This window comes from Herbaspirillum sp. BH-1 (assembly GCF_002870055.1).
GTDB classification, from domain to species: domain Bacteria; phylum Pseudomonadota; class Gammaproteobacteria; order Burkholderiales; family Burkholderiaceae_D; genus Herbaspirillum; species Herbaspirillum frisingense.
On sequence record NZ_PKOI01000012.1, the window covers coordinates 1 to 57,671 of the forward strand.

Annotated in this window: 51 protein-coding genes and 2 tRNA genes (1 of these 53 running past the window's edge); 17 read left to right on the forward strand and 36 right to left on the reverse strand. The window is 64.1% G+C overall.

The window, feature by feature from the left end:
* The first annotated feature begins 242 nt into the window (after positions 1-242).
* On the forward strand, positions 243-1,163 hold the full coding sequence (kdgD, locus tag HBH1_RS15985; protein WP_077236442.1) for a 5-dehydro-4-deoxyglucarate dehydratase: 921 nt from the start codon (positions 243-245) through the stop codon (positions 1,161-1,163).
* A 184-nt stretch (positions 1,164-1,347) separates the two neighbouring features.
* Here the strand turns inward: kdgD and HBH1_RS15990 are convergent, their stop codons facing one another.
* The 4 genes from HBH1_RS15990 to HBH1_RS16005 form a co-directional block, all read right to left on the reverse strand.
* Positions 1,348-3,129: a methyl-accepting chemotaxis protein gene (locus HBH1_RS15990; protein WP_102663543.1), complete on the reverse strand. Its 1,782-nt coding sequence runs from the start codon at positions 3,127-3,129 to the stop codon at positions 1,348-1,350.
* Between the two features lie 295 nt (positions 3,130-3,424).
* Positions 3,425-4,537, reverse strand: coding sequence for a lactonase family protein (locus HBH1_RS15995; protein WP_199181602.1), 1,113 nt, complete (start codon positions 4,535-4,537; stop codon positions 3,425-3,427).
* 79 nt (positions 4,538-4,616) lie between these two features.
* Entirely contained in the window at positions 4,617-6,185 is a 1,569-nt protein-coding gene (gene garD, locus HBH1_RS16000) for a galactarate dehydratase (protein ID WP_102663544.1), read from the reverse strand.
* 77 nt (positions 6,186-6,262) lie between these two features.
* Positions 6,263-7,606, reverse strand: coding sequence for an MFS transporter (locus HBH1_RS16005; protein ID WP_102663545.1), 1,344 nt, complete (start codon positions 7,604-7,606; stop codon positions 6,263-6,265).
* 398 nt (positions 7,607-8,004) lie between these two features.
* Between HBH1_RS16005 and HBH1_RS16010 the strand changes: the two genes are divergently transcribed.
* Positions 8,005-9,084: a permease gene (locus HBH1_RS16010; RefSeq protein ID WP_102663546.1), complete on the forward strand. Its 1,080-nt coding sequence runs from the start codon at positions 8,005-8,007 to the stop codon at positions 9,082-9,084.
* 7 nt (positions 9,085-9,091) lie between these two features.
* On the opposite strand, the gene mnmH is transcribed toward HBH1_RS16010, so the two are convergent.
* The 5 genes from mnmH to HBH1_RS16035 form a co-directional block, all read right to left on the reverse strand.
* A complete protein-coding gene (gene mnmH, locus HBH1_RS16015; RefSeq protein WP_102663547.1) occupies positions 9,092-10,213 on the reverse strand; it encodes a tRNA 2-selenouridine(34) synthase MnmH in 1,122 nt (373 codons plus the stop codon).
* Positions 10,213-11,247, reverse strand: a complete 1,035-nt coding sequence (gene selD / locus HBH1_RS16020) for a selenide, water dikinase SelD (protein ID WP_102663548.1) — start codon at positions 11,245-11,247, stop codon at positions 10,213-10,215. Before selD ends, mnmH begins: the two co-directional genes overlap by 1 nt.
* 226 nt (positions 11,248-11,473) lie before the next feature.
* Positions 11,474-11,549, reverse strand: a tRNA-Asn gene (locus HBH1_RS16025).
* A 180-nt stretch (positions 11,550-11,729) separates the two neighbouring features.
* Positions 11,730-11,805: transfer RNA gene (locus HBH1_RS16030), tRNA-Asn, on the reverse strand.
* Positions 11,806-11,932: 127 nt separating this feature from the next.
* Positions 11,933-13,150 (reverse strand): amino acid aminotransferase, encoded by a 1,218-nt coding sequence (locus tag HBH1_RS16035; RefSeq protein ID WP_102663549.1) that lies wholly within the window; start codon positions 13,148-13,150, stop codon positions 11,933-11,935.
* A gap of 421 nt (positions 13,151-13,571) precedes the next feature.
* Between HBH1_RS16035 and uvrB the strand changes: the two genes are divergently transcribed.
* Both uvrB and HBH1_RS16045 read left to right on the forward strand, forming a co-directional pair.
* Positions 13,572-15,653 (forward strand): excinuclease ABC subunit UvrB, encoded by a 2,082-nt coding sequence (uvrB, locus tag HBH1_RS16040; protein WP_102663550.1) that lies wholly within the window; start codon positions 13,572-13,574, stop codon positions 15,651-15,653.
* A 100-nt stretch (positions 15,654-15,753) separates the two neighbouring features.
* On the forward strand, positions 15,754-16,572 hold the full coding sequence (locus tag HBH1_RS16045; protein WP_102663648.1) for a uracil-DNA glycosylase family protein: 819 nt from the start codon (positions 15,754-15,756) through the stop codon (positions 16,570-16,572).
* A gap of 288 nt (positions 16,573-16,860) precedes the next feature.
* On the opposite strand, the gene HBH1_RS16050 is transcribed toward HBH1_RS16045, so the two are convergent.
* On the reverse strand, positions 16,861-17,199 hold the full coding sequence (locus tag HBH1_RS16050) for a hypothetical protein (protein ID WP_233207625.1): 339 nt from the start codon (positions 17,197-17,199) through the stop codon (positions 16,861-16,863).
* Between the two features lie 19 nt (positions 17,200-17,218).
* Between HBH1_RS16050 and HBH1_RS16055 the strand changes: the two genes are divergently transcribed.
* A complete protein-coding gene (locus tag HBH1_RS16055; RefSeq protein WP_077236433.1) occupies positions 17,219-18,157 on the forward strand; it encodes a LysR substrate-binding domain-containing protein in 939 nt (312 codons plus the stop codon).
* Between the two features lie 23 nt (positions 18,158-18,180).
* Here HBH1_RS16055 and HBH1_RS16060 read toward each other — a convergent pair whose 3' ends face one another.
* The 5 genes from HBH1_RS16060 to HBH1_RS25570 form a co-directional block, all read right to left on the reverse strand.
* On the reverse strand, positions 18,181-18,498 hold the full coding sequence (locus tag HBH1_RS16060) for a putative quinol monooxygenase (RefSeq protein WP_006712853.1): 318 nt from the start codon (positions 18,496-18,498) through the stop codon (positions 18,181-18,183).
* Between the two features lie 139 nt (positions 18,499-18,637).
* Positions 18,638-19,570, reverse strand: a complete 933-nt coding sequence (locus tag HBH1_RS16065) for a metal ABC transporter substrate-binding protein (protein ID WP_102663551.1) — start codon at positions 19,568-19,570, stop codon at positions 18,638-18,640.
* A gap of 31 nt (positions 19,571-19,601) precedes the next feature.
* Positions 19,602-20,486, reverse strand: coding sequence for a metal ABC transporter permease (locus HBH1_RS16070; RefSeq protein ID WP_077236430.1), 885 nt, complete (start codon positions 20,484-20,486; stop codon positions 19,602-19,604).
* The gene (locus tag HBH1_RS16075) at positions 20,483-21,334 is read right to left on the reverse strand and encodes a metal ABC transporter ATP-binding protein (RefSeq protein WP_102663552.1); all 852 of its coding nucleotides are present in this window, start codon (positions 21,332-21,334) and stop codon (positions 20,483-20,485) included. Before HBH1_RS16075 ends, HBH1_RS16070 begins: the two co-directional genes overlap by 4 nt.
* Position 21,335: 1 nt before the next feature.
* Positions 21,336-21,467, reverse strand: a complete 132-nt coding sequence (locus HBH1_RS25570) for a hypothetical protein (RefSeq protein ID WP_255411892.1) — start codon at positions 21,465-21,467, stop codon at positions 21,336-21,338.
* Positions 21,468-21,739: 272 nt separating this feature from the next.
* On the opposite strand from HBH1_RS25570, the gene HBH1_RS16080 reads away from it, so the two are divergent.
* The 6 genes from HBH1_RS16080 to HBH1_RS24965 all read left to right on the forward strand — a co-directional run bounded on the left by HBH1_RS16080 (position 21,740) and on the right by HBH1_RS24965 (position 26,150).
* Entirely contained in the window at positions 21,740-22,324 is a 585-nt protein-coding gene (locus HBH1_RS16080; protein WP_102663553.1) for a DUF2796 domain-containing protein, read from the forward strand.
* 113 nt (positions 22,325-22,437) lie between these two features.
* On the forward strand, positions 22,438-23,172 hold the full coding sequence (locus HBH1_RS16085) for an ABC transporter ATP-binding protein (RefSeq protein WP_102663554.1): 735 nt from the start codon (positions 22,438-22,440) through the stop codon (positions 23,170-23,172).
* Positions 23,169-24,446 carry an ABC transporter permease gene (locus tag HBH1_RS16090; RefSeq protein WP_077236425.1) on the forward strand — a complete coding sequence of 426 codons (1,278 nt, stop codon included), beginning with the start codon at positions 23,169-23,171 and terminating at the stop codon, positions 24,444-24,446. Before HBH1_RS16085 ends, HBH1_RS16090 begins: the two co-directional genes overlap by 4 nt.
* Before the next feature lie 15 nt (positions 24,447-24,461).
* Positions 24,462-25,241, forward strand: coding sequence for a DUF3299 domain-containing protein (locus tag HBH1_RS16095; protein WP_102663555.1), 780 nt, complete (start codon positions 24,462-24,464; stop codon positions 25,239-25,241).
* A 227-nt stretch (positions 25,242-25,468) separates the two neighbouring features.
* Positions 25,469-25,870, forward strand: a complete 402-nt coding sequence (locus HBH1_RS24960; RefSeq protein ID WP_146012868.1) for a hypothetical protein — start codon at positions 25,469-25,471, stop codon at positions 25,868-25,870.
* Positions 25,871-25,886: 16 nt separating this feature from the next.
* Entirely contained in the window at positions 25,887-26,150 is a 264-nt protein-coding gene (locus tag HBH1_RS24965; RefSeq protein WP_146012869.1) for a hypothetical protein, read from the forward strand.
* A 576-nt stretch (positions 26,151-26,726) separates the two neighbouring features.
* Here HBH1_RS24965 and HBH1_RS16100 read toward each other — a convergent pair.
* The 9 genes from HBH1_RS16100 to HBH1_RS16145 all read right to left on the reverse strand — a co-directional run bounded on the left by HBH1_RS16100 (position 26,727) and on the right by HBH1_RS16145 (position 36,777).
* A complete protein-coding gene (locus HBH1_RS16100) occupies positions 26,727-27,395 on the reverse strand; it encodes a DUF2026 family protein (RefSeq protein WP_077236423.1) in 669 nt (222 codons plus the stop codon).
* Positions 27,396-27,859: 464 nt separating this feature from the next.
* On the reverse strand, positions 27,860-28,168 hold the full coding sequence (locus HBH1_RS16110; protein WP_102663557.1) for a hypothetical protein: 309 nt from the start codon (positions 28,166-28,168) through the stop codon (positions 27,860-27,862).
* A 505-nt stretch (positions 28,169-28,673) separates the two neighbouring features.
* Entirely contained in the window at positions 28,674-29,873 is a 1,200-nt protein-coding gene (locus tag HBH1_RS16115) for a M20 aminoacylase family protein (protein ID WP_102663558.1), read from the reverse strand.
* Positions 29,870-31,291, reverse strand: a complete 1,422-nt coding sequence (locus HBH1_RS16120; protein WP_102663559.1) for a M20 family metallopeptidase — start codon at positions 31,289-31,291, stop codon at positions 29,870-29,872. Before HBH1_RS16120 ends, HBH1_RS16115 begins: the two co-directional genes overlap by 4 nt.
* A gap of 64 nt (positions 31,292-31,355) precedes the next feature.
* On the reverse strand, positions 31,356-32,204 hold the full coding sequence (locus tag HBH1_RS16125; protein ID WP_102663560.1) for an ATP-binding cassette domain-containing protein: 849 nt from the start codon (positions 32,202-32,204) through the stop codon (positions 31,356-31,358).
* A complete protein-coding gene (locus tag HBH1_RS16130; RefSeq protein WP_077236418.1) occupies positions 32,201-33,214 on the reverse strand; it encodes an ABC transporter ATP-binding protein in 1,014 nt (337 codons plus the stop codon). The genes HBH1_RS16125 and HBH1_RS16130 overlap by 4 nt, the downstream gene beginning before the upstream one ends.
* Positions 33,215-33,233: 19 nt before the next feature.
* On the reverse strand, positions 33,234-34,178 hold the full coding sequence (locus tag HBH1_RS16135) for an ABC transporter permease (RefSeq protein WP_233207626.1): 945 nt from the start codon (positions 34,176-34,178) through the stop codon (positions 33,234-33,236).
* Between the two features lie 16 nt (positions 34,179-34,194).
* Positions 34,195-35,112, reverse strand: a complete 918-nt coding sequence (locus HBH1_RS16140) for an ABC transporter permease (RefSeq protein WP_006464245.1) — start codon at positions 35,110-35,112, stop codon at positions 34,195-34,197.
* A 126-nt stretch (positions 35,113-35,238) separates the two neighbouring features.
* Complete coding sequence (locus HBH1_RS16145; protein ID WP_102663561.1) at positions 35,239-36,777, reverse strand: ABC transporter substrate-binding protein; 1,539 nt, start codon at positions 36,775-36,777, stop codon at positions 35,239-35,241.
* A 361-nt stretch (positions 36,778-37,138) separates the two neighbouring features.
* On the opposite strand from HBH1_RS16145, the gene HBH1_RS16150 reads away from it, so the two are divergent.
* Positions 37,139-38,050 carry a LysR family transcriptional regulator gene (locus HBH1_RS16150; RefSeq protein ID WP_006464243.1) on the forward strand — a complete coding sequence of 304 codons (912 nt, stop codon included), beginning with the start codon at positions 37,139-37,141 and terminating at the stop codon, positions 38,048-38,050.
* 139 nt (positions 38,051-38,189) lie between these two features.
* On the opposite strand, the gene HBH1_RS16155 is transcribed toward HBH1_RS16150, so the two are convergent.
* The 6 genes from HBH1_RS16155 to HBH1_RS16185 all read right to left on the reverse strand — a co-directional run bounded on the left by HBH1_RS16155 (position 38,190) and on the right by HBH1_RS16185 (position 47,371).
* A complete protein-coding gene (locus HBH1_RS16155; RefSeq protein ID WP_208399202.1) occupies positions 38,190-39,308 on the reverse strand; it encodes an autotransporter outer membrane beta-barrel domain-containing protein in 1,119 nt (372 codons plus the stop codon).
* Between the two features lie 202 nt (positions 39,309-39,510).
* On the reverse strand, positions 39,511-40,260 hold the full coding sequence (locus HBH1_RS16165; protein ID WP_369878627.1) for a S8 family peptidase: 750 nt from the start codon (positions 40,258-40,260) through the stop codon (positions 39,511-39,513).
* On the reverse strand, positions 40,230-42,476 hold the full coding sequence (locus HBH1_RS16170) for a S8 family peptidase (RefSeq protein ID WP_102663563.1): 2,247 nt from the start codon (positions 42,474-42,476) through the stop codon (positions 40,230-40,232). Before HBH1_RS16170 ends, HBH1_RS16165 begins: the two co-directional genes overlap by 31 nt.
* A gap of 616 nt (positions 42,477-43,092) precedes the next feature.
* Positions 43,093-44,568: an efflux transporter outer membrane subunit gene (locus HBH1_RS16175; protein ID WP_102663564.1), complete on the reverse strand. Its 1,476-nt coding sequence runs from the start codon at positions 44,566-44,568 to the stop codon at positions 43,093-43,095.
* Positions 44,568-46,139 carry an MDR family MFS transporter gene (locus HBH1_RS16180; RefSeq protein WP_233207627.1) on the reverse strand — a complete coding sequence of 524 codons (1,572 nt, stop codon included), beginning with the start codon at positions 46,137-46,139 and terminating at the stop codon, positions 44,568-44,570. Before HBH1_RS16180 ends, HBH1_RS16175 begins: the two co-directional genes overlap by 1 nt.
* Positions 46,136-47,371, reverse strand: coding sequence for an HlyD family secretion protein (locus HBH1_RS16185; protein WP_102663565.1), 1,236 nt, complete (start codon positions 47,369-47,371; stop codon positions 46,136-46,138). The genes HBH1_RS16180 and HBH1_RS16185 overlap by 4 nt, the downstream gene beginning before the upstream one ends.
* 166 nt (positions 47,372-47,537) lie before the next feature.
* On the opposite strand from HBH1_RS16185, the gene HBH1_RS16190 reads away from it, so the two are divergent.
* On the forward strand, positions 47,538-48,068 hold the full coding sequence (locus HBH1_RS16190; RefSeq protein WP_006464237.1) for a MarR family winged helix-turn-helix transcriptional regulator: 531 nt from the start codon (positions 47,538-47,540) through the stop codon (positions 48,066-48,068).
* Between the two features lie 74 nt (positions 48,069-48,142).
* Here the strand turns inward: HBH1_RS16190 and pip are convergent, their stop codons facing one another.
* The gene (pip, locus tag HBH1_RS16195; protein ID WP_102663566.1) at positions 48,143-49,120 is read right to left on the reverse strand and encodes a prolyl aminopeptidase; all 978 of its coding nucleotides are present in this window, start codon (positions 49,118-49,120) and stop codon (positions 48,143-48,145) included.
* Positions 49,121-49,217: 97 nt separating this feature from the next.
* Positions 49,218-49,679, reverse strand: coding sequence for an Lrp/AsnC family transcriptional regulator (locus HBH1_RS16200; RefSeq protein ID WP_039875916.1), 462 nt, complete (start codon positions 49,677-49,679; stop codon positions 49,218-49,220).
* Positions 49,680-49,868: 189 nt separating this feature from the next.
* On the opposite strand from HBH1_RS16200, the gene HBH1_RS16205 reads away from it, so the two are divergent.
* From HBH1_RS16205 to fnr, 4 genes are all read left to right on the forward strand, one after another.
* Positions 49,869-50,936: a 1-aminocyclopropane-1-carboxylate deaminase gene (locus HBH1_RS16205; RefSeq protein ID WP_006464234.1), complete on the forward strand. Its 1,068-nt coding sequence runs from the start codon at positions 49,869-49,871 to the stop codon at positions 50,934-50,936.
* A 264-nt stretch (positions 50,937-51,200) separates the two neighbouring features.
* Entirely contained in the window at positions 51,201-51,824 is a 624-nt protein-coding gene (locus tag HBH1_RS16210; RefSeq protein WP_102663651.1) for an OmpW/AlkL family protein, read from the forward strand.
* Between the two features lie 212 nt (positions 51,825-52,036).
* Positions 52,037-53,155, forward strand: coding sequence for a fatty acid desaturase (locus HBH1_RS16215; RefSeq protein WP_233207628.1), 1,119 nt, complete (start codon positions 52,037-52,039; stop codon positions 53,153-53,155).
* A gap of 368 nt (positions 53,156-53,523) precedes the next feature.
* Positions 53,524-54,369 carry a fumarate/nitrate reduction transcriptional regulator Fnr gene (gene fnr / locus HBH1_RS16220; protein ID WP_102663568.1) on the forward strand — a complete coding sequence of 282 codons (846 nt, stop codon included), beginning with the start codon at positions 53,524-53,526 and terminating at the stop codon, positions 54,367-54,369.
* A gap of 21 nt (positions 54,370-54,390) precedes the next feature.
* Here fnr and HBH1_RS16225 read toward each other — a convergent pair whose 3' ends face one another.
* The 4 genes from HBH1_RS16225 to ccoP all read right to left on the reverse strand — a co-directional run.
* The gene (locus HBH1_RS16225) at positions 54,391-54,648 is read right to left on the reverse strand and encodes a hypothetical protein (protein ID WP_102663569.1); all 258 of its coding nucleotides are present in this window, start codon (positions 54,646-54,648) and stop codon (positions 54,391-54,393) included.
* 71 nt (positions 54,649-54,719) lie between these two features.
* The gene (locus tag HBH1_RS16230; protein ID WP_102663570.1) at positions 54,720-55,265 is read right to left on the reverse strand and encodes a FixH family protein; all 546 of its coding nucleotides are present in this window, start codon (positions 55,263-55,265) and stop codon (positions 54,720-54,722) included.
* Between the two features lie 43 nt (positions 55,266-55,308).
* On the reverse strand, positions 55,309-56,781 hold the full coding sequence (gene ccoG, locus HBH1_RS16235) for a cytochrome c oxidase accessory protein CcoG (RefSeq protein WP_102663571.1): 1,473 nt from the start codon (positions 56,779-56,781) through the stop codon (positions 55,309-55,311).
* A 138-nt stretch (positions 56,782-56,919) separates the two neighbouring features.
* On the reverse strand, positions 56,920-57,671 hold the 3' portion of the coding sequence (ccoP, locus tag HBH1_RS16240) for a cytochrome-c oxidase, cbb3-type subunit III (protein ID WP_102663572.1). It continues 181 nt past the right edge of the window; only the last 752 of its 933 coding nucleotides appear in the window; its start codon lies off the right edge, out of view — the gene reads right to left on this strand; it ends in the stop codon at positions 56,920-56,922.

Sequence of the window (57,671 nt, forward strand, 5' to 3'; positions counted from 1 at the left end):
CCCCCGGCCAGTGCACCATCCTCCGCCCCCTGCCTCACCTCACCTGCAGCGCCTTCTCCCTCACTCCCCTCCTTAGTCCAACACGTCACAATAAATTGCTGGATTTCTGAAATCTTATGTTGTACGATGACTGATGTCATATGCAGTTTTGATCGGAGCCCGGTGTCCGTCCCGCTGACTTGCGCCCGGGCCTCCGTTTCCACCCTATTTCCAACTGATTTCCAACGGCGTCGAGCGAAAACATGTCCCAGTACACACCCCAAGACCTCAAACAGATCCTCTCTTCCGGCCTGCTGTCCTTCCCGCTGACCGACTTCGACGAGCAGGGCGATTTCCGCCCCAAGACCTATATCGAGCGCCTGGAATGGCTGGCTCCGTACGGCGCCAGCGCCCTGTTCGCCGCTGGCGGCACGGGTGAATTCTTCTCCCTGGTGCCGGGCGAGTATTCGGACATCATCCGCACCGCCGTGGATACCTGCCGTGGCAAGGTGCCCATCATCGCCGGTGCCGGCGGCTCCACCCGCGCAGCCATCGCCTATGCCCAGGAAGCCGAACGCCTGGGCGCGCACGGCATCCTGCTGATGCCGCACTACCTGACCGAAGCCAGCCAGGACGGTATCGCCGCCCACGTGGAAGCGGTCTGCAAATCGGTCAATTTCGGCGTCATCATCTACAACCGCGCCGTCTGCAAGCTCAACGCCGAGACCCTGCAAAAGCTGGCCGACCGTTGCCCGAACCTGATCGGCTTCAAGGACGGCATCGGCGAGATCGAGCCGATGGTGCACATCCGCCGCAAGCTGGGCGACCGCTTCACCTACCTGGGTGGCCTGCCGACGGCCGAAGTGTACGCCGCTGCCTACAAGGCACTGGGCGTGCCGGTCTACTCTTCGGCAGTGTTCAACTTCATTCCCAAGACGGCCGTGCAGTTCTACGAAGCCATCGCCAAGGACGACCACGCCACCGTGGGCAAGCTGATCGACGACTTCTTCCTGCCCTACCTGGAAATCCGCAACCGCAAGGCTGGTTACGCCGTCTCCATCGTCAAGGCCGGTGCCAAGATCGTGGGTCACGATGCCGGTCCGGTGCGTACCCCGCTGACCGATTGCACCCCGCAGGAGCATGAAGAGCTGGCTGCCCTGATCAAGAAGCTGGGTCCGCAGTAAGGGTGTAATGAGCCCGCTTGGGCTCGCATGAGAATCAGAAAGACCAAGGGCCGCAGAAATCTGCGGCCCTTTTGCTTTGCCGCCCCGCTGACGAGGTGCGAGCACGAAAAAAAACCTCCGGCGCCAGTGCGACGGAGGTTTCCTTCCGCTCAGGTCCGGCCAGGCCGGCATCCTGATGATGGGTTCAGAACTCTTCCCAATCCTGGGCGTCATCCTTGCCCCGGGCGCTGGCCGATGAGCTCGCCGATGCGCCGGCCGGCTTGGCTGGTTTGGCCGGGGGAAGCTTGGGCGCGGCAGCAGGCGCGGCCTTGGGCGCAACCGGCGCGCTGACCGACGCCATCGCAGGCGCAGCCTTGGAGGCTGGTGCCGCCTTGGGCATCGGGCGCGCCTTGACCGACGCACTGGCGACCTGATGCGCATCGATCTTGAAGATGCTGACCGCAGCCACCAGGTTGGTGGCCTGCGCCTGCAAGGACTGGGCGGCGGCCGCAGCTTCTTCCACCAGCGCCGCGTTCTGCTGGGTCACCTCGTCCATCTGGGTGATGGCCCGGTTGACCTGCTCGATCCCGGTGCTCTGCTCGCGGCTGGCTTCGGCGATCTCGCCCACGATGTCGGTGACGCGCTGCACGCTGGTGACCACCTCGCTCATGGTGGCGCCAGCCTGCTCGACCAGTTGGCTGCCGGCCTCGACCTTGTCCACCGAATCGTCGATGAGGGACTTGATTTCCTTGGCGGCAGCGGCCGAGCGCTGGGCCAGGGAACGCACTTCCGACGCCACCACGGCAAAGCCGCGGCCCTGCTCGCCGGCACGGGCCGCTTCCACCGCTGCATTGAGCGCCAGGATGTTGGTCTGGAAGGCAATGCCGTCGATCACGCTGATGATGTCCACGATCTTGCGCGAGGATTCATTGATGGCCTGCATCGTATCAACCACCTGCGACACCACCTCGCCACCCTTGCTGGCGGTGGAAGAAGCCGAATGCGCCAGCTGGTTGGCCTGCAGGGCATTCTCGGCGTTCTGCTTGACGGTGCCGGTCAATTCCTCCATCGAGGCGGCGGTCTCTTCCAGGGAGCTGGCCTGCTGCTCGGTGCGCGAGGACAGGTCCATGTTGCCGGCGGCGATTTCCTTGGCATTGGTGTCGATGCTGTCGGAACTGCTGCGCACGCTGGACACCGTCGTCAGCAGCGCCTGCTGCATGCTGCGGATGGCGGCGAACAGGCGACCGATCTCGTTCCTGCTTTCGACATCGACCTTGGTGGTCAGGTCGCCATTGGCCACCAGGTCCAGCAGGTGCACGGCGCGATTGAGGGGCGTAAGCACGATGTTGCGCAGCATGAAGTGCACACCGATGACCAGGAACATGGCACCGATGAGACCGGCCACGACCAGCCACACCACCAGGTTGTATTCACGCTGGCGTTCGGTGGTGGCCTTGTCGTTGAGCTCCATGGCCCGCTTCTGGTAGACGTCCAGCGCGGTCGAGAAGCGCGCGCCCCCCTTGCTGATGAAGTTGTTGTTGAGCTGCGAATAGGCGGCGGCATCACCGCTCCTGAGCACCTCGGTGGCCTTCTTCAGGATCTCGTTCAAGGCCTTGGCCGATTCGATCAATTCGGTCTTGGTAGCAGGATCCTGGCCCTCCAGATCGGGGAGTTTGGCGTAGTCGTCCAGGTATTTGAGACTACGTTCGTAGGTGGTCTGGGCGCTCTTGAAGGCCGCGTCGATCACTGCCTGGTCACCCTTTTCCATCAAGGTCGAATAGATGCGGGACTGGGCCGCGCGGGTGCGCGTGGTGTCCTTGTAGGCATCATTGATCAACAAGGCGCGCTCGGTGATCTCGTGCACATACTCGGTCGCATGATTGGCCCGGCCCAGGGCAAAGATGCCGACCGCAGCACCGACCACGATCATGCAAGAAAACAGCGCAAGCGCGCTCATCAGGCTGAAGCGAACCGTAAGATTCCGCATTCCCTCTCTCCGCTTAATTTTTGGACAACATTAGAAATGAGACTAGCACCTGACGATACAGCAGCCGCCCCTTCTCCAATCGGACGGCAACCAGACCAAAACCACCCTATTTCCCGGTTAGGGCGGTCAGCAGGCTGTCAGGCGGCATTGTGCAATGGCAACGCGAAGCGCCGCCTGTCCTGGATCAAGGCGCGTGCAAAAGAGACAGAAATTGGCCTTGCCATATGAACATCATGACAAGGCCGGTCGCCCATCGGAGGGTGGGCCGGGATAACCAGGGTGGCAAGCGAAGGGATCAAGGCAGGTCGATGATCTCGACCCAGTTGGGGTTGCGGCCCAGGGTATAGCGCAGGACCGGCGTGAGGACACCAGTATCGCGGTCGATGGCGTAGCTGGTCAGGCCGGCCTTCTGCCCGACCGCCAGCAGGTAGCGGCCACGCGGATCGATGTTGAAGCCGCGCGGCTGGGTTTCGGTGGGGATGTTGAGGATGCGGGTGAGCTTGCCGCTGGCGGGATCGACCCTGAAGCCGGTCAGGGTATTGGAGCTGCGCTCGGAAGCGTAAAGGAAACGGCCGTCCGGGGTCAGGTGCAGATCGGCCGCGGCCAGTTGCTCGCTGGTCTTGAAGCCCTCGGGCAGGAGCGAGTCGCTGCCCAGCAGGCTGAGCGTGCCGTTCTGGCGGTCATAGGCATAGGTACTGACGGTGGCATCGAGCTCATTGGTCGAATAGACGAAACGCTGGTCCCGTGAAAACACGAAATGACGCGGCCCTGCCCCGGTCTGGGTACTGACTGCGGGCGGCGTATTGGCAGTGAGCTTGCCGGTGGCGGCGTCGAAGCGGTATTGCAGGATCACATCGCTGCCCAGGTTGCTGGCGAAGACGTGCGTATTGTCGGGGTCCACCTGTACCGAGTGGGCGTTCTTGCCGGTGGGGATCACGGCCAGCGGCGGGGTCTGCACCACGCCATCGGCACCGATGGCATTGACCGAGATCTTGTTGCCGGAGTACGACGCCGCCAGCAGGTAGCGCCCGGTACGGTCGGTGGCGATGTTGGCCATGTTGTCGGCCAACGGCGTCCTGGAGAGCGCCTTGAGCATGCCGCTGGCGGGGTCGATGGCGTAGCTGAGCACCGAGTAAGGCTGGCCGCGCAGGGCGGCATACAGGTATTTGTGATCGGGGCTGATGGCCAGCGGCATGACGGTACTGCCGGTGTCGACCCGGTCGATCAGGTTCACGCTGCCGTCGCCATTGAGGCGCAACACGTAGATGTCCTGGCTGTCGGCGTTGGAGACATAGGCCACCGTGGCGGCGCCGGCCTGGGCAGCGGCCAGGCTGAGGACGGAAGTGGCGATCAAGGTGGCAAGGCGGGATGGGGTGGCGGAAGGGTTGCGGGCGCTGTCGTGGCTCATGGTGTCTCCTGTCGATTCATATTGTTGTTCGAAAAACTGAAGCAAAAAAAAGGACCCGCAAGCGGGCCCCAAGGAAGGATCAGGTCACTGGCGCCGGATTGAACAGGGTCAGCGCGTTATGCAGTTTCCACTGCTCGGCCCAGGTGCGCTTCTTGCCGCTGGCCACGTCCAGCATCAGCTGGAACAGTTCCCAGCCCACGTCCTCGATGCTGGCCTCGCCGCTGGCGATGCGGCCGGCATTGACGTCCATCAGGTCGTGCCAGCGCCGCGCCAGGTCGTTGCGGGTGGCGACCTTGATCACCGGCACCGCTGCCAGGCCATAGGGGGTGCCACGGCCGGTGGTGAAGATATGCAGGTTCATGCCGGCGGCCAGCTGCAGCGTGCCGCAGATGAAGTCCGAGGCCGGCGTGGCGGCGTAGATCAAGCCCTTCTGCTGCAGCTTGTCGCCCGGCGCTAGCACGCCCGAGATCGGGCTGGAGCCGGACTTGACGATGGAACCCATGGCCTTCTCGACGATATTGGCCAGACCGCCCTTCTTGTTGCCGGGGGTGGTATTGGCACTGCGGTCCACGCCGCCCTGCTTGAGGTAATTGTCGTACCAGTCCATCTCGCGGATCATGGCCTGCGCCACTTCCTCGTTGACTGCGCGCGAGGTCAACTGGTCGATGCCGTCACGCACCTCGGTCACCTCCGAGAACATCACTGCCGCCCCGGCCCGCACCAGCAGGTCGGTGGCGAAGCCCACGGCGGGGTTGGCGGTCACGCCGGAGAAGGCATCGCTGCCACCGCACTGCACACCCACCACCAGGTCGGAGGCCGGGCAGGTCTCGCGACGACGCTTGTCGAGCTCGGTCAGGCGCGCCTCGGCCATCTTCATGATGGAATCGATCATGGAATTGAAGCCCACGTGCTCCGCATCCTGCAGGCAGACCACATAGGGCTCGCCGGCCTTGTGGATGGGGATCATGTTTTCAGGCAGCAGGCGATTGGGCTGAAGCTTTTCGCACCCCAGGCTGACCACCATGGCCTGGCCGCCGAAGTTGGGATTCAGGCTGATGTTGCGCAGCGTGCGGATGGGGATGCCGGCATTGGGCGCATCGATGGCCACGCCGCAGCCATAGGTATGCTCCAGCGCCACCACATCTTCCACATTGGGATACTTGGGCAACAGTTCGGCGCGGATGCGCTTGACCGCGTGCTCCACCACGCCCGCCACGCATTGCACGGTGGTGGTGATGGCCAGCAGGTTGCGGGTACCGACCGAACCATCGGCATTGCGATAGCCCTCGAAGGTATAGCCTTCCAGCGGCGGCTGGGGCGCCGGCTTTTTGGTGGCGATGGGCAGGTTGTCCAGTTCGCGGGCCGGCGGCATCTGCACCAGCGACTCCTCGATCCAGCTGCCCTTGGGAATATCGCGCACCGCATAGCCGATGGCTACGTCATAGCGCGTGATGGCCTCGCCCTGCTTGAGGTCGCGCAAGGCGATCTTGTGGCCCTGGGGAACGCGGTCGACCAGGGTCAGCCCATCCGGGAAGACGGTGCCGGCCGGCAGGCCGCCGTCGTTGACGACGATGGCGACATTGTCGGTGTCGTTCATCATGATGTAGCGCGGGCTGGTTGCCTGGCTGGCGGCGATATCGTTGCTCATGCTAAGTCCCATACGACAGAATGCTGCGAATCAAATGAAACGGCGGCGCGTCAGGACGACGGCCGCCGGCAAGGTCTTCAGGCGTCCTTCAATTCGACGCGCTTGATTTCCTTGACGATGACAAGATAGCTGATCACGGTAATCAGTGCATTGACACCCACGAACACCAGCGCGCCCGAGAAGGAACCGGTTTCCTTGACGATGTAACCGATGACGATCGGAGTGGTAATGCCGGCCACGTTGCCGAACATGTTGAACAATCCACCCGACAAGCCCACGATCTGCTTGGGGGCGGTATCGGCCACCACGGCCCAGCCCAGTGCGCCCACGCCCTTGCCGAAGAAGGCCAGCGCCATGATGCCCACGACCATCCACTGCGCCTCGACATAGTTGCACAGGATCATGGTCATGGACAGCAGCATGCCGCCCACGATGGGGATCTTGCGCGACCAGGTCACCGACATGCCGCTCTTGATCAGGCGGTCCGAGATGAGCCCGCCGACCACGCCGCCGATGAAGCCGCACACCGCCGGGATCGAGGCCACGAAACCGGCCTTGAGGATGGACATGCCGCGCTCCTGCACCAGATACACCGGGAACCAGGTCAGGAAGAAATAGGTGATCACGTTGATGCAGTACTGGCCGATATACACGCCCAGCAGCATGCGGTTGGACAGCAGCTGGCGGATATAACCCTTGCCCTTGGTGGAGGGTGCAGCCACCTTGCGGTTGTCCATGTCCACCAGGCCACCGCCGGACTCGATGTGCTGCAGCTCGGCCTGGTTGATGCGCGGATGGTCCTTGGGGCTGTAGATGATCTTGCCCCAGATCAGCGCCAGCGCGATGCCGACCACGCCCATCACCGTGAACACATGGTGCCAGCTATAGGTATGGACGATCCAGGCCATCAGCGGCGTGAACAGCACGGCCGCGAAATACTGCGCCGAGTTGAAGATGGCCGACGCCGTGCCGCGTTCCTTGGTCGGGAACCAGGCCGCCACGATGCGGCCGTTGGCCGGGAAGGACGGTGCCTCGGCCAGACCCACCATGAAGCGCAGCAGGAACAACGACATCACGGCCGCCCCGGTGCTCATCCAGGTCACGCCGGCCTGCAGGAAAGTGAAGACCGACCACAGGCCGATGCTCCACATGTAGATCTTCTTGGAGCCGAAGCGGTCCAGCAGCCAGCCGCCCGGCAATTGCGCCAGCACATAGGCCCAGCTGAAGGCCGAGAAGATGTAGCCCATCATCACCGGGTCCAGCGACAACTCGGTCTTCATCGCCGAGCCGGCGATGGACAGGGTGGCGCGGTCGGCATAATTGACCGTGGTCACCACGAACAACAGGAACAGGATCAGGTAACGGATATGGGTGGGCTTGCCCGCCCCGCCGGCCAGGCCGGTGTCATTGCTTTGCGCCAATTGCTTTCTCCAGGTCTCGACTCGCCTTGCAGGGCCGGCCCGGTGGGCGCGGACATCCTATGACGTATTGTTGTTGATGGGTATCGATTGAATTGTTATAAGACGTCATACAACAGCACGCGCAGTATAACAGGAAGAAAGCCAACCGCAAGCGATGAATGCTTTTCCGGGCCGGGCCGCCGACTGCCCCCGGGCAGAGGCCCGAATCCCACCATCGGCGCGGGCCACGCGCCATTTCCCGACACATCCACACGCCCCGGCAGCGGCTCGTGGGGACCATGCAAACGGGTTCGAAGCGCCTTCGCACCAGACGAAGTTGTACGACATGCTGGCCGCACCTGACGTAGCGCACCGGCACGCGTATCATGCGCCCATTCTTCCATTCCCATGCTTCAACCATGAATACCTCTCCCTCCCTGCCACCATCGCGCCCGGCAGCCCCCTGGCTCAAACCCCTGCTGTTCGTGCTGGTGGCAGCCATCGGCTTGTATTACGTCAAGTGGTCGCCGTATTACCTGAAGTCTTTTGTGGCCGCCGACAAACACAGCATCGGCGCTTCCATCCTGGCCAACGCACCGACGGCGCCGTGGTCGGCGGCGCTGGAATATGCCGGCGTCTACTTCGCAGCCATCTGGAAGGCCGCGGTACTGGGCGTATTGCTGGGGTCGCTGGTACAGGTCCTGGTGCCGCGCGACTGGCTGTTGCGCGTCTTCGGCCGCGCCGGTCTGGGCTCCACGCTGCGTGGCGGCCTGTTTGCACTGCCCGGCATGATGTGCAGTTGCTGCGCCGCGCCCGTGGTGGCCGGCATGCGCCGCCAGCAGGTATCGGTCGGGGCGGCGCTGGCCTTCTGGATGGCCAATCCGGTACTCAATCCGGCCACGCTGGTATTCATGGGCTTCGTGCTGGGCTGGCAGATGGCTGCGCTGCGGCTGGTGGCGGGTATCTTGCTGGTGGTGGGCGTGGCGCTGGTGGCGCAGCGCGTCTCGCAGGCTCAGGCACAGCAAGCCGCTGTGCCGCAAGCCGCGCTGGATGCCGTAGCCCAGGCGGACCAAGGCGAACAGGCAGACAGCGCCCGCCCCTTCCTGCTTCGCTGGAGTCGTCAACTCTGGCAATTGTTCTGGAGCACGATCCCGATCTACATCGTGGTGGTCCTGGCCCTGGGCGCGGCCCGTGTGTGGCTGTTCCCGCAGATGGATGCCAGCATGGGCAACAGCCTGCTGTGGATCGTGGCGCTGGCCGTGGTCGGCACGCTGTTCGTGATCCCGACGGCAGCCGAAATCCCCATCGTGCAATCCATGCTGTCCCTGGGCATGGGCGTCGGTCCGGCCGTGGCGCTGCTGATGACACTGCCCAGCATCAGCCTGCCCTCGCTGCTGATGCTGCGCAACTCCTTCACGCCACGCGTGCTGGTGACGGTGACCGTCATGACCATCCTGATCGGTGCCGCTAGCGGTCTGGCCGCCGTGGCCCTGTTCTAGGGCCTGCTCAGGCCGGGGCTTGCGCCATCGACATGGGCTGCGGCCGATGCTGGCGCAGGAAGTCGACCACCTCGGCCTGCTTGCCCGCGAACAGCAGGCGCGAGCGTTTGGCTTCGCGCTGGAAGGCATAGACCGGGTCGTAGTAGTCCGTCAGCAAGGACTCGATCCAGGCCCGATGCAGGTCGACCACGCCATCTTTCTCCTGGCGCGCCAGGGCGGTTTCCATCAGCTGCAGCAACTGCCGGTAGCGCTGGTCGCCCAGGCGCTTGACCAGCTTGCCCAGCGCGGCCAGCAAATGGGCCCGATAGCGTTCGAAACCGTGGCGCGGGTCCAGCGCCAGATACTCCTCGCTCAAGCCACTGACATAATCGCGCAGGATGCGCTCCACGCGCCCTGCCCGGCTGTCTTCCAGCCATACCATGGGCAGACTCTGCATGCGCTGGTGCAGCGCCAGTGGCAAGGCGCAGGCGCCGATCAGGCGGCTCTCGTCTTCCAGCGCGAACCAGTGATGGCCCTGCGCCCGCAGCTTGATCATGGCAATCGCCAGCCGGTGCTCGAAATCGATGGGTGCCGGCTGCGCCGAAGCGCGCTTGCCGAAGCTGGAGCCACGGTGGTTGGCGTAGGCTTCCAGATCCAGCGCATTGTCCAGCTGCAGCAGCACATCGGTCTTGCCGCTGCCGGTCATGCCGCCCACTACCACGAACTGGCATTGCGCCAGCGCCTCTTCGATGGACTGTATCAGGAAATGCCGCAGCGCCTTGTAGCCGCCGGCCACGCGGGGATAGGCGATGCCGGCTTCACTTTTCAACCATTGCTGGGTGATCTGCGAGCGCAGACCGCCGCGAAAACAGTACAGGCAGCCATCAGGATGCGCCTGCGCAAATCGCGCCCAGGCGGCAATGCGCGCTTCCTTGCCCGGGCCGCTGACCAGCTGGTGACCCAGTTCGATGGCCGATTGCTGCCCCTGTTCCTTGTAGCGCAGGCCGACCTGATGGCGCTCGCTATCGTTCATCAGCGGCAGGTTCACTGCCGTCGGAAACGCCCCCTTGCCGAATTCCACCGGCGCCCGCGCATCCAGCATGGGCGTATCGGCCAGAAACAGCGCCTGACTGGGCTGGATATCGGCCATTAGAGGACCTCGACGGCGTATCGCTGTCGTTCCACCAGTTCGCCGATGGGGGCCAGCTCCAGGCCCAGCGCAGCCGCCGTGGCGAGGAATTCGGGATTGGCGTCGGGGCGCACCGCCACCAGCAAGCCGCCGCTGGTTTGCGGGTCGCACAGCAGGTGCTTCTGGCTATCGCTCAGCGGGCTGATCCTGGCGCCATAGCTCTCGAAATTGCGCAAGGTACCACCCGGCACGCAGCCTTCGGCCAGGTAATACGGCACGCCCGGCAGGCTCGGTACGCGACCCGATTCGATGCGCGCCGTCAGGCCACTGCCGTCGCACATCTCGACCAGGTGACCCAGCAGGCCGAAGCCGGTCACATCGGTCATGGCGGTCACCCCGGCCAGCTTGCCGAAGCGGCTGCCGGGCTGGTTGAGCTTGCACATCCAGTCACGCGCGCTGCCCACGTCTTCGGCGCGCAGCTTGCCCTTTTTCTCGGCGGTGGTGAGGATGCCGATGCCCAGCGGCTTGGTGAGATAGAGCAGGCAACCGGCGGTGGCGGTGTCATTGCGCTTCATGTTGCGCTTGTCGACCACGCCCGTCACGGCCAGGCCGAAGATGGGCTCCGGCGCATCGATGGAATGGCCACCGGCCAGCGGGATGCCGGCCGCATCGCAGGCCGCGCGGCCGCCGCGCACCACGTCACGCGCCACCTCCGGCGGCAGCACATTGACCGGCCAGCCGAGAATGGCGATGGCCATCAGCGGGTCGCCTCCCATGGCGTAGATGTCGCTGATGGCATTGGTGGCGGCGATGCGTCCGAAGTCGAAGGGATCGTCGACGATGGGCATGAAGAAATCGGTGGTCGAGACCACGCCACGCTCTTCGTCGATGGCATAGACGGCAGCGTCATCGCGGGAGGCATTGCCCACCCACAGCCTGGGGTCCAGATGCTGGGCGCCGCTACCGGCGAGGATCACTTCCAGCACCTGCGGTGAAATCTTGCAGCCGCAACCGGCACCATGGCTGTACTGGGTCAGACGAATGGATTCGCTCATGGGAATGTCCTGGCTGTTCGGAGGGGATGCCGATTCTAGCAGCGTTTGAGGGGGTTCAACGCACGGTAGCTCAAGCACAGCAGGCGGTGAGATGATGCGCCAGAAATTGGCTCGAATGCGCTAGTTTCCAGCGCAATCCGCATGGCACCAGACAGACTTTGCTCCATGCCGACGCGGCGCCAAAAACAAAAAAGCCCCGCAAGAAACTTGCGAGGCTTTCGTATTCTGGCTCCCCGACCTGGACTCGAACCAGGGACCTGCGGATTAACAGTCCGTCGCTCTACCGACTGAGCTATCAGGGATCAATTGAGGGCGCGATTATGAACGATTTTTTTCCGAATGACCAGAGAGGAAAACGAAAATTTTTTACACCGTTCTGCATCGTGGCGGCATAGCCCTGCCGCCCTTGCGCACGACCTGTATCACAGGCCTCACACACATTGAAAAGGCCCCGCAATTGCTTGCGAGGCCTTCGCATTCTTTGGCTCCCCGACCTGGACTCGAACCAGGGACCTGCGGATTAACAGTCCGTCGCTCTACCGACTGAGCTATCAGGGAACAGCTGAGAAAAAGATTATGACCCGATTTTTACTTCATGTCAAAACTTTTTTCAGGGAAACGGCCATTTCCTCATAGGAGAAACTGCCTTCCCGCCCGTCCGAAGACGGGACGGGAAACACCCTTCTTACAGCACCTTGGCGATGGCGTTGACGACCGCGTCGATGTTCTTGGTGTTCAGCGCAGCCACGCAGATGCGGCCGGTATCGACGGCGTAGATCGAGAACTCGTTACGCAGGCGATCCACCTGGGCCTTGGTCAGGCCCGAGTAGGAGAACATGCCGCGTTGGCGGGTAACGAAATCGAAGTCATGGCTGGGCGCCTTTTCCTTCAGCTTGGCGACCAGCAGCTGACGCATTTCGCGGATGCGCACGCGCATCTCGGCCAGTTCGTCTTCCCACAGCTTGCGCAGTTCGGGCGATGCCAGGGCGGTCGCGACCACCTGGCCACCGTGGATCGGCGGGTTGGAGTAGTTGGTGCGGACCACGCGCTTCAGTTGCGACAGCACGCGGGCAGCTTCTTCGGCGCTGGCGGCGGCGATGGACAATGCGCCCACGCGTTCGCCATACAGCGAGAAGGACTTGGAGAAGGAGTTCGACACGAACAGCGGGCCGCCGGCTTCGGCGAAGCGGCGCACCACCTGGCCATCTTCGGCAATACCGTCGCCAAAGCCCTGGTAGGCCATGTCCAGGAACGGGACCAGGCCGCGCGAGGTCACCACTTCGATGACCTGGGTCCACTGGTCGTCGGTCAGATCGGCGCCGGTGGGGTTGTGGCAGCAGGCGTGCAGCAGCACGACCGAACCGGCCTTCATGGTCTTCAAGGCATCCAGCATGCCGGCGAAGTTCACGCCGCGAGTGGACGGGTCATAGTAGGGATAGGCATTGACCTTGAAGCCGGCCATCTCGAACAGGGCGCGGTGGTTTTCCCAGCTCGGGTCGCTGATCCAGACTTCGGTGCCGGCCGGCGAGAAGTGCTTCAGGAAGTCGGCGCCCAGCTTCAGGGCACCGGTGCCGCCCAGGGCCTGCACGGTGATTGCACGCTTTTCGGTCACCACGGCGCTGCCGGCGCCGAAGACCAGCTCCTGCACGGCGCGGTCATAGGTGGCCAGGCCGTCAATGGGCAGGTAGGTACGCGGGGCCAGCTTGGCCGCCAGTTCCGCCTCGGCTTTCTTCACGCATTCCAGCAGGGGGACCTTGCCGTTGTCGTCGTAGTAGACACCCACGCCCAGATTGGTCTTGGCCGGGTTCTGGTCGGCGTTATAGGCTTCGGTCACGCCCAGGATAGGGTCGCGCGGCGCCATTTCGATGGCGGAAAACAGGGAGGCGGAGACAGGTGCGTTCATCGTGATAACATGAAAAGTTAGCTGCAACAAAGCGCAGCAGAAGGAAATGGATGCAGGTCCAAGCGGCCGGACATGCACCTTTTTGCAACACTGCATTCTAACAAAAGTGGATGCCCAATCACAGATACAGCCGGGGTGAATTGCCTGCCGAATCTGCATGAGCCCATGCAGAGACGACATAACCCGGCCCGCGTCGTGTCGCGGTCTGGCACCGATGAGCTGCCGCCTGACGCCACTTTGCGTCCGGTCGCGCTGATCCCGGCATGCCGTTTGCGTCTTGAACTTCCACATCCCGGCAGCATTTGATGAATATTCACGCCACCACATTGCCTGCGCGCAATGCCCCGAATCCGGGCATTGCTGCGACCCTGCGCACTGCGGCGGCCCACCGAGCAATCGAGCGACAGAGGCGAGCGACACCATGGCAGAACTGACCCCCATTAGCACCGAGCTGGACGAGAGCAAGTTCATCACCTTTCCCGACTCGCCCTTCAAGCTCTACCAGGTCTTCCCGCCGGCCGGCGACCAGCCGGCGGCCATCGACAAGCTGGTCGAAGGCGTCCACGACGGCCTGTTCTACCAGACCCTGCTGGGCGTGACAGGTTCGGGCAAGACCTACACCATGGCCAACACGATCGCCCGCCTGGGCCGCCCGGCCATCGTATTCGCGCCCAACAAGACGCTGGCGGCGCAGCTCTACAGCGAGTTCCGCGAATTCTTCCCGCACAATGCGGTGGAATACTTCGTCAGCTACTACGACTACTACCAGCCCGAAGCCTACGTCCCCCAGCGCGACCTGTTCATCGAGAAGGATTCCTCGATCAACGAACACATCGAGCAGATGCGCCTGTCCTGCACCAAGTCGCTGATGGAACGGCGCGACGTGGTGATCGTGGCCACTGTCTCGGCCATCTACGGTATCGGTAATCCCAACGAATACCACCAGATGATCCTGACCCTGCGCGCCAAGGACAAGGTTTCGCAGCGCGACGTCATCGCCCGCCTGATCCAGATGCAATACACCCGCAACGAAGTGGACTTCGGCCGTGGCACCTTCCGCGTACGCGGCGACACCATCGACGTGTTCCCCGCCGAGCACGCCGAACTGGCGGTGCGCATCGAGACCTTCGACGACGAGATCGACAGCCTGCAACTGTTCGACCCGCTGACCGGCCGGGTGCGCCAGAAGATTCCACGCTTCACCATCTACCCCGGCTCGCACTACGTCACGCCGCGCTCCACGGTGCTGCGCGCCATCGAGACCATCAAGCAGGAACTGGCCGAGCGCCTGGAATTCTTCCGCAAGGAAAACAAGCTCATCGAAGAACAGCGGCTGGAACAGCGCACCCGCTTCGACATCGAGATGATGACCGAGATCGGTTTCACCAAGGGTATCGAGAACTACTCGCGCCATCTCTCCGGCGCCAAGCCGGGCGATCCGCCGCCCACCCTGGTGGACTACCTGCCGCCGGATGCGGTGATGTTCCTGGATGAATCGCACGTCCTGATCGGTCAGTTGAACGGCATGTACAACGGTGACCGTGCGCGCAAGGTGAACCTGGTCGACTACGGCTTCCGCCTGCCCTCGGCACTGGACAACCGGCCGCTGAAGTTCGACGAGTTCGAGAAGAAGATGCGCCAGACCATCTTCGTCTCGGCCACCCCGGCGGACTACGAAAACACCCATTCCGACCAGGTGGTGGAACAGGTGGTGCGCCCCACGGGCCTGGTGGACCCGATCATTTCCGTGCGTCCCGCCACCACCCAGGTGGATGACCTGATGCAGGAAATCAACGACCGCGTCGCCCGCGACGAACGGGTCCTGGTGACCACACTGACCAAGCGCATGGCCGAGCAGCTGACTGAATTCCTCTCCGACAACGGTATCAAGGTGCGCTACCTGCACAGCGACATCGACACCGTGGAGCGCGTGGAGATCATCCGCGACCTGCGCCTGGGCACCTTCGATGTGGTGGTCGGCATCAACCTGCTGCGCGAAGGCCTGGACATTCCCGAAGTCTCGCTGGTGGCGATCCTGGATGCGGACAAGGAAGGCTTCCTGCGTTCCGAACGCAGCCTGATCCAGACCATCGGGCGCGCAGCCCGTAATCTCAACGGCATGGCCATCCTCTATGGCGATGTGGTGACCGACTCCATGCACAAGGCCATCGGCGAGACCGAGCGCCGCCGCGCCAAGCAGATGGCCTTCAACGAAGCCAACGGCATCGTCCCCACCGGCATCAAGAAGGAAATCCGCGAACTGATCGACGGCGTCTTCAACCCGGCCCAGGCACGCAGCGAGCTGATGGTGGCCGAAGAGAAGAAGAACTACGAATCCATGAGCGAGAAGCAGATCAGCAAGGAGATCAAGCGCCTGGAAAAGCAGATGCAGGAACACGCCAAGAACCTGGAGTTCGAAAAGGCGGCAGCCGCCCGCGACCAGTTGCACGTGCTGAAGCAGCAACTCTTCGGCGCGCCCGGCAGCGATACGGCCGTCGCCTGAACGCAGGCGCCAGGGTAGGCGCCATGGGAAGGCCGGCCTGGCGATCAGGCGGTATACAATGCCGCCACTTTATCGCTACGGCCGTCTGCCTTTCCCGCCCATGTCTACCGCCACTCTCGCCGCCACACCCTTCCCCGCCCTGCCCGCCGCACTGCTGGACCTGATCCGCAGCGCCCACCCTTCCTGGCACCCGGCCTTGCGCGCCGGGCTGGAGGCGATCCAGCGGGCCGATCCGGCCTACCTGGGCGTCCTCGCCCAGGATGACTACCTGCCCACCGAAGGGCGACTCTTCGCCGCCTTCCGCCAACCCATGGACCAGGTGCGCTACGTGCTGGTGGGCGAAGGCCCCTACCCGCGCGCGGCCAGCGCCACCGGGGTGTGCTTCATGGATGGGGCGGTGGGGTCGCTGTGGTCGGACAAGGGCTTGTCCAAGCAGGTCAATCGCGCCACCTCGCTGCGCAATTTCATGAAGATGCTGCTGGTGGCCGATGGCCGCGTGCCGGCCGGCCAGACCAGTGGCGACGCGCTCGCCGGCATTGCCGTCCAGGCCCAGGCCGATACTGCCGGCACCATCCAGACCCTGGCCGACCTGCAGGACAACCTGACGGCGCACGGCTTCCTGCTGCTCAATGCCAGCCTGGTCTTCCGCGCCCATGTGGCGCCGGTGAAGGACGCCCGGGCCTGGAAACCCTTCTTCGATACCGTGCTGCGCGCCCTGGCCGAGCATGGCGCACAACAGGCGACGCCCCTGCCCACCCTCGTCCTGTGGGGCAGGATCGCCGAACAGCTGGACAGCCTGCCGCTGGTGCAGTCCTTCCCCCGTGCCGTGGCTGAACATCCCTATAACCTCAGCTTCATCGAACACAGCGGCATGCAGCAGCTGTTCGGTGCCATGCGGCTGCTGGAGAAGCGCCCGTAAAAGGCAGACGTCAATCCGGGTGCCGTAAACGACAAATCCCCGCTAATGGCGGGGACAGGTTCTGCGGCGCTGGACTGCCTGCATCGCGGCTGCGATGCTGCTGGGGGGTGCGATGCTACTGGGCTGCGGCTGGTGCCGCCTTCGGTTCCGACCATACGGAACCGGTCTCTTCTTTTTTCTTCAGGCGCATCGGGCCTGGTGCTGCAGGTACTGCTGACATCTACCGGTATTTCAACTTGCGCGTCGCGCCGGAATGCGGCCGACCTACCGTCGATAGTCGAAGTCGGTTCAGATCTGCGATTGCAGCTTCCACACGGCGTGCAGATGGCTGTGATCCAGTTGACGCAGACGGACTTCCATTTCGAAGTGATCGGTCACGCCGTCGAAATAGGCGGCATCCTGCATCTCGGCAGCATCGTTGCGCACAGGCTTGAGGGCGTGGGCGGCGATGACTTGCTGAACGGCAAACTTCACCAGCTCGACCAGCGAGCGCAAATTGTTAGAAAAACCGGCATCTTTTGCCAATATACTCACGGAGTTCATTGCAACTTCCTTCTGTTTAACGTTTGGGTGATTGAAGAATAAGGTCGCCCCTGGCGTTTGCAAAGCAACATTTTCCGACACCACTATAAGTTTTTCTTACATCATGTCGTCTTCCCTGCCCCCGTTGAAAGCCCTCAAAGTGTTCGAAGCGGCAGTCCGGACGCGGAGTCTGACGCTGGCGGCCCATGAACTTTTCATCACCCATAGCGCGGTCAGCCAGCAGATCAAGTCACTGGAAGAGTATTTCGAACAGCCGTTGTTTTTACGCCAGTCGCGTGGTGTGGAACCCACAGAAGCGGCCCTGGCCTTCTATGCCGAGGTCAAGGCCAGTCTGGACCGGATCGCACTTGCAGCGGAGCAACTGTCACTGGCCGGCAAGAGCCGCGTGGTACGCCTGATCGCCGCGCCCTCGGTGGCCATGCGCTGGCTGATCCCGCGCCTGTCGCAGTTCCAGATCGACAACCCGCGCATCGAGGTAAGGGTGACCACGACCATGTCGGAGTATTTCGAGGATGTGAAGGATCCGTTCGACGTGATCCTCTGGCGCAGTCCGCTGGAACGCAGCGGCTATGAATGTGTGCGCTTCCTGGATGACGTCTCGGTGCCGCTGGCCTCGCCGCACTTCCTGGAAACGCACAAGATCACGGTGCCACGGGACCTGGTGGAGGTGCCGCTGATCCACCTCTCCAGTCGCTCGGCGGCCTGGTCGCAGTGGCTGGGCAAGGCCGGCGTGGCGGTGCGGCGCAAGATGCCGGGCACCGTCTATGAACACTTCTTCCTGAGCCTGCAGGCCGCGGCCACCGATCTGGGCGTGGCCATGGGGACCTTGGCGCTGGTGGACGACGACCTCGCCCACGGCCGGCTGATCCAGCTGTTCCCGGAGGTGGTCCTGCATGGGGAGGGCTTCCACATGATGTATCGCAGCAGCGCCGAGACCAACCCGGCGCTCAAGACCTTCATCATGTGGTTGAAGCAGATGGGACAGGCGTCCGCCTTCGATGCCCAGCGCACCTGGCCGGCGGACTTCCCCGGCGAGCACTGAGGCGGCGCCGGGGCCGGGCCGCTTCAGTCAGCCGACTTGAGCACGTGCACCTTGCGGTCGGCGATCAGGTCCTTGGACTTGTCGCGGTAATCCAGCATGTGCGGCAGGGTGAAGTGCAGGCGCAGGGCATCCTCGTCCTTCCACTTCTCGACGAAGGCGAAGGTATCCGGCCCCATCGGCGCCTGGTTCGGGCCAAAACCGTCGACATCCACCACCAGACCGTATTCGATGCAGCCGGCTTCGGCGCGCACGGCGGCCAGGTTGGCGCGGGCCAGGGCCAGCAGGTCTTCACGCTTGCCGGGCTTGGCAGTGATGATGGCGACGACGGTAACGGTGCTCATGCGGGGATTCTCCTGATGTTGTTGATGGACATGCCGCCAGCCTGGCGGCGCGGGCCATCAGCATACGCGATTTGGACGCCGCCTGCCCTTTCGGGAGGGAGACGGTGACCGGCACCCGCTTCAGGCCTCAGGTCAGGCCTCAGTTCAGACGAATCTTTTCCAGCAACTGCGTGATGTTGTAGCGCATGAGCGTCAGATAATCCGGCGCGGGGCCGGCAGCCGGCGAGAGCGCATCGGCGTAGAGCTTGCCGCCCGGGGCGGTGCCGGATTCGCGGGCGATCTGCTGCAGCAGCTTGGGATTGCTCATGTTCTCGAAGAACAGGGCCTTGATCTTTTCGTTGCGGATCTGGCGGATCAGGGCGGCGACATCGCGGGCGCTGGGCTCGCTATCGGTGGACACGCCCTGGGCTGCCAGGAAGCGTACCTTGTAGCGGGCGCCGAAGTATTCGAAGGCATCGTGCGAGGTAATCACCTTGCGCTTGGCGTCAGGAATCTGGCCGAACTGGCGGGCCGCCCAGGCGTCCAGGTCCTGCAGCCTGGCGACGTAGGCCTCGCCGTTCTTGCGATAGACCTCGGCGCCGGCCGGGTCCAGCTTGGCCAGCGCGGCGACGATGTTGCGGGTATAGACGATCACGTTCAGCGGGTCCTGCCAGGCGTGCGGATCGTCCTTGCCGTGGTGCGCATGCGCGCCGCCGTGATCATGCTCGTCCTCGTCCTCCCCCAAGCGTTCGCGGGCCTTGATCCCGGCCGAGGCCACCACGATGGGGCCGCGATAGTTGGCCGATTGCGCCAGGCGCTCCATCCAGCCTTCGAAACCCAGGCCGTTGACCACGATCAGTCGGGCACGCGAGACCGCCTTGATGTCGTCCGGCGCCGGCTGGAAGACGTGGGCGTCTTCATCCGGTCCCACCAGGGTGGAGACGCTGATGCGATCCCCGCCGACGTTGGCGACGATGTCGCCCAGGATGCTGAAGCTGGCCAGCACCGGAATGCGCTCGGCGGCGACGGCCGGCAGGGTCAGCGCCAGGGCCAGCACGGCCAGCAGCGCAGAGAGGGGACGAAACAGTTTCATGGTAGCTCCGGGGAAGGAAAAACGAAGGGTTTCAAGCCTGCAGGTGCGGCCGGCGCAGCAGGCGCGGCAGCCAGCCACGGGGCGCAAACAGCAGCGAGGCGGCGTACAGCACGCCGGCACAGACGATGATGACCGGCCCGGACGGCACCGAGGCGTAGTAGGAAATGAGCAGCCCGGCATACCCCGCCAGCGCCGCCTGCAGCACGCTGTTGCACAGCTGTGCCGGCAGCGTGTCGTGCCACAGCCGGGCCGACACCGCCGGCAGCATCATCAGCCCCACGGCCATCAGGGTCCCCAGGGTCTGGAACGACGCCACCAGGTTCATCACCACCAGCATCAGGAACACCTGCTGGTAGATCGCCCCGCCACTGCGGCTGCCCACGGCCATGTAGGAGGGATCGAAACTCTCCAGCAACAGGCCGCGATACAGGGCGGCAATGCCCAGCACGCTGGCGCTGGCCACGCCGGCGATGAGGACCAGACCTTCACTGTCCACGCCCAGCACATTGCCGAAGAGGATGTGCAGCAGATCGAGCTGGGTGCCGTGGCGCGAGATCAGGATCACGCCCAGCGCCAGTGCCACCACATAGATGGCGGCCAGGCTGGCATCTTCCTTGAGCTCGGTGTGCCGGCTGATCCAGCCGGCCACCGCCACCACCAGCACGCCGGCAGCAAACCCGCCGATCGACAGGGCCGGCAGCGACAGGCCGAAGAAGATGAAACCCACCGCCACCCCCGGCAGCACGGCATGGCTCAGGGCCTCGCCGAACAGGCTCATGCGGCGCAGGGTCAGCAGCACGCCCAGCGGGGCGCTGCCCAGGGCCAGCGCGAAGGCCGCCACCAGCGCACGGCGCATGAAGGAAAATTCCTGGAACGGCGCAATCGCCAGTTGCTGGACGGTCGTCAGCACGCTCATTGCAGGCCTCCCTTGGCGACGGCGGGATGCGGATGCTGCGCCTGCCCGTGCGAATGGGAATGGCTATGTTCATGCGCCGGCCGCAATGCGCCGGACAACGCCAGCACCTCGGCCTCGCTGACTGCACACACGCCGGCATGCTCGTCGACCGCTTCGGCCATGGCACGAGCACGCTGCAGGTTGTCTTCGCACATCACCTCGGCCGTCTCGCCCCAGGCCACCACATTGCGCGCCAGCAGCAGGGTCTGCGGGAAGGCACGACGCACCTGGTCGTGGTCGTGCAGCACCGCGATCACGGTACGACGTTCCGCATGCCAGGCCGAGATGATGCGCAACAGGTCGCCGGTAGTACGGGCATCGATGGCATTGAAGGGTTCGTCCAGCAGGATCACCTCGGCATCCTGCAGCAGGATGCGGGCGAACAGCACGCGCTGGAACTGCCCCACCGACAGGCTCGACACCGCCCGCCCGGCAAAACCGTCCAGCCCGACGGCGGCCAGTGCCTGGATGGCGCGGGCGCGCATGGCGGCATCGATACCGCCCCAGTTGCCCTTGGCCTGCCAGTAACCCAGCAGCACGCAATCCAGCACATTGATGGGGAAGCTGCGGTCGATCTCGGCCTGCTGCGGCAGGTAGGCGATGCGGCGCGCATCGACATGGGTATGGACCCGGCCGTCGTTGCAGGGCACCAGGCCTAGCATGCTCTTGAGCAAGGTGCTCTTGCCGGCGCCATTGGGGCCGACGATGGCGGTCAGCGAACCGCGTGCGAAACTGCCGTTGACGTGGTGCAAGGCCGGATGGCGGCGATAGCTGACGGTCAGGTTGTCCAGCGAGATGGCGGCATCCATGTCAGCCCTCCCCCAGCGCCCAGTGCACGCCCAGCCACAACAGCAGCAGCACCGGCAGGACTGCGATCACACGCTGCCACCAGGGGCTGGCGAGCACGCCTTGCTTCAAGAGAAAACGAGAGAAAACCGACACGGCAGAAACCTGAGAAGAATGAAGGGTACCCGGGCAGACCGCAGCGGCGGCCAGCGGCCGCACCTGCGGATGCCCCTTGCGCAACCGAGTTGCAGAAACAGGGAAAGGACGCATTATAATGCAACCCTGTTGCAGAATGTAACAAGCCTGAATTTTCGGTCCCGGCCGGGTCACAATGCGGGCTAGCTGCTGTGCTCCAATGCTGTGCTCCGAGAGCCATAGACGGTCTACCGTCATCCCATCCACCCAAGATACGTACACGAAAGCCACCCATGTTCCGTTCCCGTCCCCTGCTGCCCTTGCTCCTCCTGTCCCTGGCCAGCCTGCCTGCGCTGGCGGCCGACGATGCGCACGACCATCATGGCAACCATCCGGCGCACGTGCATGGCGTGGGCAAGCTGGACCTGGCGCTGGAGGGCAACACCCTGACCCTGCACCTGGATACCCCGCTGATCAACGTGGTCGGCTTCGAGCACGCTGCCAACAGCGCACGCGACAAGGACACCGTACGCGCCGCCGCCAAGACCCTGCGCGACGTCGGCCGCCTGTTCGTCACCGATGCCGCGGCCCAGTGCAAGCCGGCCGAAATCCAGCTGGAGTCGGCCGTGCTGCCACCGGCCCTGCTGGGTGAAAAGACCCCGGCCACCGAGTCAACCGCGCCTGCCGACGGCCACGCCGACCTGGATGCCGATTTCACCCTGGTCTGCGCCACCCCCGGCGCGCTCACCACGGTGGACGCCAGTGGCCTGTTTGCCGCCTTCCCCGGTTTCCAGCGCATCGACGTGCAGTTGGCCACCCCCAAGAAGCAGGGGGCCGCGCAACTGGTGCCGGGCACTGCATTGATCCCACTGAACTGAGCCCGCTGCACTGATCCCGGGCCGCCCGGCGCCGTCAGGCCCCTGACAGCCGCAGCGGCTATCCTTGGCGATCCGTCCCGCGCGGGTCGCCTTTCCTGTCCTTCCGGTTGGTCATGAATTTTTCCGCTCCCCCTTCCCCGGCCGCCACCATCGCCATACGGGCACTCCGCTTCACCTGGCCCGGCCAGGATCACCCGGCCCTGGCGCTGGAATCGCTGCAGGTGGCGGCCGGCGAACATGTCTTCGTCAGCGGTCCCAGCGGCAGCGGCAAGAGCACCCTATTGGCCGCCATCGGCGGCATCATCGTGCCCCAGGCCGGGCAGATCGATGTGCTGGGACAGCCCCTGCACACGCTCTCGGCGGCGCGCCGCGACCGTTTCCGGGTGGACCACATCGGTTTCATCTTCCAGCAGTTCAACCTGCTGCCGTATCTCTCCATCATCGACAACGTGCTGTTGCCCTGCCAGTTCTCGGCCTACCGCAAGGAGCGTGCTCGCCAGCAGGGGGCCGACCTGACCACGGTGGCGCAGGGCCTGCTGGTGGCCCTGGACCTGGCGCCGGCGCTCTGGAAGCGTCCCGTGACCCAGCTCTCCATCGGCCAGCAGCAGCGGGTGGCGGCAGCGCGTTCGTTGATCGGACGGCCCGAGATCATCGTCGCCGATGAACCCACCTCGGCCCTGGACAGCGATCGCCAGCAAGCCTTCCTCGACCTGCTGCAACGCGAATGCGCGCAGAGCGGTGCGGCACTGGTGTTCGTCAGCCACGACCAGCGCCTGGCCGAGCGCTTCGACCGCCGCATCGCGCTGGAACAGATCAATCACGCCGCCCGTCCCGAGGAGGCCGCATGAAGCTGCTGCTGCGCCTGGCCGCCCACAGCGCCTGGAACCGCCGGTTCACGCTGGGCCTGATGCTCTTGGCCATCGCCCTGTCCACCACCATGCTGCTGGGCATCGAACGGGTGCGCCACGAAGTGCGGGCCGGGTTCTCGCAATCGGTATCCGGCACCGACCTGGTGGTGGGCGCCCGCACCAGCCCGATCCAGTTGATGCTGTATGCCATCTTCCGCATCGGCGGAGCCACCAACAACATGGGCTGGGACAGCGCGCTCACGCTGGCGCGCAATCCGGCCGTGGCCTGGACCATTCCGATCTCGCTGGGAGACTCGCACCGTGGCTTCCCGGTGCTGGCCACCAATGGCGACTACTTCAGGCATTTCCGCTACGGCAGCGGCTTGCCCCTGAAGCTGGCCCAGGGCCAGCCTTTCAGCGGCGTCTTCGATGCCGTGCTGGGCGCCGAGGTCGCCGAGAAGCTTCACTACCAGCTGGGCGATGTGATCATCCTGTCGCACGGCATGGGCAGTGTCGGCGGCCGCAGCCTGACCCAGCATGCGGACAAGCCGTTCAAGGTGGTCGGCATCCTGGCGCGCACCGGCACGCCGGTGGACCGCACGGTGCATATCGGGCTGGACGGCATGCAGGCCATCCACCTCGACTGGGAAGGCGGCGCGCCCATGCCGGGGCTGCACATCCCGGCCGAATTCGTCAAGAAATTCGACCTCACCCCCACCAGCATCACCGCCGTGCTGGTGGGCCTGAAGAGCCGCGCCCGGGTGTTCGCCCTGCAGCGTGACATTGCCGACGGCGATGGCTTCAGGGAGCCCCTGATGGCGGTCCTGCCGGGCGTGGCGCTGGACCAGTTGTGGGATGTCGTGGGCATTGGCGAAAACGCCTTGCTGGTGGTCTCCGGCATGGTGATGGTGGTGGGACTGGCCGGCCTGGTGGCGGCCATCCTGGCCAGCCTGGGCGAGCGGCGGCGCGAGCTGGCGATCCTGCGCTCGGTCGGGGCGCGCCCGCTGGATGTGTTCCTGCTGCTGTGCGTGGAGGGCCTGGGCGTGATGCTGGCCGGCGTGCTGGCCGGGCTGGTGCTGCTGAGCGCGCTGGTGTGGGGATTGGGACCGCTGCTGGCGGACCACTTCGGCATCCTGCTGCAGCCCTCATGGCCGGGGCCGGGCGAATTACAATTGCTGCTCTGGACCGTGCTGGCCGGCCTCGTGGCCAGCCTGCTGCCGGGCTTGCGGGCGTATCGCCTGAGCCTGTCCGACGGTCTGACCCCGAAAATCTGATCTGGACGCATCAAGATGAAGACTCTTTACTGGATAGGCGGCATCGTCGCCGCCGGCCTGCTGGTCGGTACCGGCGTGCGCCTGCTGGGCCATGCCGACGCCCAGGCAGCTGCGCCGACAACGGCGCCTGCCGCCAACGCCAACAACCACGGCAGCGCAGGCGGCCCGCTGGCCGGCGCGGTGCCGGCGGTCACGGCCCGTGCCGCCACCGGCAGCACCGTCAGCGGCGTGGCGGATGCCGGCAGTGGCCAATACCAGGTCGGCGAACAGCTCAAGCAGAGCCCCGCCGTCACCGACCAGCCCTACCAGGCCTCGGGCAAGCTGGTCAACGGTTACCAGGAAATCGCCTGGGAAGCCCTGATCCCCAAGGACTGGGACCCGATGGCGCCGTTCAAGGGCCTGAAGCTGGACCAGTTGACCGACGACGATCCACGCGCCGATGCGGCCTTGTGGAAGGCCAAGAAATACTGGAAGGACGCCCCGGTGGATGCCTCCATGGAAGGCAAGCCGGTGCGGCTGCCGGGCTTCGTGGTCTCGCTGGACCGCGAAGGCGAGGCGCTCAAGGAATTCCTGCTGGTGCCCTACTTCGGCGCCTGCATCCACGTCCCGCCGCCACCGGCCAACCAGATCATCCACGTGCGCAGCGCCAAGGCCGTCAAGAACGTGCGCACCATGGATGCCGTCTGGATCAGCGGGGTGATCAAGGTGGAGCGCTCCGACTCCTCCATGGGCGCCTCCAGCTACAGCATGAAGGCGGTCAGCGTCGAACCCTATACGGCTCCGGACAAGGGCTGATCACTTTCTCTACCCCGAGGGGTTTATCCCCAGCTTCTCCTCTTCCCCGGCAGGGCCTGCGCCAGGCAGGCCCTTATCCACACTTTCCGGGGGCAAGCTTGTGGACAAGGCTTTGACAAGCCTCCCAAGCCCTTGATGCAAAGCCTTTTCTTTCCCCGCCTTCGCACCGCGCAAGCAATGCGCAAACACCCTGCCCGGATTTCCCAACGCATCGCTGCAGCCGCACCGTGACGGATATCCACATTTTTTGGGAGCAAGCCTGTGGAGAAACGCTGGGCAAGCCAGACAAGCCATTGATTCCAAAGCGCTTTTGTCCAGCGGCGCAAGCAGTGGCAAAAAATGAGCAGCTGCCTGCCGGCCACTTGCCTGGCGCGTGGCATGCAGCTGTCCACATTTTCTGGTGGCAAGCCTGTGGAGAAGGTCTTGACAAGCCATTCAAGCGATTGATTTCAAACAACTTTTCGTTGATGCAACAAAGCTCGGCAAAGGCCTGGAAACCGACCAGAATCCTCTACCGGAGGCACATTCCCAGGATCGGGAAGCGGCTTTTCACCGGTCTTTGGCGGATATCCACATTTTTTGGGAGCAAGCCTGTGGACAATGCCTTGGCAACACGATCAAGTCCCTGATTTACAAGGATTTTTCATGTTCGACGCAGTCCGTGGCAGCGAACAGGCATCGGGCGCCAGGCCAGATGGGGCCTGGCTTTTGGCGAGATATCCCCGCATTTTGGTGGCAAGCCTGTGGACAAGGGCTGGACAAGCGACTCAACACATTGATTCGAAAGGATTTTCTTGTTTCGACCACAATAAAATCAGCATCGACCGCTTAGCCGGCGCCGGACGGATATCCACATGTTTTGGTGGCAAGCCTGTGGACAAGCGCTTAGCAAGCGATGCAAGTGATTGAAAGCAAAGGGAAAACAGCGGGAGTGCAAGCGGTGGGCAGCGGGAAGGATCAGGCAGGATGGTCACGGGCCAGGGCCGCCAGCAAAACCGGCCAAAGAGGGGGCGACGCACCCCGCGCCGCGCACCGTCAGGCTAGCGCCCGGCGGGAAGGGAGGACCGCGGCTTCCAACACGTGTGCGTACTGCCGGGTTACGACGCCACTGTCCGGCATGGGCGTGAAGCTTGAAGCAAGGGAATCCGGCTGCCCGGCAGAAAAAAGCCTGCGATGCGCTCGCATCGCAGGCAAAACATCTGCACAGGTACAGAGGAGACAGGCGGCAGTCTAGCCAGCCCGTATGACCGTGCAATGACAGTGGAAGAAATGTGAAGGAAAAGGCGGAACGCGCGCGGCCAGAACAAGGTGATGGGAAGGGAGCACTGTCATCAAGCCGTCACATCAGCGACCTAATATAGGAACCCTAGTGCGGTACATGCAACCGATATGCATGATCGTACGGTGTGTTGGACGCCTGTCCAGCACACCCTCCCCTCGGAGGCATTCGCCTCATCCCGTCCCTGTAAAAAACAACGATGCGTCTTACCAGACGCCGTCGATACGCGTAGCTTGCAGCTTGATGCGCGAGACTTCGCCATCGGCGCCCTGCAGGGCCAGATCGTCCGGCATCGCCTTGGGCGGCTTGCGGAACCATTCCAGACAGAGTTGCGACAGATTGGTCAGGGCTTTCTTGGCCATGAACTGCTGCAGCAGTTCGCGCGTGAGTTCCAGATTGGGGGCCAGGTGGAAGTCACCGGCTTGCGCCAGCCCTTGCACGCTCTCGCGCATGCGCCCGAGGTCCTTCTGGAACATCTGGCGCGGCACCGGCAGCGGATGGCCGGCCGACGCCAGCAGTTCCTGGAACAGCGGCGCCATGAAGTCGATGGCATAGCCGTCGCACTGCACCCAGGCGTGGAACGCATCGTGGGTGCTGGCCACGCTCTGGCCGTCGTCGGCCAGCGTGCCGAAGGACAAGGCGCCGCCACCGTCCTCGCGGATCAGATAGAAGGCGGCACCGGCGACCGGAAAGGCATTGCGCTTGTAGAACTTCTTGAGGATCTGCGCCGCGGTGACGCTGAAGAAGAAACTGGCGGCCGGGATATCGGCTTCCACGCTGTGCAGCACGGAATGGATGACGCGGAAGATGCGTTGGTAATCGGCCAGGGGAATCAATGGGCGCAGGGACTGCGCGGAGGAGGATGAGCTTTGCATGGGCGCTATTTTCTCATGGAAAAGAACGGGCAAGCCGCTAGGCCGCTTCACGCAAACGCCGCACTGCACGTCTGCGTCGCGTGACGCGCGCTTTGGAACAAAAGCGGCTGCACGACTTGCCGTTCCACCCTCAAGAGATATTTGCTGCTACTGCCGTACTACTACTGCCACTACTACTGCCACTGCAACTGCTACAACAACTGCGACTGCGACGACACCGACCACTGCAACTGCTACGACAACTGCAACCGCGTTACAACCTTGGCTCATGCTCGCTGCTGCCTGCTGCTCACTGCTACTGCGGAAACTGCCGATACTGCCGTATTGCCTTGTTGCAGGCACTACCCCTAGAACCTGCAACGCTACTGCTTCACTGCTTTACTGCTCCACTACTCCCCCACCTGCAACATCCCCACCTGCTACTCCCCCTCTTTACCGCTCCCCTCCAGATTCCCCTCAGGCATTCAGTCAGGCTTCTTCTGCTCCGGCATGAAGCAGGTGCAATCCACATCGTGATACTGGGCGCAATGCTGCAACGAAGGCCGGGTCAGGCCGTTGTTGAACATCGAGCGTTCATCCCGTTCCACGGCCGCGTAGCGCATGGCGTTGGCCAGCGGCAGACGGTTCTCGGCCAGTTCATCGAGCGATACTTCCAGGCTGCCCCACTCGCGGTCGGTCCTCACGAAGAGGTACATCAACACGGTGCAGAACACCAGGTAACTGATGAACATCAGGGTGATTTCACCCGGTACGGATTCGGTGATGAAGTGCATGACTGGCTCCTGGCAAGATACTTCGGCGAGGTCTTGCGTGCCAATCACGACTCCACTGTGATGCCGGGAGTCCGAAGCACAGACCGCGTTTCATTGGTTCCCATGGTAGTCATCCGGCCGGGCGTCGAACATCGGGGAATTCCTGACCCCGCCACACTGCCTGATCCAGCTCAACAGTAGGCGGGCGCTGGGCTGGCGGGGCGCGAGAGGGATCTCGCAGGGGCAGCGGCAATCACGCGGCAGTCACGGCTGAGTTACGTTCCCGCGCAAATCCTCGTCGCGACAACGATAGGTGCACCGGGGAAACATGCAAAAAAAGAAACCCGCCAGGCTTGCGCGTGGCGGGTTCAGGCTCGAATTGTCCAAGTCCAGGACGTCTGAGGAGACGCACTCACTGTAACGGCGCGCCGTGGCGGCGGCAACGAAGCATTCGTCATGCGCTTATGCACTGCCGGAATATGCGCCGCAGAGCAGCGCCCGTCATCAACGTGCCATCAATGTGGCATCAGCCCGGCTTGACCGGCATCCAGCGCTCTACCAGCCGGGTCCAGTAGGCCGCGCCGACGGGGATGTTGTCGTCGTTGAAATCGTAGCCGGCATTGTGCAGCATGGGCTTGCCCTGGCCATTGCCCACGCGCAGGAAGCAGCCTGGCCGCTGCTGCAGGAAGTAGGCGAAGTCTTCGCTGCCGGCAATCGGTCCGAAGGGGGCGATCACCTTCTCCGGCCCCACCAGTTCCTCGGCCACGCTGCGGGCGAAGTCGGTCTCGGCCTCGCTGTTGACCAGCACCGGATAGCCGCGCAGATACTCGATGCTGGCCTGCGCGCCATAGCTCTCGGCGTGGGTGCTGACCAGGGCGCGGATGCGTTGCTCCAGCAGCTCGCGCACTTCCGGCTTGAATGAGCGCACGCTCAGTTCCAGGGTGGCAAATTCGGGAATCACGTTGGATGCCTTGCCCGCATGCAGGCTGCCTACCGTGACCACGGCAGTTTCCATCGGATCGACATTGCGCGAGACGACGGTCTGCAAGGCCATCACCAGGCTGGCCGCGGCCACCACCGGATCGACCGACAGATGCGGGCGGGCCGCATGGCTGCCCCGGCCGGTGATGCGGATCTTGACCGTATCGCAGGCCGCCATGAAGGGGCCGCTGCGGAACATGAAGGTGCCGGTCTCCACGCCCGGATGATTGTGGATGCCGAACACGGCATCGCAGGGGAAGCGTTCGAACAGGCCATCAGCCAGCATCTTCTGGGCGCCGCTGTCGAAGCCGGCTTCTTCCGCCGGCTGGAAGATCAGGTTCAGGGTGCCGTCGAAATGGCGGGTGCGTGCCAGGTGCTTGGCCGCGCCCAGCAGCATGGCGGTGTGGCCGTCATGGCCGCAGGCATGCATGGCGCCGGGCTTGACGCTGGCCCAGTCCAGACCGGTCTCTTCCTGAATCGGCAGGGCATCCATGTCGGCCCGCAGGCCGATGCTGCGCGTGCTGCTGCCTGCGCGCAGGGTCGCCACCAGGCCGTTGCCACCGATATGGCGGGTCACGGCATAGCCCCATTCCTGCAGGCGATCGGCCACCAGTGCGGCGGTATCGACTTCCTGGAAAGACAGCTCGGGATGCTGGTGGATATGGCGGCGCAGGCCGGTGATTTCGTCGTGGAGGTCGTGCAGGTCGGCGACCTCGCACAGCTTGTGCGGGTGGGGGTGATTCATGTCTTCTCCGGTGATGGGGCGCGTCGCGCCAGCACTTGCCGGCCCTGCTCGGCCAGGTCCCAGAAGAGACCCGCCATCAGTTGCAGCGACTCGCGCGACACGCTGGCCAGTATATGCTCGTTGGGCGCGTGCTGTGAGCAGGCCGGATAGGAGTGCGGCACCCACAGGGTCGGCAGGCCCAGGGTTTCGGAGAACACGTCATTGGGCAGCGAGCCGCCCAGGTTGGGCAGGAGCGTGGGCTGCTTGCCGCTGGTCTCCTGCATCGAGGCCAGGCCCCAGCGCACCCATTCGTCGTTCGGGTCGAGCCGGGTGGCGGCGAACTGCACGCCCGAAAGCGTGACCTCGATGTCGTCATAGCCATGCTCGTCCAGATGCGCGCGGATGTGCTCGATGAAGTGCGCATCGTCGCTGCCGACCACGAAGCGGATCTGGCAGTGCGCGCTGGCCTGACCGGGAATGGCATTGACCGGTGCCTCGGGATTGCCGGTCTTGAAGGCCAGCACTTCCAGCGTATTCCAGCCGAACACGCGCTCGGCCGGGGTCAGGTCGGGCTCGCCCCAGTCTTCGTCGATCTCGGGGTCGGTCGGACCGCCACCCAGCTTCACATCGGCGAGGGCCTTGCGCACGCTGGCCGGCAGCGAATCCGGCAACAGCGCCGGCACGCGGATGCAGCCGTGCTCGTCCACCAGGCAGGCAATCGCATTGGCCAGGCGCACGCCGGGGTTGCGCAACAAGCCGCCCCAGTTGCCGGAGTGGTGGCCACCGTCGCGCAGGTGGCACTTCAGGTCGAAGTTGCAGCCGCCGCGCGAACCCAGGAACATGGTCGGCGTCGGTGCATTCACACGCGGCCCGTCGGAGGCGATGAAGAGGTCGGCCTTCAGGCGCTCGGCATATTGCTGGCAGACCGCGTTCAGTCCGGGGGAGCCGGTTTCCTCGCCCATTTCCAGGATCAGCTTGACGTTGTAGCCCAACTTGCCGCCACGCACCTTCATGACCTCTTCCAGCGCGGCAAAGTTGATGGTGTGCTGGGCCTTGTTGTCGGCGATGCCGCGCCCATACCAGCGCTCACCCTCGACCACGATCTCCCACGGCGACAGGCCGCTGCGCCACTGCTTGTCGTAACCGCGCACCACGTCGCCATGACCGTAGGTCAGCAGGGTGAAGGCGGCGCCCTCCTCCGTGCGCTCGGCGATCAGGAAGGGGCTGCCGCCGGGCAGCGGATTGTCGATGATCTCGCAGCCAAAGCCCAGCGACTGCAGATAGGGCGTGATCTCCTGCTGCAGGTAGTCGTACAGGATGGGACGGCTGGCCGGTTCCTGGCTCTCGGTGCGGATGGCCACGCGGCGCTTGAGCGTGTCCATGAAACGGCCGTCGTCGAAGTAGGCTTCCACGCCGGCGATGGCTTGTGCTCTGCTCATGCTGCTGCTCCTCTGTAGGTGTGGTTGTGATCGTTTTGATCGTTTTGATTCGTGGGATACGTCCTCACGCCGCCGCAGCCAGTGCCGGGATGCCGAGTCCCGGTTCGGGCGTAAGCGCCGAGGCCAGCAGCATGCGGGTGTAGGGATGTTGCGGATCGCTGAAGATCTGCTCGCGGCTCTGCAGTTCGACGATGCAGCCCTGGTTCATCACCGCCACCCGGTCCACCAGATGCTCCACCACGCCCAGGTCATGGCTGATGAAGAGATAGGTGAGACCGAACTCGGCCTTCAGGTCCAGCAACAGGTTCAGGATCTGCGCCTGCACCGACACATCCAGGGCCGAGGTCGGCTCGTCGCAGATGAGGATGTCCGGCCGCAGGATCAGGGCGCGGGCAATCGCCACGCGCTGGCGCTGGCCGCCGGAGAGCTGGTTGGGATACTGGGCATGGGTGCGCTCGGGCATGCCGACCAGGTCGAGGATGTCCTTGACCTGGCGGGCGCGTTCGGCAGCGGTGCCGATGCCGTGCAGCTTGAGCGGCAGGCCGACGATCTCGCCCACGGTCTTGCGCGGGTTGAGCGAGGAATACGGATCCTGGAAGATCGGCTGGATATGCCGCGCATGTTCCTTGCGCTGGGTCGGATCGACTTCCTGGCCGTTGATGAGCACGTTGCCCGAGGTCGGTGCCAGCAGGCCCAGCAGCATCTTGGCCAGGGTGCTCTTGCCGCAGCCGGATTCACCGACCAGGCCCAGGGTCTCGCCGCGATACAGCCGTAGCGACACATCGTTGACCGCTTTCAGTTGGCCTGGCGGCTGGAACAGACCGCGCTTCAAAGGATAGACCTTGGACAGCGCGCACAGCTCCAGGGCGATGTCACCCAGCGGGGCCGACGGCAGGGGACGATGGTCATTCATGCTGCCACCTCCATGGCGGACGCGATTGAAACGGGAACATCGAGCTTGTGACAGCGCGCCGCGTGCGGTGCGGCCGCACTGCCCTGCTGCACCATGGGCGGATCGGTCTCGCAGACGCTATCGGCCAGCGCGCAGCGATTGCGGAAGGCACAGCCACTGACCTGGCCGACCAGGCTGGGCACCACGCCGGGAATGGCCTGCAGGCGGCTGCCCGGCGGCGTCTTGCCGCGTACCGGGATGCAATTGAGCAGCCCCCGCGTGTAGGGATGACGCGGCTGCGCAAACAGCGAGCCGACATCGGTGGTCTCCACCACCTGGCCGGCATACATCACCGCCACCCGGTCGGCGATGCGCGAGACCACGCCCAGGTCGTGGGTGATGAAGATGACGGCCGTGCCGAACTCCTGCTGCAGCTCGCGGATCATGCGCAGGATCTGCGCCTGGATGGTCACATCCAGCGCCGTCGTCGGCTCATCGGCGATGATCAGATCGGGATTGCACATCAGCGACATGGCGATCATCACCCGCTGCCGCAGGCCGCCGGAGAGCTGGTGCGGATACTGGCGCAACCGGTCCTCGGCATTGGTGATGCCGGTGCGATGCAACAGGTACAGGGCGCGCTCGCGGGCCTCGGCGCGGGTGACGCCGGGCTGCTGCAGCATGGCCTCACAGAGCTGGTTACCCAGCGTGTAGGCGGGGTTCAGCGAGGTCATCGGCTCCTGGAAGATCATGGACATGCGCTTGCCGCGCAACTGCCGCAACTGCTTCTCGCTCATGCCGTTGAGGTCCATGCCATCGAAGCGGATGTGGTCGGCGCTGCACTGTGCCTTGCGCGGCAGCAGCCCCATCAGGGCCAGCGAGGTCATGGACTTGCCGCAGCCCGATTCGCCGACCAGGCACAGCATCTCGCCCCGGCGCACCTGGAAATCGATGCCGCGCACGGCGTGCAGCGTGCCGCGCTCGGTGGGCAGGTCCACCTTCAGATTCTTCACGTCCAGCAATACGCTCATGGTGTGCTCCCGGTGGGATTCAGTTACGGCCGTCGGGCGCGTTGACATCGCGCATGCCATCGCCGACCAGGTTGATGGCCAGCACCAGCAGTGCCAGCGCCACGCCCGGGATGACGATTACCCACGGCTTGAAGAACATGTAGGTCTTGCCCTCGGCCACCATCAGGCCCCAGGACGGCGTCGGTGGTTGCACACCCAGGCCGAGGAAGGACAGCGTGGCCTCCAGCAGGATGGCGTGGGCCATTTCCAGCGTGACCACCACGATCAGCGCGCCCATGATGTTGGGCAGGATTTCGCGCAGCAGGATGTAGGGCGTGGAGGCGCCGATAGCCTTGGCGGCGGCGATGAATTCGGCGTCCCGCAGTTGCTGCGTGGCCGAGCGCGTGACCACCGCGAAACGGTCCCACAGCAGCAGCCCCAGCAGCAGGATCACCACCTTCAGCGAACCGCCCACCAGCGAGGCCATCGCCAGCGCCACCAACACCACCGGCATGGCCAGGCGGGTGGTGATGAGGTAGCTGATGAAGGCATCGGTACGACCGCCGAAGTAACCGGCCAGCACCCCCAGGGTGGTACCGATCAGGCCCGAGATGAGGGCGGCGGCGATGCCGATGGTCAGCGACACGCGGGCGCCGTAGATCAGGCGCGAGAGATAGTCACGGCCCAGCTTGTCGGTACCGAGGATGTGTTCCCAGCTACCCTGGGCCTGCCATACCGGCGGGATCAGGCGCGCCGTCACATCCTGGTCGAAGGGATCGTGCGGCGCCAGCAGGGGCGCGAAGATCGCCGCCAGCACGATCACGGCCAGGATGGCGGTGCCCAGCATCAGGCCGCGATGGCCGAGCAGGCGGCGCAGCTTGCGGCGCCAGGCCGGCAGCGGCGGCAATGCCGCCTGCAGCAGGGGCGTGGACGAGGTGGATGGCGTGGAAGGCATGGTGACGGTGGTACTGGAAGTGGCGGTCATGTCGGCTCCCATGGGCTCAACGGGTACGGATGCGCGGATCGAGCAGCGCATTGATGACATCGGCCAGGAAGGTCAGGCCGATGTAGAACATGGCGATGATCAGCACCACCGCCTGCACCACCGGATAGTCATTGCGGGAGATGGCGTCCCAGGCCAGCTGGCCCAGGCCCTGCATGGAATAGACCGACTCGATCACCACCGAGCCGCCCAGCATGAAGCCCAGTTCTACCGCCGCCAATGCCACCACCGGGATGACCGCATTGCGCAACGCATGCTTGAACACCACCCGCGACTTGGACAGGCCCTTGGCGCGGGCGGTGCGGATGTAGTCTGAGCCCAGCACTTCCAGCATGCCCGAGCGCGTCAGGCGCATCATCGCCGGCATGGCGTAGTAACCCAGCGCCACCGCTGGCAGGACGAAGTGCTGCCAGCTCTCGTTGCCGGCCACCGGCAGCCAGTGCAGCGTGACGGCAAAGATCAGGATCAGTGTCAGCCCGAACCAGAAGCTGGGCATGGCCTGCCCGACCACGGCAATCATCAGCGCCACGCGGTCCAGCCAGGTATCGCGATAGATGGCCGCCAGCACGCCCAGCGGAATGGCGGTGAGAATGGCCAGCAGCAAGGCACTGCCACCCAGCTTGAAGGTGATCGGCAGGCGTTCGGCGATCATCTCCATGACCTGCCCCTGGAAGTAGAAGGACTTGCCGAAGTCCAGCTGCACCGCACGACCGAGCCAGTCCGCATATTGCGTGGTGAGCGGACGGTCCAGACCGAACTGGGTGCGTACCGATTCGACCTGGGCGGCCGTGGCCTCCGGCCCAGCGATGGAGACCGCCAGGTCACCCGACATGTGCAGCAGGGAAAAACTGACGACGGATACCGTCAGCGCCACGCACAGGGCGATGGCCAGGCGGCGCAGGATGTAGATCAACATGGCGACCCTTCCTTGAAGATTATTGCGTGATTCATCCAACACCCATCACCTACCGTTCGCACTGAGCAGGCCCCAGGGGCCGTATAAGGCGCTCAGGACGAACGGTAACCTGGACGACTGCCAGACTTACTTCCAGGAAGCCTCGTAGAAACGCGGCAGCTCATCCGGGTAACCCTGGAAATTGAGCTGGGCGTTGTAGGCGTAGAAGGTCGAATAGGAGAACATCGGCGCCACGTAGGCCTGCTTGGAAATCAGTTCCTGGGCCTTGGTGTAGTTGGCCTTGCGCACTGCCGGATCGATCGAGGTATCGGCGGTCTGCAGGAACTGCTGCAGTTGCGGGTCCTTGGTGATGTCATCGGCGCCGCCCTTGAAGTAGACACCGGCGAAGGCCGAGGTATCGTTCATCGAGAACGAGCCCCAGGAGTAGAAGCTCATCGGCGTCTTGCCGCTGCGGTACTCGGTCTGCAGGGCGGCAAACTTCATGTAGTGCAGGCGAGCGCGGATGCCGACCTTGCGCAGGTCACCGATGATGGCTTCGGCCACTTCGCGTTCGCGATAGGCATAGATGTCGGTATCGAAGCCGTTCGGGTAGCCGGCCGCCGCCAGCAGTTCCTTGGCCTTGGTCGGGTTGTAGTCAAACTTGATGGCGGCATTGCTGTCGCAACCGAACTGGGTGCGGAAGCAGGCCGTATAGACCGGCTGGCTGCCGCCGCGCATCAGGTTCTCGGCATAGCCCTTGCGATTGATCGCATGGTTGACCGCCTGGCGCACGCGCACATCCTTGAACGGCGAATTGGGGGCCGAGGTACCGGTGGTGTCGAGGGTGATGAAACCGACCCGCATGGTCTCGCCGCTCTGCACCGCCAGCTTGGGATTGGTCTTGAGCGAATCGGCCTGGTCCGGCGGCACGCGCCAGATCCAGTCGATGGCGCCGGTCATCAGTTGCGCGGCGCGGGTTTCCGGATCGGGGATCACCACGAACTTGATGTTGCCGATCGAAGGCTGGCCCTGCGGGCTATCCTTGAAATACGAGGTGTTCTTGACAAGGGTCACGCCCTGCCCCGGGGTGACACTGGTGACCTTGTAGGGACCGGTGCCGATGGGCGCCTTGGAAAAGCCTTCCAGGCCGACCTTCTTGAAGTAGGCGGCGGGATAGATCGGCAGCGGGCCGGCCAGGTATTCCAGCGCCGCCGGGAAGGGTCCCTTCAGGTTGATGCGCACCTTGTAGTCGCCCAGCTTGTCGACGCTCTTGATCCAGTCGGTGTTCTGGCGGGTGACGGCCTTGGATTCGGGCGAGACCGCATAGTTGAAGGTGAACACGACATCGTCGGCTGTGAACTTGTCGCCGTTCTGGAATTGCACGCCCTGGCGCAGGTCCAGCACCAGGGCCGTGGGCGATTCCCACTTCCAGGCGGTGGCCAGTTGCGGCTTGTATTCGTTGGTCTTGGGATCGCGATAGACCAGCGTGTCCCAGATCAGGTGGGCCAGGATCACGCCTTCACGCAGATTGTTGTGATACTGGCTGATGTTTTCGACTTCGCTGTCGGAGGCATAGACCAGGGTGTCGTTGGCCTTGTTGGCATGGGCCGCAAAGGCCGTCATGGCGCCCGCCACCAACACTGCACATCGTGACCAGCCCAGCATGGATTTCTGTAGTGCGTTCATTCCAGCCCCTTCATTCGAATAAGAGAATTGTGAAAAAACAGCGACGTCGAAGGGCATACTAGGCTAGGATTTATCGATGCCGCAATCATCAAATTTCTATGCCTGCGTTCGCAAACCAGCAACGCATAATTTGTGCACCACAATGTACACACCCCTACCAAAGCCGCATCGCTACTGGGCCGGGGCCCTTGGCGCAGGTGCAGCATCGGCGTGTGGAGGAAGGACGAGGGCATTGCACCAAAGGCGTGAGGCGCGCACCAAATAAAGCAGCCTCCCTTGCTGCAAGCCGGCGCGAAAAGAAGGTCAGCATTGGTCAGGAATCGGGATTGATCCGAGCTGACCGCATCCAACGAGGTCAATGATGAAATCGCAGCATCTGCAAGACACCGCCCTGCGCTACTTCCTGGAAGTCGTTCGCTGTGGCTCCATCAGCGAGGCGTCGCAGCGGCTCAACGTGGCCAGCTCGGCCATCAGCCGCCAGATCAGCAGCCTGGAGGAAATCCTGGACACGGTACTGTTCGAACGGCGGCCACGCGGCATGGTGCTCTCGGCCGGCGGCGAGATGCTGGCCGCGCATGCGCGCAAGATGGCGCTGGAGGCCGACCGCGTGGTGGCCGACCTGCAAGCCCTGAAGGGCTTGCGCAGCGGGCGGGTCCGGCTGTCGGCCTCGGAGGGTTTCGCCATCGACTTCCTGCCGCGCGTGATCAACGCCTTCCAGAAGAAATATCCGGGCTTCGTATTCCAGCTGTTCGTGGGCGCGCCGGCGGTGGTCTCGCGCCAGGTGCGCGAAGGCAATGCGGATATCGGACTGACCTTTGCGCGCCTGCCCGAACCGGAAATCAAGGTGGTGCACCGGCAGCCGGGACCGATCGGCCTGGTGATGCGCAACGACCATCCACTGGCGCGTTTCCGTCATCTCTCGCTGGGGCAGTTGAAGCCCTACCCGATGGCCCTGCCCGACCCCACCACGACGCTGCGCCAGCTCTTCGACATCGCCTGCAGCCGGCAACAGGTGGCCATCGAACCGGTGATGACCAGCAACTACATCCAGGCCCTGCACAACTACGTGCTGGACAACGATGCGCTCTCCATCACCGGCGACGTCACCGTGCGCTACCGCATCGCACGCGGAGAGCTGACCATGCGCCCCATCCGCGACTGTCCTGCCGATGGGCGCTTCGTCGAGGTGCAGACGCTGGCCGGCCGGACCCTGCCGCGCAGTGTGGAAATCTTCCTGGACTACCTGGTGGCCGAGCTGAGCAAGGATCTGTGAGCGCCTGCCCTCTGCAGTCTGGCCTACGAAGACGCGCCCCCCGGCGCCGCTCAAAGACCGGTAAACGCCATGCGGCCGCTACGAGAGCGGCCGCATGGGGACTTCAGGGTGTCAGCGTGTCAGCGCATCCACGGATGGATCAGAAGCGCCAGCGCGCCTTGACCGACGCCGACTGGTTGATGAAGCCACTGCGGCCTTCGGCATCGTAGCGCAAGGCGATGTCCGTCATCTTCGGCAGCTTGAAGCCATAGCTCACACCGGCCTTCAACAGCCAGGGTGAGTGCGTCGGTCCTGGCGTGGTGAAGGCCTGGCCCGGTGCGCCTGCATAGGTGGCCACCAGCTCGTCACGGCCGTTGATGACATCGTAACTGACACCGAGGTGGCCGCTGATCTGCGACGACGGCGTCAGCACGTAGTTCAGCCTTGCACCGGTGCCGAGCAACAGCGCTTCGCTGCTCTTGCCCTGCACCGACAGGTTCAGGTCCCCTGCCCCGCTCTCGTTGTAGGACGGGCTCTGCAGACGGGTGTAGTCGATCTGCAGGGAAGGCACCAGGCTCATCACTTCACTCAAGGGCAGAGTGAATGAAGCGCTGGTACCCAGATGCGCATCCCAGGTGTGGTAGCGGCTGCTGGCAGTACGATTCAGGCCACCGAACCGCATCTCGCGCGACAGACGGTTGCCGTTGCGCCCCACATCCGCCTGCCAGGCCAGCGACAGCTCACCCAGCGGGACACTGCCGTAGAGGGCCACCATGTTGGACTCGAGGCGGCTGCGGCTGCCGGTACCGGTGAGGGCGGTATTGCCGTTGGCCTTGGTGCTGGCATAGGCGTAAGAGAGGCCGATGCGTCCGCTGCCCAGGTCCATCTCGGCGCCGGTCGCCATACCCCAGGTACTGGCACTGAAACCGGACTCGCCGTTGCGGTCCCCCTGGTTGGTGCGCGATTCGAAGGGCATGAGCCAGACCTGACGATCACCGCCCGCTTCACCTGATGAAACACCGCTGCCCACACCGGCGCCACCAGCCCTGCCGGTCTCGACGCGGGAGGCGATGACGCGATTCACGGACGTCATGGTGCCACGAATGGCACCGGCGCCGACGTTGCTGGGCAAGGTCTGGCTGGCGGCACGTTGCACGCTGGCAGCATCCGGCAACCGGGCCAGCGTAGCGGCAACCTCAGCCATATCCTTGGTGGACGGCGCCTGGATCTGTTGGCCCAGCACCGGTGCAACTGGTGCTGCAGCGGTGGCGGCGATCATGATAGGTGAGGGACGGACGACGGGAGCGGGCGCTGCGGGTACGGGAACTGCTGCCACAGGTGCCACAGCGGCAGGAGCGGCAGGTGCTGCAGCAGCAGGCTTTGCTGCGGCAGATGCCGTCGCTCCTCCCTTTGCGGCATCCGTCTTTGCTGCAGGCTTTGCTGCGTCTGCCGCCTTTGCTGCTTCAGCCGCCTTTGCTGCTTCAGCCGCCTTGGCCGCGGCAGCTGTTCAAGTCGGGAATGCCCCAACCGAAAGTCGTATTGGGAAGGTCGCTTGCCCCCGTTCCAAGATGCTTGGCGGTGGTCAGCAAAATGGTGCGAATGGCCTGGTTGTCCAGCGACGGATAACGCTCCATCAGCAAACCGAGTGCGCCGGTGACGTGCGGTGCTGCCATCGAGGTACCGCTCTCATTCTCGTAGCCTTTGTCCGAGCTCGAATCGAGGCTGTTGATCTCCGCGCCCGGCGCCGCCACGCACCAGTACTTGGCCAGCCCGCAGCGATTGCTGAAGGACGGCAGCTCCAGATCGCTGGTCAGCGCGGCGGCGGTGATCCAGTTCTGCTCCATTTCCGGCCTGAAGTAAGGCAGGGCAGAACGGATGTTGACGTTGTCGCGACCGGCATTGCCAGCGGCAAATACATGCAGGACATTGCTTTCCTTGGCCACGTCCACGGCGGCATCCAGCCACGATTTCTTGCCCCCGCCCTGCAGGCGCTCATAGGCCGCGGCCACTCCGGCGAGGGTACCGAAATCGTCACGCGGGTCGGGGCTGCCCCAGCTGCTGTTGATGACCCTTACCCCGGCTTGGGCCAGCTTGCCGTAGGCCGCCCTGAAGTAGTTGTAGTCCATGTTCACGCCATACACGGAGTCGTCGGTACCGTTGCTGTTGGTGATGTGGTAATCGCTGCCGAAGGCCACGCCCATCATCCCCACGCCGTTCCTGGCGGCGGCGATGGTGCCGGAGACATGACTGCCATGATTGTCGTTGACCGGACTCTTGGCGCCGGTCGTATTGAAGGGGTCTGGTCCGCCGTCTGCCGGTAGCTGGCCATGGCCAGGGTACCTTCGGCAATGGTGGTGTTGCCCGAGTAGCTTGGAGCACCGGTCAGGGTTAGCGTGCCGCTGCCACGTTTGGTCAGGCTGCCGGTGCTGGTGCCATCGCTGATGGCCCCCGACAGCGTCATGTTGTAGGCCTGGGTGTCGATATTGCCTGTGCCGCTGAGGCTGACCGCATTGGCCAGCGTGAGCTTGTCGGCGGCCGCGCGCAGCGTGGTGCCATCGGACATGGACAGCGGGCCGCTCCCCAATGCCGTCTTGGAGCCCACGCCCAGCGTGCCTCCCTGCAGCAGGGTGCCGCCGGAATAACTGTTGTCGCCGCTCAGGGTCAGGCTGCCGGGGCCGGTCTTGACCAGCACGCCCACGTAGTCGGCATCGGTCTTGTTGGCGACGTAGCGCATGGTGGCGCCCTGGGCCTCGTAGGCGTCCAACGCTCCACGGGCCAGCTTCACGGACGGGTCGCCGGCGATCAGCGTGGCGATGAGCTTGTCTACCGTCGGGCTTTCACCGGTCTTCATGATGCTCAGGATGGTCGAGGCAAGCGCGTCATTGTTCACCTCATTGGCGGCGGCCCGGTAGGCGTTCATCAGCTCATCGCCCGAATCGGCTTGCAGCTTGGCCTCCAGCTGGCGCAAGGTCTGCACCAGCAGCATGGAGGCGTCATAGGAGGACGTCACGTATTCGCCGAGGCGCACCAGCGGCTCGCGCTGCGCCTCCTGCACCGCTGCCTGCAGGCTGGCCCCGGGAATGGCGCGCCAGTCCGCCAGCTTTTGTCTTTCCTCGGCCTTGCGCTGGATCAGCGCGGCTTCGGAGATGTTGTTGCTCCAGGTGTCCTCGACACCGGCGGCGAGATGCGCATTGAACCGGCCGAGCAATTGCGCCGGGCCGTTCAGGGCCTTGCCCAGGTCGGGGATACCCCAACCGAAGACCTCGTTGGGCGCATCCGGCGCCCCATTGCCCAGGTGCTTGGCGGTGGTCAGCAGGATGGTACGGATGGCCTGGTTGTCCAGGGAGGGATAGCGTTCCATCAGCAGCCCGAGGGCGCCGGTGACGTGCGGCGCGGCCATCGAGGTGCCGTTCAGGTTCTCGTAGGCCGTATCGGACCTGGCACCCAGGCTGTTGATCGCCACCCCCGGGGCCGACACGCACCAATACTTGGCCAGTCCGCAGCGGTTGCTGAAGTTCGGCTGCACCAGGTCCATGTTCAGGGCGGTCACGCTCAGCCAGTTCTGCTCCAGTTCGGGCTGGAAGTAAGGCAGGGCCGAACGCACGTTGACGTTGTCGCGTCCGCTGTTGCCGGCCGCCCAGACCAGCAGTACGTTGGTTTCGCGCGCCACATCGGCGGCGGCTTGCAGCCAGGACTTCTTGTCACTGGCCATCAGCCGAAGATGGGCGGCATACACCCCGGCGACGGTGCTGAGGTTGTCGCGTGAATCGGGGTTGCCCCAACTGCTGTTGATGGCGCGCACGCCGGCTGCGGCCAGGTTGCCGTAGGCCGCCTTGAAGTAGTTGTAGTCCATGTTGATGCCATACACGGAGGCATCGGTGCCGTTGCTGTTGGTGATGTGGTAGTCGCTCTCGAAGGCCACACCCATCATGCCCACGCCGTCCTTGGCGGCGGCGATGCTGCCCGAAACGTGGCTGCCGTGGTTGTCGTTGCGGGAGGACTTGGCACCGGTCGTGCTGAAGGGGTCGCCGGCCTTCCAGGGCTGTCGTGAACCGGACAGCTGGAAGCCCTCGTTGGCGTAGACGCCGGTGACGCTCAGGGCCTTGACGTCACGCTTGGCGAATTCCTGGTGGGTCAGCGACAGGCCGGAATCCACCGCCCCCAGCTTGACGCCACGCCCGCTCAAGCCTGCCGCGTAGGCCTGCTGCGCGTTCATCGCGGCCAGGCCCCAGTCGCCATTGAATTCGTCGGCGCTGACCCAGCTGGCCACCGCCGCGTCGCGGTCCTTGCTGCGCGATCCGTCGTAGTGGACGAAGTTCTGTGCACTGGCCGGCAGCACCAGCGCCGGTGCCAGCGTCATGAGCACGGCGCAGTACAGTTGATGCTTCTTGAAGAGGGGTGCGACGGCACGCGCACGGGATCGGCGCGCGGTTTTCTTGATGTTCATTTTCCCTGCCCTGAGTATTTTTTGATGGGGACCCACTCGCCGCAGAAGGCTGCGACGGCTGTCGTTGTGATGCGATGGGTCTGGCGACCAGGCTGCCGGCGCGCAGGCGGTGGCGAACGGCAGCCGACGGCGTCGGGCCTGGTGGCCCAGGCGACCTGCGGCGGCGTCTTCGATAGGACGCATCCCTCTCTCATGGAGTCTCCCTGACGTCCTGTTTTTATGGTTTTCTCGAGGCCGCGTTATCCGATGGCCCGATGGTTTTTTGGGAGGGGATTGTCCGGTTGTGATCCGATTCTTAATATTGTCCGATGGTGCAGGCTGGACGATGTTTCGGGCATGCACCCGCGCTGGAAAGCGGACGAAGACCGACACCGAGACTGCCATGCCTGACGTCGCGCCTATTTCCAGGGTCGAGGCTCAGAACAATAAAAAGTGAAGAGTTGTGCAGAGGATGGACGGCGGACGCACATGTCCGCCGACGCACAAGGAGGGATGGTGAAGAACTGCGCGGAAGTTCTGCAGAAATGGGAAGGACGGCGGTGTAGTGATGGAGAAATGCAGCGGGGACGGAGCCGCCGCGCCCCGTCCTCCTAAAGCGAGATAGCCGCTCGCGGGTTCAGCTTTCAGCCTCTCCCCAGCCCAGTCCCAGGGCTTTCTGGATGCCGACGAAACTGCGCGTCAGGTTGGCCTCGGCCTGCAGCAGGTTCTGCTGTGCGCTGATCTGCTGGCGCGTGGTATCGAGCACCTCGATCAAGGTGCCGGTGCCGGCCTGGTAGCGCTGCCTGGCCAACTCCAGCGCGCGGTCGGCGGAGGCCTTGCTGCGCGCCAGGGTAGCGACCGTGATGCGGCCGTAGCGGAAGCGCGAGAGCGAATCCTCGGCGTCGCGCAGGGCTTCCAGCACGGCCTGGCGATACTTCATCTCGGCTTCGTCACGCACCTGCTCGGCTTGCGTGACGCGTGCCTTGGCACGGCCGAAGTCGAGGAAATTCCAGCTCAGCATCGGCGCGCCCAGGGCCAGGAAATCATCCAGCCGGGTCAGATCGGACGGATGGGTCCCGCCCAGGCCGATCACGCCGAAGAGCTTCAGGCTGGGATAGCGCGCCGCCTCGGCCTGGCCGATCTTGGCGGTGTCCGCGGCCAGGGTGCGTTCGGCAGCGCGCACGTCGGGACGACGTCGCAGCAGCGCGACCGGATCGCCGACCGCGACCTGTTGCGGTGGCAGGGGCAAGGGTGAGGCCGCGTTCAGTTCGGCATCCAGCGTGCCGGGCTCCTGCCCCAGCAAGGTGGCCAGCTGGTTGAGGTAGGCCTCGCGTTCGGCCTGCAGCGGCAAGAGCTCGGCGCGGGTGGCGTCGAGCTGGTTCTGCACGCGGATCTGGTCCAGCGAGGACGCGGTGCCGCGCTGCACGCGCTGGCCGGTCAGGGCGAGCATGTCCTGCTGGGCCTGTACCGATTGTTCGCCCAGGGCCAGGCGATGCTGGCGGTCGCGCAGGTTGATGTAGGCGTTGACCACTTCGGCGGTGAGGCTGACCTGGACATCGGCCAGCGAGGCTTCGGCGGCTTGCGCGCTGGCACCGGCGGCCTGGATGGCACGACGATGGGCGCCGAAGAGGTCGGCTTCCCAGCTGGCGTCCACGCCCAGGTTGTACAGGTTCACGCTGGAGGCGGAAGAACCGCCGGAGCTGGAACCGCCGGTCAGCGCACCCAGGTTGGCCGGTGGCAGACGCGCATGCGCGGCCAGCGCGGAGGCACCGACGCTGGGGGCGGCGTTGGCCTGTTCCAGGTCGAGGTTGGCACGCGATTGCTGCAGCCGGGCGCGGGCGCTAGCGAGGCTGGGATTGGCTTGCAGGGCTTGCTGCACGAGCCGGTTGAGCTGGGCGTCGTTGAGCGCTTCCCACCAGCGGTTCAGCGGTGCGGCGGCATTGGCGAGATCGCCGGCGCGCACGAACTGCCCGCTGCGCTGGGCCTGCGGTGCGGCCTCGGGTGGGCCGGCGTATTCCGGCCCGAGAGCGCAGCCGGCCAGGAGGGCGGCAGCCGCCAGGGCGACCAGGCGTACGGGAGTAAAGAGAGGGAGAGTCTTGTCCATGTTCATCATCAATGAGAAGCCACCGGCGCGGCATGGGTGGGCAAGGGGCGCAGGAACAGCACCAGCGGCGTGACGCAGAGGATGGCCACGCCCAGCATCCAGAACAGGTCGGCATAGGTCATGGTCAGCGCCTGGGCCTGGATGGTGGAGCCCAGCAACTGGATGGCAGCATCCTGGCCGCCCAGCAGCTGGGCTTGCGCGCCGATGCCGGATTGCACCAGGTCTGAATTGGCAGAAAGGCTTTCTTCCAGGCGGCGGCTGTGCAGCCACAGCCGCTGGTCCTGGATCACCGCGATGGCGGCCAGGGCCAGCGAGCCGCCCAGGTTGCGCGCCGCGCTGTAGAGACCGGAAGCATCGCCGGCCTGCGAGGCCGGCACCGAGCGGATCGCAGCCTGGTTCAGGAACAGCATGGCCAGCACGGTACCGACACCGCGCATCAGCTGCGAGGCCACGAAGGAACCGCCATAGGACAGCGGGCTGAGATCGGTCTCGATGAAGGCCGAGGCCGCCAGCAGCAGGAAGCCGGTACCGACGGCGATGCGGATGTCGACCAGCCGCATCAGCAGCGGCGTGAAGGGCATCATCAGGATCATCGGCACGCCCGAGAGCAGCACGATCCAGCCCGACTGCAGCGAGTTGTAGCCGGCAATCCCGGAGAGGAACTGCGGGATCACATAGGCCGTGCCGTAGAGCGCCACGCCGACGATCATGGCCATCATCACCACCGAGCCGAACTGGCGGTCCCGCAAGAGGCGCAACTGGATCACCGGGTGGCGCGAGCGGATCTGACCGATCGCCAGCAGGAGGAAACCCAGCAGCGAGGTCGCGGCCAGCCAGCGGATGTCGGGCGAGGAAAACCACTGCTCGCGCTCGCCCTCTTCCAGCACCACCGTCAGGCCACCCAGGCCCAACGCCAGGCCGGCGATGCCGAACCAGTCGGCCTGAGCCAGTTGCTCGAAGCGGGGACGCTCATAGGGAATCGCCACCAGCAGCAGCGTGATCAGCGCCGCGCCCACCGGCAGGTTGATGAAGAAGGCGTAGTGCCAGCTGACGTTCTCGGTCAGCCAGCCGCCCATCACCGGCCCCAGCACCGGCCCGAGGATGGCGGTGGCGCCGAACATGGCATTGCCCACCGGCTGCTGCGCGCGTGGCAGGCGGGTGGCGATGATGGTCATGGCGGTGGGGATCAGCGCGCCACCGGTGAAGCCCTGCCCTACCCGCCCGACGATCATCATCGGTAGCGTGGTGGACAGGCCGCACAGCACCGAGAACAGGGTGAAGAGACTGGCCGCCGTCAACAGCAGCACGCGCAGGCCGAGCAGGCGTTCCAGCCAGGCCGACATGGGGATGATGACGATCTCGGCCACCAGGTAGGCGGTGGCGATCCAGGTGCCTTCGGTCCCGGAGGCGCCGATCTCGCCCTGGATGGTGGGCAGCGAAGAATTGACGATGGAGATGTCCAGCGTGGCCATGAGCGCGCCCAGGGTGCCGGCGGCCACGGCCAGCCAGGCGCCGGCGTCGGCCTTCTCCGGGTTGGCACCATTGGCCTTCACCGCAGGGGTGGAGGCGGCGCTGCTCACTGCGGCTCCTTGCGGGTGGCGTTGGCTTCGCTGGTGCGCTCGCGCAGCGCGCGCAATTCATCCTTGGCGGCGATGGTATTGACCTCCACCGTCACCGACAGGCCGGCCACGAAGGCGCGGGTTTCTTCCGGGGTGGCGTCGATGGCCACGCGCACCGGGACGCGCTGGACGATCTTGGTGAAGTTGCCGGTGGCGTTCTGCGGCGGCAGCAGCGAGAATTGCGCGCCGGTACCGGGCGAGAGGCTTTCCACATGACCGCGGAATTCCACGCCGGGCAAGGCATCGACCTTGATGCTGGCCGGCTGGCCGATGCGCATCAGGCCGATCTGGGTTTCCTTGAAGTTGGCGGAGACGTAGAAGCGGGTCGGCACCACCGTCATCATGCGCGTGCCGGCCGTGACGAACTGGCCGACGCGCACCTGCTTGTCGCCGATGCGGCCATCGACGCTGGCGCGGATTTCGGTATAGCCGAGGTTGACGCTGGCGGCGTCGTACTGGGCCTTGGCGGTTTCACCCTGGGCCTGGGCCTGGCGCACCTGGGCCTGCAGCGAACGCACCCGCAGCTGGGCTGCGTCCAGGGCGGCACGACGCGCCGCCACCGTGGTGCGGGCCTGGGCCTGCTGGTTGCGCAGGGTGGTCAGGCGTTCGCGGGTTTCGGCGCCGGAGGCGGCCAGCGGGGTGTAGCGATCCACTTCCGAAGCGGCAAAGCGCGCATCCTCTTCGGCGGCGGCCAGTTGCGCCTTGGCCTGGGCGATGGCGGCCTGCTGCTCGGCCAGTTGCGCATTGGCGGCTTCTTCGCTGGCACTGGCGGCGTCGATCTGGGCCTTGGCCTGCGCCGCCTGGGCGGAATAGTCGCGGGCGTCGATGCGTACCAGCGGCTGGCCGGCCTTGACGATCTGGTTGTCGGCCACCAGCACCTGGTCCACGTAACCGGTGACCTTGGAGGATACGGTCACGCTATCGGCATGGATGAAGGCATCGTTGGTGCTTTCCAGGTACTTGCCGCGGAACTGGTAGTACAGCACCCAGGCCACGACCACCACCAGCACCACCAGCCCGAGGGCGCGCAGGATGAAGCGGGCGCGCGGGCTCATGCGCTTCTTGGGAGGGTTGTTCTTGTCGCCGTTGGTGTTCGTATTGGCATTGGCGCCGGGGGCGGAGGTGGATGGCTCTGCTTGCTGCTGACTGGGCTGCTGGTTTGGCTGCTGACTGCTGGGTGTGGCGTCGGTCATCTTTTTTATCCTAATATCGGGGCGATGATGGCGTGGAGTGACGTTGGGGAATTGCCGGGGGCTTCAATGTGGCGTCATCAAGATTTCTGATCAGCAACACTACGCTTCACTTTTTGTGCGCGAAAATATTAATGAGGTACCATATGATATGGTATCCAGGAAAATCATGTCTACAGGCTTTTCAAACGATTACAGCGGGGCCGCCGAGGCGCTGCGCGACTTCTACATCCGCTCGCACCGCACGCTGGACAAGCTCATGGCCGGCGAAGGGGCTTCGCTGGCGCGCAACAAGATGCTCGGCCACATCGAGCGCAACAGTCCGGTGCGGGCGGCCGACCTGGCCACGGCCTTCGGCTTCGCGCCGCGCACCATCACCGAGGCCATCGATGCGCTGGAGCGCGACGGGCTGGTGCAACGGACGGGCGACATCAGTGACCGGCGGGTCAAGCACATCGCTTTGACAGCAGCCGGCAAAGAAGTGCTGCGCGCCTCGGAGCCGGTCAAGAAAACCTTCATCGATGGCTTGTTCGCGGCGCTGGAGGAAGAGGAAATCGCCACGCTGACCCGGGTGCTGGGCAAGCTCAACGGGCGGCTGGCGGAACTGGAGGAAAGTTATTCGGCACAGGCTGCCAGCGCCGCCACCGCGGCCGGCGCCACGGATGAGCCAGCCGGCAAGCGCGGCCGCAGGAAAGACTGAGGCGTAAAAAAAGCGCTCCCCGTGAAAGGGAGCGCTTGGCGCCGGGCAGGCTGGAGGGTCCGCCGGTCCGCCGATCAGCCGCCGGCGAAGCGGTCGGTGGCGGCAACCAACTGGTCCAGGATGCCGGGTTCGTTGTAGGCGTGGCCGGCGCTGTCGATCAGGTGCAGCTGCGAGCCGGGCCAGGCCTGGTGCAGATCCCAGGCCGACCTGGCCGGCGTGGCGAGGTCGTAGCGCCCTTGCACGATCACGGCGGGAATGCCTTCCAGACGCGACACATTGGCCAGCAACTGGCCCTCTTCCATGAAGCCCTTGTGGAAGAAGTAGTGGTTCTCGATGCGGGCGAAGGCCAGCGCGAACTGGGCATCGTTGAAGGAATCGATCAGGCGTTCATCGGCCACCAGCGTGATGGTGCTGGCTTCCCAGCGGCTCCAGGCACGTGCGGCCTGCAGCTTGGCGGCTTGATCGTCGCCGGTCAGCCGCTTGCGGTAGGCGTGCACCAGGTTGCCGCGCTCGGCGGCGGGGATCGGCGCGAGGAACTCGTCCCAGCGGTCCGGCACCATCCACGATGCGCCCTCCTGGTAGTACCAGTCCAGCTCGGCCTGGCGCAGCAGGAAGATGCCGCGCAAGACCATTTCGGTCACGCGCTGCGGATGGGTCTGGGCATAGGCCAGTGCCAGGGTGCTGCCCCAGGAACCGCCGAAGACCTGCCAGCGCGCGATGCCCAGCATCTCGCGCAGGCGCTCAATATCGGCCACCAGGTCCCAGGTGGTGTTGGCCTCCAGGTTGGCGTGCGGCTGCGAGCGGCCGCAACCGCGCTGGTCGAACAGGACGATGCGGTATTTCTCCGGATTGAACAGTCGCCGGTGCGAAGGGCCGCTACCGCCACCGGGCCCGCCATGCAGGAACACCACCGGCTTGCCGGCCGGGTTGCCGCAGACTTCCCAATAGATCTGGTGACCGTCGCCGACATCCAGCAGGCCGTGATCATGGGGCTCTATCGGGGGATAGAGGCCGCGCAAGGAGGTGCTGGAGGTGGAAGTGGTCGAGGTCATCGGGAATCCTTGAAGGTGAATGCAAGACGGGAACAACGTTCAGACGTGAAACGCAAAGGTGAAGAAAGGTGAAGTATAGGACTGGAATCGAGATCCTTCACTCGACCACGAGTTCCGGATTGTTCTTCACCTCGTTGAGGACGAAGAAGGAACGCAATTGCCGCACACCCGGCAGGCGCAGCAGCGTATTGGCGTGCAGCCGGTTGAAGGCCTGCAGGTCCTTGACCCGCAACTTGATCCAGTAATCGAATTCACCGGCCAGCAGCAGGCACTCCTGCACGGCGGCGATGTCGCGCACCGCCTTTTCGAATTCGGCAAAACTCTCCGGCGTGGAGCGGTCCAGCACCACGCCCACCGTCACCAGCACCGGCAGGCCCAGTTTTTCGGGGTCCAGGATGGCGCGCACTTCCTTCACATAACCCTCGTCCATCAGGCGTTTGGTGTGATTCCAGCAGGCCGTGGCGCTCATGCCGAGCTTCTTGGCCAGCTCGGCATTGCCGATGCGGCCATCCTTCTGCAGCGCCTTGAGGATGCGCTTGTCCATGCGATCTAGCGTCATGATGATTATTCCGATAATTCCTGCAAAATCGAATGGATATTTTCACGAAACAATTTACGTCACTTCTTTCAACCGAATCATGCCATAAATTCGGAAGCACCATTTAAATGAGGCGGCGTAAAGTTGATCCCGGCGATTCGATGTGAATCGGACCACTTTTCCTGAATCCACCTGAACCGGAGCAACCCCATGCTGGCACTCGACAAACTCTTCCCGCGCAAGACGCTGGGCTTCTTCCCCTCCCCCATTCACAAGCTGGAACGACTCTCCGCCATGCTGGGCGTGGAAGTCTGGGCCAAGCGCGATGACGTGTCCTCGGGCCTGGCCTTCGGTGGCAACAAGATCCGCAAGCTGGAATGGCTGGTGGCCGATGCCCTGGCCAAGGGTTGCGACACCCTGGTCTCGATCGGCAACATCCAGTCCAACCACACGCGTCAAGTCTGTGCGGCAGCGGCCGCAGTGGGCATGAAGTCCTATACGGTGCAGGAAACCTGGCTGGAATGGGATGACCCGGTCTATGACAAGGTCGGCAACATCCTGCTGACCCGCATCATGGGCGGCAACCCCATCATGGGCGGCTACGGCTATTCGACCACCGAGAAGGACACCTGGGCCCGTGCCCTGGAAGAAGTGCGCGCCAAGGGCGGCAAGCCCTACGCAATTCCGGCCGGTGCCTCGGACCACCCGCTGGGCGGCCTGGGCTATGCCAACTTCGCCGACGAAGTGGCGATGCAGGAGCAGCAGTTGGGCATCTTCTTCGACAACATCGTGGTGGCCACCTGCACCGGTTCCACCCAGGCCGGCATGGTGGTGGGCTTCGCCGCGCAGGAAAAGCGTCGCCGCGTGATCGGTATCGATACCGCCGACGATGAAGCCATGACCCGCCGCGCCGTCACCAAGATCGCCAACGACACCAGCGAGCTGATCGCCTCCAAGGGTGGCCAGCGCGTGGTGGTGCGCGATGCCGACATCGAGATCATCCCCGACTACAGCGGCCCGGCCTATGGCCTGCCGAGCGAGCAGACCATCGCCGCCATCCGCACCGCGGCCGAGATGGAAGCGATGCTGACCGATCCTGTCTATGAAGGTAAATCCATCGACGGCCTGATCGACATGGCCAAGAAGGGTCACTTCAAGGGCCAGCGCGTGCTGTATGCCCACCTGGGCGGCGCACCGGCACTGAATGCCTATTACAAGGCCTTCGAAGATCCGGAAAACCTGACCAAGCTGGCCCGCGAAGCCCGCTTCAAGGAGTAAGCCCGGGCGCGGCCCGCGGGCCGTACGCCATGCCGATGGACGTCAACAGCCCGACCTGTATATGCAGGTCGGGCTGTTGCGTTTTCTGTCACTCGTACGTCACTCTTTCGTCGCTCTTTCGTCGCTCTTTCGTCACTCTTGGTCACTCCACTGCCCGCTGATCTGCTGTTTCTTTACCTTGTGCCGACCCGCTTGATCGGCATCAAAGCCCGCCAGCCGCTTCACGCGTACCTTTCGCTCATCCTCACTCGACAGGTAAAAACCGTGAAAAAAATCGTCACAATCACTGCCGCTGTGGCAGCCCTGGCATCCTCGTTTGCCGCCCCCGTCTTCGCACAGGAAGCCCAAAGCCCGTGGCTGGTGCGCGTACGCGCCGTCAACCTGAGCCCGGAAAACAAGTCCGACCCGGTCGGCGGACAAGGCGCATCGGATCTGATCACCATCAACAACAAGGTGATCCCCGAATTCGACATCAGCTATTTCTTCACCCCGAACATCGCCGCCGAGCTGGTGCTGACCTATCCGCAGAAGCAGGACGTGCGCCTGTCCGGCACCAAGATCGGTACCTTCAAGCATCTGCCGCCGACCCTGACCCTGCAATACCACTTCATGCCTGAAGCCGCCTTCAGCCCCTACGTCGGCGCCGGTATCAACTACACCCGCATCTCCAGCGTCAACATCGACGGTGGCCTGCGTCTGGACAGCAGCAGCGTGGGCGGTGCCCTGCAGGTGGGCGCGGACTACAAGATCGACAAGAACTGGGTGCTCAACTTCGACGTCAAGAAGGTGCAGATCTCCAGCGACGTGAAGACCGCCTCCGGCACCAAGATCAGCAACGTCAAGATCGACCCGTGGCTGATCGGCGTTGGCGTGGGTTACCGTTTCTAAGGTATTCTTGCCGCACCCAAACGGCGCGATCCGTCATCCCTGATGACCGGTCGCGTTGTTTTTTGGGATCAGCGCTAACGTCCCCGCCATCGGTCCCGAGCCGAACGCCCACACCTTTGCAAACGCCATCCGCCATTTGCAGCGTTAGCAGGAGCAGTCTCATGCGGCATGCTCCCCCGTCCACCGTTTGAAAGTAGGAAGAGGTAAATTCGATGTCGACGACTTCGCACCCCAACACACCGGTCGCGCCAGGCGCACCGATGCCCCATCGCAAGATCATCCGATCCTGGGTGATCCCGATCAGCCAGCGCAGCACCGCCATTGCGCTGGCGCTGTCGGTACTGGATTTCGGCCTGTTCGGCGCCAGCCTGGCGGCCGTGATCTGGGTCCCCTGGCTGCTGGCCAAGATCGCGCTGGGCGTGGTCAATGGCTTCATCATCGGGCGCCTGTTCATCCTCGGCCACGATGCCTGCCACCAGGCCTTCACGCCCAACCGCAAGCTCAATACCTGGCTGGGCCGCATGCTGTTCATGCCCTCCCTGACCCCCTACAGCCTGTGGGCCGTCGGTCACAATGTGGTGCACCACGGCTATACCAACCTGAAGGGTTTCGATTTTGTCTGGCAACCGCGTTCGCTGGAAGAGTTCCGCGCCCTGCCGCGCTGGCGCCAGCGCCTGGAGCGCATCTACCGCAGCGGCTTCGGTCCCGGCCTGTACTACATGATCGACATGTGGTGGAAGCGCATGTACTTCCCCTCGAAGAAACAGATGCCTACCCGTCGCGCCGAATTCATGTGGGATGGCGTGCTGGTGACCATCGTGGCCGCCCTCTGGATCGGTGGCCTGGCCTGGGCCGCGCAAGCCACCGAGCAGTCGTTCTGGACGCTGCTGGTGACCGGCTTTGCGATTCCCCTGCTGTTCTGGAAGGCCATGATCGGCTTCGTGGTGTATGTCCACCATACGCATACCTCGGTGGCCTGGTATGAAGACAAGGTCACCTGGGCCGCTGCCCAGCCCTTCGTCTCCACCACCGTGCACCTGACCTTCGGTCGCTACTGGGGCGCGCTGCTGCATCACATCATGGAACACACCGCGCACCACGTGGACATGAGCGTGCCGCTGTACCGCCTGAAGCAGGCCCAGAAGAAGCTGGAAACCATGCTGCCGGGCCGGATCGTGATCCAGCGCTTCTCGTGGCGCTGGTACTTCGATACCGCCCGCCGCTGCAAGCTGTACGACTTCAAGCGCCTGTGCTGGACCGACTATCGCGGTCGCCCCACCAGCACCCCGCTGCCGCTGCCGGACATGAGCAGGAGCACGGCAGAGGCGTGATCGGCAATCAATGGCACAGCCTGTGCCATCCGTTCAGGTAGCCACGATGTAGCTGAAGTTTCAATAACAAGACGGTCGCATGGAAGGGCATTCGCGGGTCCCCGGTAACCCCGCGATACCGCCCACTTTCCCCCATCAAGGCCGCTCCTCCCTGCTTGCACTTCTCACGCCAAAAGCGGACAACTGTCGCTTTTCAGCGGAGTTTCAGCCCGGAATGCCCGCCTTGCAGCCCGATGCGACGATTACTTTGTTCATGTTTGATCTGGGACAAGAAATGCCGTCTGATTCGGGAATACTGTGCTGCTTATCTTGTTCCGCGCACTTAAAATCGAGTCATTCGATTGCCACATGTCCGCCGGGAACATCGTATGAACCAGTCTTGTCACTCCGCTCCACTTTCCGCATCGGCCAATGCCGCTGCTCCCCTGTCCCAGTGTTCGTCGTTGACGGCTGCACGTGAGGCGGCCGCCAGCTCCGCACTGCGTAGCTGCACCGCATGCGGCATGCACCAGCTGTGCCTGCCCATGGGCCTGGACGAATCCGACATGAAACGCCTGGACAAGATCATCGGTCGCCGCAAGGTGGCCCGCGATGATTTCCTCTACCGCATCGGCGACCAGTTCACGGCCTTGTACGCTGTACGCGTGGGCCACTTCAAGACCTATCAGGAAAACCTCGACGGTGACCGCCAGATCACCGGTTTCCAGATGCCTGGCGAACTGCTGGGCATGGATGCGATCAGCACCGAGAGGCATCAATGCGATGCGGTGGCGCTGCAGGACAGCGAAGTCTGCGAGATCCCGTTTGCCCGCCTGGAACAGCTGTTCGGCCAGATCCCGCATCTGCTGCGCCACTTCCACCGGATGATGAGCCACGAGATCACCAGTGAACAGAACGTCATCATGCTGCTCGGTAATATGCGTGCCGAACAACGCTTTGCCGCCTTCCTGGTCAACCTGTCTTCACGCTATGCAGCCCGTGGGTATTCATCCACCCGTTTCCAGCTGCGCATGACGCGCCAGGACGTGGGCAATTATCTCGGCCTGACGATCGAAAGCATCAGCCGGCTGATCTCCAAGTTCCGCAAGCTGGGCTTGCTGGCCGTGGAGCAACGTGACGTGGAAGTGGTCGATCTGCCGGCCCTGAAGCGTCTGGCGGCCGGGGTAGAGTCTTCCACCCCCGCACCTGCCACGACCGCACGCGCAGCCGTGTAGGCCCGACCTCGTCCGGGGCGTTCAGCCCTGGACGAAATGACGCAGGCGCTCGCGAGGCAGCGCCCGGGTCAGCCGTACGGCCAGCAGGCCGCACACGGCGAAACTCCCCCAGAAGCAGAAGAAACCGACGGTGTAGGCGCCCATCGCTTCCCATTCATGGCCTGAGGCCATGGCCAGCTCGTCCGGGTTGAACAGGGAAAAGAACACGCCTTCGGCCGCGATGGCCATCAGAAACGCCACCCAGAGAACGATGGCGATATTGCGTTGTTGTTTGCGCATGGCTGTCTCCTTCAGTTATTTCATCCGTAGACTGACCGGTCTTGCAGCTGGCTTCATCGCAGCTTAGCGCATTATTCGGCCGGTGCGTAGGCCTCTGCATTCATTTCGATGCTGCGCTGTTGCGGCCACACCCAGTTGCCGTGCAACCGCCAGGCATGGCCGCCATCTTCGGCCACCAGGCGCCAGCGCGCCTGCTCCATCTCCGCCAGGGGAACCGAGAACGTTCCGTCGGCGGCAGGACGGACCATCAGGGTCCGGTCCTTGGAAGGCTGGGTCGGATGCACCAGGCTGATGATCAGGGTCTGCCCTTCCTGGCCGACCGCCGGTACTTCGCGCATCTGCAGCCGGCCCCGCAGCACGGCAGCCGCCGGGTCGTAGCCGATGCCGATGGCCGCGCCCAGGCGCTGCGCCTCATGATCACGACGCAGGTCCTTGTTGATGGCCTTGCCCTGCTTGTAATAGTCGTCGGCCACCAGCGCATCGGCGCGCGAGATGGCCAGCCAGGCGGTGAAGATGCCGGCGACCACGACCACGGCCGGGCCGGACATCAGCAGCCACGGCCAGCGATGACGATACCAGGGTGTGGCGGGGGCCAGCTTGGGGGATAAGGTTTGCATGATTTCCTCTCTACTCTCTGAACGGATGGGGACAGGTCTTGGCTCAGCGTCGCGGCACCAGGAACACGGCCTTTTCGCTGACCTGCACTGACGGCTGGTCTTCCGCCTGCAGGGCGATGCGAATCTTGTTGGAGCCGACTTCACCCGCGCCATGCGGCGCGCGCACGCGGATCGGCACCATCAAGGTCTGGGTGGCGGCCATCTCGATGGGTTCAGCCGGATCGACCGTCAATCCATCGATGCCGCTGGCGCTGATGCGGTAGCGATGACCGCGCTCATCGGTGTTGATGACCTGCAGGCGGTAGACGTTCTCGATGATGCCGTCTTCCACCTCACGTCCCATGGAGCCACGATCACGGATCACATCCAGCTTCAGCGGCGTGCGTATCCAAAGCGAGCTGGCAAACACGGCAATCACCACGCCCAGGATGGCGGTGTAGATCAGGATGCGCGGACGCAACAGGCGACGGCGGATTTCCGAGGTCGAGAAGCCCTGCTCGACGGCGTTTTCGGTGGAATAGCGGATCAGGCCACGCGGGCGCTTGATCTTGTCCATCACGCTGTCGCAGGCGTCGACGCAGGCGGCGCAGCCGATGCACATGTACTGCAGGCCCTGCCGGATATCGATGCCGGTGGGGCAGACCTGCACGCACATCGTGCAATCGATGCAGTCGCCGGCCTTGCTGCCGGTCTCCATCTTGGCGGCCCTGGCGGCCGGCATGCGCGGCTCGCCGCGGGCAGCGTCATAGGTGATGATGAGTGAATCACGGTCGAACATGGCGCTCTGGAAGCGGGCATAGGGGCACATGTACTTGCAGACCTGTTCGCGCATCCAGCCGGCATTGCCATAGGTGGCGAAGCCATAGAAGCCGATCCAGAACATCTCCCACGGACCCAGGGCCAGGCTGCCGATCTCCGGCAGCAGGTCACGGATGGGCGAGAAATAGCCGACAAAGCTGATGCCCGTCCACAAGGCCAGCGCGCCCCAGGCCAGATGCTTGGCCGACTTGCGCCACAGCTTGTCGAACGACCAGCCCTGGCGGTCCAGGCGCATGCGGGCGCTGCGGTTGCCTTCGATGCGACGTTCGATCCAGAGGAAGATTTCGGTATAGACCGTCTGCGGGCAGGCATAGCCACACCAGACGCGGCCGGCCACGGCCGTAAACAGGAACAGGCTGAACGCACAGATGATCAGTAATGCGGCCAGCCAGATGAAGTCCTGCGGCCAGAGCACCAGGCCGAACAGGTAAAACTTGCGGGAAGCCAGGTCGAACAGCACGGCCTGGCGCTCGTTCCAGTTGATCCACGGCAGCCCGTAGAACACCAGCTGCGTCAGGAACACACAAAGCCAGCGCAGGCTGGCAAACCGGCCCTGGATCTCGCGCGGGTAGATCTGTTCACGCGCGGCATACATGCGTATGACGGCGTATTCCTCCTTGCCGTCCTTGCTGTCGGCGCTCTGGGGTGGCAGGTCCCCTTCCTTGTCCTGCCCGGGTTTCGTTACGGCCTTGTCCATGGTATTGCCTGATCTGCTTTCACTCTCTGTGCGCTTCCAGACTGTGGTGAGAAGCGCCTTTCACGAAACCGCCGGGAGCGCGCAGATCTTTGTCTGCGTCAGTCCCGGCGGCGGATGACGTCACGTCGTCAAGACGGCTTACTTGGCGGCTGCATTGCTGGGCTTGTTGGACAAGCTCCACACATAGGCGGCCAGGACATGCACCTTGGGTTCGCCGAGGAACTCGCCAAATGACGGCATGGTGTTGTCGCGGCCCTTGTTGATGGTTTCCTTGATGGTGTCGATGCTGCCACCATAGAGCCAGATCTTGTCCGACAGGTTGGGCGCGCCCAGTGCCTGGTTGCCCTTGCCGCCGGGACCGTGGCAGGCCATGCAGGCCGCGAACTTGGACTTGCCCAGTTCAGCCTTGATCGGGTCATGGGCCGAATCGGACAGGCTCAGCACGTAGTTGGCCACGTTGTCGACATCCTTGTCGCTGCCCACTGCGGCGCCCATCGGAGGCATCACGCCATGGCGACCCTTGAGGATGGTTTCCTTGATGATCTCCGGGGTGCCGCCATGCAGCCAGTCGTTGTCGGTCAGGTTGGGGAAGCCCTTGTTGCCGCGGGCATCCGAACCGTGGCACTGCGCGCAGTAGGTCAGGAACAGGCGCTCGCCGATGGCATGGGCTTGCGGATTGGCGGCGACCTCTTTCAGGTCCAGCTTCATGAAGCCTTCGAACAGCGGACCGTACTGGGCCTCGGCGGCCTTGACGTCGGCATCGTGCTCGCCGGTCGAGCGCCAGCCCAGGGTACCGGGCAGGTTGCCCAGGCCTGGATAGGCGATCAGGTAACCGACCGAGAAGAAGATGGTCAGGTAGAACAGCCACATCCACCAGCGCGGCAGCGGGT

Coding starts and splice junctions, on each gene's coding strand:
- kdgD (WP_077236442.1), top strand. CDS start 243: ATGTCCCAGTACACACCCCAAGACCTCAAACAGATCCTCTCTTCCGGC.
- HBH1_RS15990 (WP_102663543.1), bottom strand. CDS start 3,129: ATGCGGAATCTTACGGTTCGCTTCAGCCTGATGAGCGCGCTTGCGCTG.
- HBH1_RS15995 (WP_199181602.1), bottom strand. CDS start 4,537: ATGAGCCACGACAGCGCCCGCAACCCTTCCGCCACCCCATCCCGCCTT.
- garD (WP_102663544.1), bottom strand. CDS start 6,185: ATGAGCAACGATATCGCCGCCAGCCAGGCAACCAGCCCGCGCTACATC.
- HBH1_RS16010 (WP_102663546.1), top strand. CDS start 8,005: ATGAATACCTCTCCCTCCCTGCCACCATCGCGCCCGGCAGCCCCCTGG.
- mnmH (WP_102663547.1), bottom strand. CDS start 10,213: ATGGCCGATATCCAGCCCAGTCAGGCGCTGTTTCTGGCCGATACGCCC.
- selD (WP_102663548.1), bottom strand. CDS start 11,247: ATGAGCGAATCCATTCGTCTGACCCAGTACAGCCATGGTGCCGGTTGC.
- HBH1_RS16035 (WP_102663549.1), bottom strand. CDS start 13,150: ATGAACGCACCTGTCTCCGCCTCCCTGTTTTCCGCCATCGAAATGGCG.
- uvrB (WP_102663550.1), top strand. CDS start 13,572: ATGGCAGAACTGACCCCCATTAGCACCGAGCTGGACGAGAGCAAGTTC.
- HBH1_RS16045 (WP_102663648.1), top strand. CDS start 15,754: ATGTCTACCGCCACTCTCGCCGCCACACCCTTCCCCGCCCTGCCCGCC.
- HBH1_RS16055 (WP_077236433.1), top strand. CDS start 17,219: ATGTCGTCTTCCCTGCCCCCGTTGAAAGCCCTCAAAGTGTTCGAAGCG.
- HBH1_RS16060 (WP_006712853.1), bottom strand. CDS start 18,498: ATGAGCACCGTTACCGTCGTCGCCATCATCACTGCCAAGCCCGGCAAG.
- HBH1_RS16065 (WP_102663551.1), bottom strand. CDS start 19,570: ATGAAACTGTTTCGTCCCCTCTCTGCGCTGCTGGCCGTGCTGGCCCTG.
- HBH1_RS16070 (WP_077236430.1), bottom strand. CDS start 20,486: ATGAGCGTGCTGACGACCGTCCAGCAACTGGCGATTGCGCCGTTCCAG.
- HBH1_RS16075 (WP_102663552.1), bottom strand. CDS start 21,334: ATGGATGCCGCCATCTCGCTGGACAACCTGACCGTCAGCTATCGCCGC.
- HBH1_RS16080 (WP_102663553.1), top strand. CDS start 21,740: ATGTTCCGTTCCCGTCCCCTGCTGCCCTTGCTCCTCCTGTCCCTGGCC.
- HBH1_RS16085 (WP_102663554.1), top strand. CDS start 22,438: ATGAATTTTTCCGCTCCCCCTTCCCCGGCCGCCACCATCGCCATACGG.
- HBH1_RS16090 (WP_077236425.1), top strand. CDS start 23,169: ATGAAGCTGCTGCTGCGCCTGGCCGCCCACAGCGCCTGGAACCGCCGG.
- HBH1_RS16095 (WP_102663555.1), top strand. CDS start 24,462: ATGAAGACTCTTTACTGGATAGGCGGCATCGTCGCCGCCGGCCTGCTG.
- HBH1_RS24965 (WP_146012869.1), top strand. CDS start 25,887: ATGTTCGACGCAGTCCGTGGCAGCGAACAGGCATCGGGCGCCAGGCCA.
- HBH1_RS16100 (WP_077236423.1), bottom strand. CDS start 27,395: ATGCAAAGCTCATCCTCCTCCGCGCAGTCCCTGCGCCCATTGATTCCC.
- HBH1_RS16110 (WP_102663557.1), bottom strand. CDS start 28,168: ATGCACTTCATCACCGAATCCGTACCGGGTGAAATCACCCTGATGTTC.
- HBH1_RS16115 (WP_102663558.1), bottom strand. CDS start 29,873: ATGAATCACCCCCACCCGCACAAGCTGTGCGAGGTCGCCGACCTGCAC.
- HBH1_RS16120 (WP_102663559.1), bottom strand. CDS start 31,291: ATGAGCAGAGCACAAGCCATCGCCGGCGTGGAAGCCTACTTCGACGAC.
- HBH1_RS16125 (WP_102663560.1), bottom strand. CDS start 32,204: ATGAATGACCATCGTCCCCTGCCGTCGGCCCCGCTGGGTGACATCGCC.
- HBH1_RS16130 (WP_077236418.1), bottom strand. CDS start 33,214: ATGAGCGTATTGCTGGACGTGAAGAATCTGAAGGTGGACCTGCCCACC.
- HBH1_RS16135 (WP_233207626.1), bottom strand. CDS start 34,178: ATGACCGCCACTTCCAGTACCACCGTCACCATGCCTTCCACGCCATCC.
- HBH1_RS16140 (WP_006464245.1), bottom strand. CDS start 35,112: ATGTTGATCTACATCCTGCGCCGCCTGGCCATCGCCCTGTGCGTGGCG.
- HBH1_RS16145 (WP_102663561.1), bottom strand. CDS start 36,777: ATGAACGCACTACAGAAATCCATGCTGGGCTGGTCACGATGTGCAGTG.
- HBH1_RS16150 (WP_006464243.1), top strand. CDS start 37,139: ATGAAATCGCAGCATCTGCAAGACACCGCCCTGCGCTACTTCCTGGAA.
- HBH1_RS16155 (WP_208399202.1), bottom strand. CDS start 39,308: ATGATCGCCGCCACCGCTGCAGCACCAGTTGCACCGGTGCTGGGCCAA.
- HBH1_RS16170 (WP_102663563.1), bottom strand. CDS start 42,476: ATGAACATCAAGAAAACCGCGCGCCGATCCCGTGCGCGTGCCGTCGCA.
- HBH1_RS16175 (WP_102663564.1), bottom strand. CDS start 44,568: ATGATGAACATGGACAAGACTCTCCCTCTCTTTACTCCCGTACGCCTG.
- HBH1_RS16185 (WP_102663565.1), bottom strand. CDS start 47,371: ATGACCGACGCCACACCCAGCAGTCAGCAGCCAAACCAGCAGCCCAGT.
- HBH1_RS16190 (WP_006464237.1), top strand. CDS start 47,538: ATGTCTACAGGCTTTTCAAACGATTACAGCGGGGCCGCCGAGGCGCTG.
- pip (WP_102663566.1), bottom strand. CDS start 49,120: ATGACCTCGACCACTTCCACCTCCAGCACCTCCTTGCGCGGCCTCTAT.
- HBH1_RS16200 (WP_039875916.1), bottom strand. CDS start 49,679: ATGACGCTAGATCGCATGGACAAGCGCATCCTCAAGGCGCTGCAGAAG.
- HBH1_RS16205 (WP_006464234.1), top strand. CDS start 49,869: ATGCTGGCACTCGACAAACTCTTCCCGCGCAAGACGCTGGGCTTCTTC.
- HBH1_RS16215 (WP_233207628.1), top strand. CDS start 52,037: ATGTCGACGACTTCGCACCCCAACACACCGGTCGCGCCAGGCGCACCG.
- fnr (WP_102663568.1), top strand. CDS start 53,524: ATGAACCAGTCTTGTCACTCCGCTCCACTTTCCGCATCGGCCAATGCC.
- HBH1_RS16225 (WP_102663569.1), bottom strand. CDS start 54,648: ATGCGCAAACAACAACGCAATATCGCCATCGTTCTCTGGGTGGCGTTT.
- HBH1_RS16230 (WP_102663570.1), bottom strand. CDS start 55,265: ATGCAAACCTTATCCCCCAAGCTGGCCCCCGCCACACCCTGGTATCGT.
- ccoG (WP_102663571.1), bottom strand. CDS start 56,781: ATGGACAAGGCCGTAACGAAACCCGGGCAGGACAAGGAAGGGGACCTG.